We start from the raw sequence: 57,671 nt of genomic DNA, 5'->3' as shown, positions 1-57,671 counted from the left end.
AGTGTGCGGTTCATCGATATCTCGGCTTGAACGCGCAAGAAGCTATGGAATTAACAAAAATATGGCTCGAACATCCCGAACGAAATATTGACGTTGCGATAATGATATCTGACTATGCTGGAACACAAGGTGATCAGCCATTGCGAACATTTGCTCGAGAAAGCTTCGGATGGAATTTATCAGATAAAGATGAACAATTTGAACTATTTGGTGAAGTAGCCGTACGACGAGCAATTTTTGTTAGCCAAAAGCAAAACTTGATTTATCAGCGTAATCTAGCTAATAAATTGGACCTTTCAAATAATTACAGCAGTAATCGATATTTTCGGAAGTTTTCTAATCTTGTTGATAGGCCCATATATGGTCGTTTACTTCTGGCCGATCTTTCAAAATTAGAACCTAAGTATCGAGAGGCCTTAAGCAGCAGAAATTCAGTGGACGAAGAACATTACAAATATTTTTGCAAATTAAGTTATTCCGCGCTTATTTTAAGTGACGACGAGGATGGTAGAGAAACCATCTTACCGTTGCTTAAGCATTTGTTTTTCGATAACGGTAATGAGAAATTTTGGGATTCCTTTAATTGCTCAGATATTGAAGCCTATGCTAAATATTCAATTACAACGGAAAGCTCAATTAAGCAGCTTTTAATTGAAAATTCAATTGAGGACGAGCGTTTACAACTTCCAATAGCTATGTTGTCAGCACAACAAGTGTTGGACAATGATAAAGAAAGACTGAACGCTTATAACAGATCGCTTTGGTACACAACTAGTTTGACGGATCTGGTATCGACTAACTCAATGGTGTTAAATCATGAGCAGCATTTACAACTCCAAGCAATTAACCAGGCTACAACGGAGGCAATACAGTATCTGAATAAGCGAGAGAAGACTAGAGATGATCGAACTGTCAGCGATCTTCCATTTGCTGAGGTTCTTCAACCAGACGTGATGGCAGAGAAGCTAGGCATCACCGCTGGTGACGTGAGAAAGTACAACCTAGTTTTGTTTTATCACTCTGGCATTCAAAACCTCGGGTTAAGTGAGAGCACGATCAAAAGGTTACTGAATGAAAACGGTGAATTAACGCAGACTAAGCAAGCGCAGGTTAAGAAGCGTGATCTGCATAATGGCAAGCTCATCTGGTTAATGTTGCATCCCGAGGAGGGGAAGACTAAATTGGCCAGAGAATTAACTGCGGTAAGAAAATCACTCACTAGCTTTGAATACCTTGACGCGATGAATGAGTATCAGCGTGGTACCTATAAAGTTCAGCAATTGTTTGTGGACTATATGGAATCAGGTGATCGACTGAGTTACAAGATCGAATACCTAAGTCAACTGGACGGCTGGTCAAAAAACTTCATCTACCGGAGCCTCTACCAGTACTGGTTCTATCTATATAAGGAAGCTAAGAATAGCCGATTGAAGTATCTTCGCCAACATGATGACGAAGCAGGGAACTTGTTAGTGGTTAAGCAGGGTAAGCAGGTATTTTCTGATGACGCAGAGGTGGCGTTACGTGAACAAATCGCTAAAGAGGTTTGCCTGATCAAACCGACCTTACTTGATAAAGTGATCGATAATAGTGGGGAGTATAATTCTGGGCGGAAAAAATGAATTAAGTGGCAAAAAGAACTCAATTCGTCTGTAGTTGTGAACTGAAAATGGGCGGTTTTTTACAAGATTTGACTTAAATCTACAACAGAGTTCCAATCACATTACCTATAAATATTAAGGAGTGTGATTGTTATGTCGACCACGAGTGAAATGTTAACTAGAGTTCAAAATATTCTACACGATCCTAAAAATCAGAAAGGCTTAACTCGTCAGGAATTGTGGCAGAAACTGGCCGAAGATAAGGACTTTGTCAAAGTTATGTACAACGCCGAGGGCGATCCACGAGGTGGCTTGTTGTTAGGTATCATTCATCGTGTTAAGGATGGCAAGATCCCAGGCCTAGTGCAGGTTAAGTCAGCTGACGGCCGTAGCTTGATTATGGCTGACGATCGGCCAATGGCGCCATTGGTAAGGCAGTTAGAGGATTTTTTGAAGGCAGCCAGAAACCTTGCTAAACCTCAAAAGATGACGAGCAGCATGGTTAAGTGGTACGAGCAGTATACAGAAGAGATCGGCAGATTACGGAAGCTAGCTGACGAGACGGTTGGTTTTAAGTAATACCAAACGCTATTAATATAGAAGAAAGCGATGACTGCTCATTTTTTGAGCGGTTTTTTTGTGCTCAAATTTGATCAGATGACTGGGATTTGACCGTTTAAAGAGTTACAACACATCAAAATGTGTTGATGGATAAGAACTTCCTGTGCACGAAGAGAAAAGTGTGTAGGCTTAATGTATCGATTAAGGAAAGGGCAGAATCATGGCGAATAAGTAGTGTGGTTAAGGCTTTTAAATGACGAGAAATTATTGAAATAAGAGGTCTGCTTATCTAAAAGCGCTGATAGATAAGAATGACCGGCCAAAGAACTTAAAACTAAGTACGCTAAACATATCAAACGTTAGAAAGGTAGATTGGAATTATGACAAAGCAAAATGCGACAGGTAAGGTAGTAAAGGGAAAAGGCAAGGTTTGGATTGGTAAAACAACTTCGGGCGTATTGAAGCGGGAAGACGGAAGCTTGTTGTTCCGTGTGAAATTTAATGTAAACGGTAAAGCCACTCAATTTGAAGAGGCTGTGTACAATAAGTTGGATAAACGAACAGCTGAGAAAATGTGGAATGACTGGGCTATGCAAGAAAAGGCTAAGGCACAAGAGAATCCCTTTATGGATGAAACCCCAACATTTGCCGAAGTGGTTAAAAATGAGGCAGGGTGGACGAGCTGGCTAGAGGAGGTCTCACGAAGCGAAGATAGCATTAGCCACGTCCGTTCTAAAGCTAAAATGTTGTTGGAAAATGATGACCTTGCAGGATTTGTAAATAAAAAAATCAGCAAGATTTCGCGAGGCGATTGCCAACAAGTGATTAACACGTTAAAAAAATCAGGGCAAACTTATTGGCAATGTCATGCTGTTAGGCAAACGTTATCTTCAATTTTTAGATATGCTGAAGAGCAAGACTTCGTTGAAAATATTCCAAGTAGTCATGTGCGCTTAGAAACCGCAAAGCAAGCCCAAACGAGGAAAAATGATCAGGCAAAGGACTGCTTTTTTGAGGGAGAGCGCGAAAATATTGTCAATTACCTCTTGTCGGATGAAGTAAAGCCAGCTCAGCGGATACTAATTTTAATTGCATTGGCGACGGGGCTACGTCAAGGTGAGTTATTAGGGTTAACTTGGGATGACTTTCATAAGTCGGAAAACGATTATTATCTGACCGTAAAACGGGAGGTGACTATTTCGAAAATGAAGACCAACGCCATTGATGCTAGAGTTAGTATCAATAAATTTACCAAGGCAGGTGATTTACGGTCGGTGCCTCTGTTAGCAGAAGTCGGGAAAATATTAGAGGAGTATCAAAAGACTGCTGATCATACTAAGTGGACGATAAAGGGAGAAGAATATGATTTCATTACGTGTCATGACGGCCGTCCCTATGTCGGAAAGACAGCACATGAATGGTGGCAAGTCATTAATCGGAAATTGATTGAGAAGGGGTTACTAAATCGTGTTCTTACATTTCATAAATTAAGAGCCACTGCCATTACAATGTTGGCTAATGAAACTGAGTTATCTATTTTTGAGGTTTCGGTTATTGCTGGCCATCATAGTGTACAGGTGACTCAAGGTTACTATCTATCTCACGAAGAGGAGCACATGCAAAAGCTGAGTCAAAAGATGAACGGTGTTTTACACAAGGCGTCATAAGGGGAACTTGACCTTTGTAATCAAATGTTTCGTTAAGCGCTGGAATGAAGACTGTCACTATTAAGTTGGTGGCAGTTTTTAGTTTACCGGTTTTGAATAAGCTATTCGAGATCAAATCGAGCTGTTCAAAATGAATCGAGTAATCGATCAATCATGTTTTAGTGTGTTTTAAAACCTAAGTGAAACAATTGAAGCACGGGGCTGCTGGTGGTATAGTTGTAAAGGTTATTTTGACCAAAATAATAATTACCTCAAAGGAGTTGCTGAATATGTCAGGACATTCCAAGTGGCATAACATCCAAGGACGTAAAAACGCCCAGGATGCTAAGCGTGGAAAAATTTTCCAAAAAATCTCACGTGACTTATACCAAGCCGCAAAAGCTGGTGGTGCCGACCCTGACGGCAACGCCCAGTTACGGTTAGTTATGGATAAAGCCAAAGCAGCCAACATGCCAAAAGATGTTGTTAAACGCGCTTTGGATAAAGCCACAGGCGCTGGTGGTCAGAAGTTTGAAGAGATTACCTATGAAGGTTATGGCCCTGGTGGAACAGCAATCATGGTTTCAGCCTTGACCGATAACAAGAACCGGACTGCTTCCGCCATCCGGTCGGCTTTCACTCATCATGGTGGTGCGCTTGGGGCATCTGGCTCTGTAGCATACATGTTCAATCGTCGCGGATACATTGTCATTTTGCGTGATGAATTAGATATCGATGAAGATACTATGTTAATGAGTGTGTTAGATGCTGGTGCTGATGATATGACAACCACTGATGAAGCTTTTGAAATCTATACAGACCCAAGTCAATTGGCTGCAGTTCGTGATGCTTTACAGGAACAGAACTTTGATTTAGATACAGCGGAAATCACGATGATTCCGGAAAACGTCACGACAGTTCCTGCGGACAAAGCCAAACAGTATGAAAACTTAATTGATGAACTTAGTGATAACGATGATGTTGCTGATGTTTACGAAGCAGCGGAAGTCGCTGAACCAGCTGAATAATCGTCATCATTGATAAATTGAGGACGCCAACTTGAAAAAGTTGGTGTTTTTTTTTTTCAAAAAAATATTAACAAGCAATTTGCGTATGTAGTGGTTGAAGGGAGTGAGGAAGATGCAACCAGCAGATCATTTAAACCAAGTCGTGGCGCAGGCAGTTGCCAAAGCCGCAAGTGATATCTATTTATTTCCCAAGGTTGTTGGATATGAATTAATTATTCACACAGCTTCAGGAATTGTGAAGTTAACTGATTTGTCTACAGAACGAGCCCAGCAATTGATTGCTTACATTAAATATGAAGCAAACATGGTGATTAGCGATCATCGACGCCCACAGTTAGGCGCCCTGACTTATCGAGTCGGACAACGGGAGTTACATTTGCGGTTGTCAACAGTTGGTGACTTTCAAGATCATGAGTCAATGGTTATCCGGATTATCTACCCATTAGCAAGCTTCCAGAAGCACGTGACAACGACCGATCAGTGGCGATTCCTAACTAATTTGGCAACCCGGCGTGGTCTGATGGTATTTAGTGGACCGACCGGCTCGGGTAAAACAACATCACTTTACCGGTTAGCTCGTCAGTTCAGCGAAGAGTCGGTGATTTTATCCATTGAAGATCCGGTGGAAATTCATGAATCATCCTTTTTACAATTACAGATTAATGAGTTAGCTGGCATGGATTACAACGCTTTATTGAAATTAGCCCTTCGCCATCGACCGGATGTCCTACTTATTGGCGAAATTCGCGATGAACAAACAGCCAAAGTTGCTTTACAGGCGGCGCTCAGTGGGCATCTCGTGCTCTCAACGGTTCACGCGCAAAATGTTTTGGGTGTTGTAAGTCGCTTAGAACAGTTGGGCGTGAGCAATCAGGATCTAGAACAGGCGCTAACAGCGGTGTGCTATCAGCGATTAGTACCTGGTATTCAACAACCATTGGTAATTTATGACTGGTTAAGTAATGATGAATTATTTGGTGAACAACGATCTAAAATTCGCTGGCATCAACAAATGACCGGGAGGTGGCATGATGCGCTCAATCAATCAGTCTTTAATGGTCAAGTTGCACCTAACGTGGCCGAAGCATTTCGAGCAGGTTGATCAGAAAAAAATCAGCCGATTGCATACTGCTCAGGCTGCTCAATTCTTTAGCTTGATGGCAGACGTGTTAGCTGTGGGATTCTCATTACGAGAAGGGCTAAACTTTGCACGGATCATGCTCCCTAGATTAGGTAAGCAACTAACGTGGTTACAAAAGCGACTTAGTTCGGGGGAAGCCTTCGCGGCGGCCATCAAACCATTGGTTGACGTAGATGTTTATTATCAAATTAAAATTGCGGAGGAAAATGGGGCGTTAACAGAAGTAATGACTAATCTAGGCAATTACCTGGCTTTACGATCTCAGCAACAGCAAAAGATTCGGTTAGCGCTTCGTTATCCGCTATTTATTTTATTGGGATTAGGAATTTTGCTGATTGGCGTTAAAGAAGCGTTGTTACCGGAACTACAGGCTTTAAATCCACAATTGGTGCTCCGCTCACCATGGATGATGCCAATGTTATGGCTACTGATTGCCTTAATTATTGGATTGATTTTAGTTAGTGTTTGGGTATTGCGCCAACCCCGATTACGACGTTTGGAGATAGGGGCACATGTGCCAGTGATCGGTCCTGTCTTACAGTTGTATTGGCATTATTATCTTTCAATGAATCTAGGTCTGTTAATGGGAAGCGGTTTACAAACACGGGATGTTTTGCAGCTTCTGCTATCTTACCAACAACAATCAGTCTTACAACAATTGGCGGCGAAGCTAGATAAGCACCTTCGCACGGGGGCGGAACTTAATCGATTTGTGGATCAGCACCACTTCTTGCCTAATTCTTTCAAAATATTTTTCAGTAAAGGGTTGACCAGCGCACAGTTAGCTAAGGATTTACAAGCGGATGCTATGCTAACCTATCAGCGTTTATTTCGGAAAATTGAAAGTATGATTGGATTAATTCAACCCATTTTGTTTGCCGTTATTGGGTTAGCCATTGTCGGATTGTATTTAAGTTTGCTTTTGCCGATGTATCAAACAATTGGAGGACTATCATAATGAAATTCTTTTTTAAAGCGCCGAGTCACTTGCACTTTAATCGGGCACGGTCAGGCTTCACCTTGATTGAAATGGCCGTAGTCTTATTTATTATCTCGCTGTTAATTCTAATTATTTTGCCCAATATCACTGATTCACGACGAAGCGCGACAAAAACTCATGGGCAGGCATTAACTCAAGTGGTTCAAACACAAGTTGATCTCTATCAAAACGATCATGGAGATCAAACAGTGACCTTTGATGAACTACAAACCGGTAAATACTTAACTGGAAGGCAAATTGATAAGGCGAAGGCTGAAGGAATTGAAATTAAAGATAATGTCGTGGGACAAAAATAGAAGCGGTTTTACCTTGGTTGAAACGCTAGTTGTCTTATCAGTGACGCTTTTAATTGTGGGCTTTGGCATGCTGAAGTTTCACACAAGCCGACAAATTCAAACGGAACGCACGTTTATTAGTGCGACTTTAGCACTAGTTGAGCGAGCAAAATCCCAAGCAACTCGGCGTGAAGTCACGGTTATAATATCTTTTGATAAGCACTTTGTTTGGTACAGAGAAGGTGCTAAAACACCTGTAGCCAAGCTAGTTATCCCGCAAACATTACAATTAATTCAGGGGCGGCGAATTGTTTTGGCCGGATCAAGAATGGTTACACCGACGTCGTTAATTTTTCTGTCAACACGCCGGATTGAGTATACATTAAAACCACAGTTAGGGTGGGGAGTTATTCATGTTACAGAAACGGCAGTCTCATAGAACTGGTTTTATGCTGATGGATTCGTTATGTGCGCTAACGATTGCAACTTTGTGTTGCTTATTCGTTGCTGAAACAAATTATATGATGAGCCAACGATTACGCGAATTGGAGCGTGAGGAGCAGACAACTAAATCAGATTACGAAAAAAGTAGTCATCGATGGGGGATGATTTTGAGTCATGAGACGACATCTGCAAGGCTTTACTTTGATCGAAACACTGTGGGCACTGGCGATCGGAATTTTGGTCTTCTTCACCGTCGCGCTCACTGCCCAACAGCTGACACGTGATTTTGAGCGGCCCTTACAAGTTCGTGAACAATTGGACAACGCTTTGATCCATTTAACCAGTCCGACTAGCCAATTTAAATATCTCAGCGGGGACAAACACACAGTTGAACTAGCCGGCAATGATCGTTCTGGCCGCCGTCATGAATATGTATTGGCAGAAAAGCATGGCCAATTATTGCTGACAACATTGAATGGTGGTTATATGCCATTGGCAGAGCTGGTTTCTCAAGTGAAATTTAATTATGAAAAAAACAGTCAGTGTTTATCCCTTCTGGTGACATTTGCCAGAGGACCAAAACACCCACAAGGACAGCAAGTGACCGGAGTGATTTCTTTACCGATGGAAGATACGCATGGAAAATAAATCTCGATCCGGGTTCATTTTGCCCTCTTCAATTTTTTTAATGGTACTAGCGGTGGGATTGATACTGCTACATATTCACGCCTACGAGGCTTCAGCCCAAGCGTTGCGTAGTAATATTTATTATTGGCAAATTCAGACAATCACAAATGAAGTAAACGAGGTACATTACTATCGACCAGAGCAAAAGACTTTTGTGTTTAAAAACGGTCGAGCAACGTTAACTAATTCACAAATAAGCATCGTTTTAAATGGGGGTCAAACCGCGTCACGCCAAGTTTGGCAGCGCAAACAAGCCTTGAAATAATGCTCAATAATCGGTATCCTTAGTAAGGACAAGAATAATTAGTGAGCGGTATAGAAAGCAGGTGGTTGCACTGGCACAAACAGATGTAGAAACGCTGTTTCATCGGCTTGATCAAGCAACGTTGCTGCTTCAACAACAGTTATCAACCAGTTATTTAGATGCATTGATTGAAGTTGGTGACGATTTAATCGATGGTGGCCAAGTTCGTGTGGAAGAGGGCCGGCCTGACGTCACTGCGACGGCGGAATTGACGAAGCTTTATCAGGGAATTCAACCTCTGTTGGTAGACGCTGAGACGACGCGACGTGGCTTGCAGTTGGCTTTGCTGAAGGATATTGAAACAGACGCGATTGATGCGAATCATCAACTCACACCTGATAGTATTGGTTTCTTAGTGACCTATCTAGCTAACCAATTAATGCGACAAACGCAAATGTCGGTGTTAGACCCAGCGGTTGGAACTGGCAATCTTTTAACAACGGTGATCAACCAGTTGAGTCAAGTGGACGACGTTCAGATTCAGGGTTTTGGTGTAGACAATGATGACTCGATGCTAGCTATGGCAAACGTCATGAGCACTTTACAACATCGTGATATCCAATTATTCCATCAAGATGCATTGGATCCCTTGGTCATGCCAAAGATGGATTTAGTCGTCAGTGATTTACCAGTTGGCTATTATCCACGTGATGACCAGGCCACTCATTTTAAGACAGCAGCTCAACAAGGACACTCATATGTCCATCATTTATTGCTGGAACAGTCGATTAATCAATTAGTTGCCGGTGGATGGGGAATCTTCTTAGTGCCGAGTCAGTTGTTTACTTCAAATGAAGCACCTAGTTTGGTGAGTTGGATACAAAGTCAGGCTCATTTGCAAGGAATTTTAAATTTACCAAGTGAACTTTTTCAAAATAAACAAGCGCAAAAGGCCATTTTGCTGTTGCAAAAACATGGTGGTTCGGCCAAACAGGCGGGCCAGGTGCTGCTTGGTGAATTTCCTTCATTGAAAGATGCTCAAGCCGTGGCAGATTTTACTAATCAAATTGATGAGTGGGTCGTCACTAACGTTTCACAGTAGCCGACACGAATGTTTGAATTTAAAGGAGAATGTATTTATGGCAAAGACAATCGCAGTTAACGCAGGAAGTTCGACCTTAAAGTTTCAGCTCTTTGATATGCCTTCAGAGAAAGTGATTGCTAAAGGGTTAGTAGATCGAATTGGTTTAGCCGAAGGTTCTTTCACAATTTCGTATGGAGATGGGGAACACTTTAAGCTAGAACAGCCATTTAAGGATCACAAGGTAGCAATTAGTATTCTGCTGAAGGAGCTCATCGATCTAAAGATTATTGATAGCTTTGATGAGATTACGGGGGTTGGTCACCGAGTTGTTGCTGGGGGTGAGTTCTTTAAGGACTCTGTCGTTATCAACGATGATGTTTTAGCTAAAATCGACTCATTAGCAGAATATGCCCCGTTGCATAACCCAGCCAATGCAACGGGAATTCGGGCGTTTAGAGAAGTCCTACCTGACGCAACGGCTGTTGCAGTCTTTGATACTTCCTTCCATACGACCATGCCAGAAGAAAACTATCTGTATTCAATTCCTTATGAATACTATGAAAAATTTGGTGCTCGCCGTTATGGTGCTCACGGAACCAGTCACCGGTATGTTTCGCATCGTGCTGCGGAAATTCTGGGTCAACCATTAGATCAAATGAAAATCATTACGTTACATTTGGGAGCAGGGGCTTCAATTGCAGCTATTGAAAACGGTAAATCGATTGATACGTCAATGGGCTTTACGCCATTGGCTGGGATCACGATGGCAACTCGTTCTGGGGACATCGATGTCTCACTTGTCACGTTCCTCCAACAAAAGCTTGGTGTAACAAATCCAGAAGCAATGATAGATATGTTAAACAAGAAGTCGGGTCTCTTAGGGATTTCCGGTATCTCAGGTGACATGCGGGATCTAGAAAATAGTGATGAGCATCGAGCAAAGTTGGCGATTGAAATCTTTATTAACCGTATCGTTAAGTACGTAGGCTCGTACATCGCAGAAATGGGCGGGGTAGACGCTTTAGTCTTTACCGCTGGAATTGGTGAAAACGCACCAGAAATTCGGGCTGCTATCACAGATGCCTTTAACTTCATGGGCATTAAGATTGATGCTGAGCGTAATAATGTTCGTGGCAAAGAAACCGTTATTTCAACGGATGATTCAACTGCCAAGGTCGTATTGGTACCAACAGATGAAGAATTGATGATTGCGCGTGATGTAGAGCGATTGTCCAAATAGTGGCTACGCAAAAGGCTGATCATAAGTGATCAGCCTTTTTTGAGCCTTAGAGTGAATTTATTTCATCGATGTCGTGAAATGTTTTCGTTTGTTCATCTAAACTGATACCGTTATAATTAATTTCATTAGTTAAATGGAGAAAGTAGGTACATGAATGGCAGAAAATCAGGAGACAACCCAACAATTGTCACGAGCGTTAAAGAGTCGCCACGTACAATTGATCGCAATTGGAGGGACGATCGGAACCGGACTTTTCTTGGGGGCCGGCGAATCAATTCATCTCGCGGGGCCAGCCATCCTTCTGGTTTACACTTTGACCGGACTAATGTGTTTTTTCTTGATGCGGGCATTGGGTGAATTACTCATGTCGGACCTTTCGCAACATTCATTTATTGATTTTATTGATCGGTACATTGGTGAACGAATGGGATTTGTAGTGGGATGGACGTATTGGGTTTCATGGATCACGATTGCCATGGCTGAAATCACCGCAGCTGGCTTATATTTTAAATTCTGGTTTCCTAGTGTGCCTCAATGGGTTCCGGGATTTGTGATACTGATCGTTTTACTGGGATTAAATTTAATTACTGTTGAGGCCTTTGGAGAGACTGAATTTTGGTTTGCAATCATCAAGATTGCGGCCATTGTGGCATTAATCGGTATTGGATTAGTCATGGTATTCTTATCGGTTAAGACGCCAGCTGGACACGCTTCATTTGCAAATTTGGTTCGTAACGGTGGTTTCTTTGCCAAAGGAGCCAAGGGATTTATGTTGTCGTTTCAAATGGTGGTTTTTGCGTTCGTGGGAATTGAAATGGTTGGGTTGACGGCCTCAGAGACGGCCAACCCACGTGAAGTGATTCCAAAGGCCATTAATGATATTCCAATGCGAATTATTATTTTTTACGTGGGCGCGTTATTAGTGATTATGAGTATCTATCCTTGGTCGGCTGTTTCACCTGACAGTAGTCCCTTTGTACAGGTTTTTCAAAATGTGGGGATTAAAGCAGCTGCCGGGATTATCAATTTTGTGGTCCTCACTGCGGCAGCGTCTGCTTGTAATAGTTCGTTGTTTACAACTGGACGAATGCTTTACTCATTAACCTTCGACGGAACCAGTCGCTTCTCAAAGCGGATGAGTCGTTTATCAAAGCACCAGGTTCCGGCAAATGCACTACGTTTCTCTACGTTAGTTATCGCGGCAGCTGTTGTGTTGAATTTACTATTTCCTGCCGGCGTCTTTACCTTAATTTCAAGTATTGCAACGACTTGTTTTTTGTTTATCTGGAGCATGATCATGGTCGCTCACTTGCGTTATCGTAAAGAACTTAAGCAACGCCAACAATCAGTTGCGGCATTTCACTTAATTGGTGCGCCGTTCACAGATTACTTAGTCATTGGTTTTCTCGTATTCGTTGCCATTGTGATGCTTTTTAAATTTGAGACACTGGTCGCTTTAGTTGGCGCCGGTATGTGGTTGATCGCTTTGTACATTTTTCACCGACTTTCAAGAAAGTCCACGACAGTCATTTCGTCAAAGAATGAGTAATGAAATTTTGAAACACATGAGTGAACGTCTGACTCCAACTGGGGGCAGACGTTTTTTACAGTAAGGTTTTTGGTGGATGTGGTACAATTGTTACCATTAATGATAGGGGGCATAGCTGTGCGTTATTTTACGTCAGATACGCATTTTTTTCATAAACAGTTATTGGGCCAAAATGATTTTGCACCCCGGCCATTCTTGACTGTCGAGCAGATGAATGAAACGATTATCGAAAATTGGAATTCGGTGGTCACTGATCGAGATACAGTTTATCATCTTGGCGATATTGCGATGTATTTTACACGACCAGCCAGTGTCTCTTGGAACGCCGTAAATGAAGTGTTGCACCGACTAAATGGTCATTTGGTTTTGATTAAAGGCAACCATGATAATCGAGATTTATTTAAGTATTTGGCTGCCCATAATGAACCGTTAGAAGATGGTGAGCCCAAATTTCAGTTTCATGATGTGGGTGTGTATTTAAAATACGATCATCGCCAGTATTATTTGACACATTATCCATTTTCATTAGGAATTGTTGGCAATATCATTAATCTGCATGGGCATATCCACCACTATGCGATGCCGGCCAAAGAGAATATTAATGTTGGAGTGGATACTCCTGAAACAGCCTATTTAGATCATGAAGTTCCATTTGGACGTCCTTTTTCTTTTGCAGAAATTGAGCAGATGATCAACGGTAAGGCTGATGACTATCACAAACGGCGCTGACAAAGCGCATTACTAACAAAGAAGGTGTTTTATTATCGATCGCGAGCACATTGCCCAATTAGCCCAAGAGGCCGCAGTTAAACGCGCGGCAATGTTTAATGTCGTGCGAGAAAATGATGCGCAGTTTTTCATTAATGGGCATCCATACGAATTAGTTTACGATTTTCACCAAGCGTTCGATGTTCATCAATTTGCTGATCGGTACAGTACTGTGCTCAGCAAATATGATTTTATCGTTGGCGATATTGGTTTTGAACAGTTACGACTGAAAGGGTTCTACGCTGCTGATGCACCGCAAGTTCCTGTCAGTCAGACCATCACTGCATTGAATGATTACTTATATGAATATTGCAATTTTGGTTGTGCATATTTTGTTTTGCATAATTTAGATGTTGAAATTGATCAACAAGATCAACCACAAAAGGTTGATCGTCATCGTTCTCGGCACGCTTCTCGTCAGCGACGGCGCGAGGCTAGTTCAAACCAGCAGGTGGAGACTAACAATGGTAATCACCGGTCAACGCATTCTCAATCGGGAAATCAAGCAGTGTCGCATCATTCAAAAAATAACCGACCTCAATCGACGTTGGGGAATGATCGAACCACAGCGGCGGATAAACGGTCGTCGGTTAGGTCTGGATCAGAACAGCCACAGCGAACCGCTCATCGTAAAACACGGCGCCACTTTACTATCCGTCAAAAGGGTACGTCAGAATCAGGTACGTCCTCATGAGCGTTTATGACGGCTATTTAATTGATTTAGATGGCACAATTTATCAAGGTTCGCGTGAAATTCCTTCTGCGCAAAAATTTATGGCTCAGTTAATTGAAAGTGGGCGACCATACTTATTCGTGACGAATAATTCCACGCGTAGTCCTGAAGCAGTTGCTAGCAATTTGCGACAACATCACCATATTAAAACGACGGCTGACCATGTTTACACAACAGCACTGGCAACTGCTGATTACCTTCATGAGCAAGCAAACGGTCAAAAACGATCAGTGTACATGATTGGTGAGGCAGGATTAGCTAGTGCATTGCGGGATGCTGGCTTCGTGATCGTGACCGATGCTGCGTCACATCCAGATTTTGTGGTCGTGGGCTTAGATCGGGAAGTTACTTATGAGAAATTTGTACAGGCAGTTTTGGCCATTCAAAATGGTGCCACTTTCATCGCCACTAATCTAGATACAAATATTCCGAATCAACGAGGGATGTTACCGGGAGCTGGAGCAGTCGTTGATTTTGTGCGATATGCGACGGGGATTACCCCCATCTCCATTGGAAAACCGGCTGAAATTATCATGTTGTCAGCTCTGCGGCGCCTGCAATTAGGCACTGACCAAGTGGTCATGGTCGGTGACAACCTGCACACAGATATTTTGGCTGCTCAACAAGCTCATATGGCATCAATTTTAACGTTGACGGGGCTATCACAACGTTCAGATGTCAAGGAAAGTGGTATTATGCCGACGCATATTGTGGAGGACTTAACTAAATGGCGGATCGAAGGGTGATTTTGGCTAGGCTAACGCATTTTGGTCGTTACCTTGCCGGGTGGTTGTTTATTCTAACCAGTGCTATTTGGCTGACAGTGCATGCCGTGTGGCTATACCAGTTGACATTGAGAACGACAAATGTGCTGCAACAGGTCAATTTAAGTCGAGCAACGATGATGCATAATTATCGATATTTATTGGCTTACCTTGATTTTCCGTGGGTGACCAAGTTAGCATTGCCGAATTTTTCTGATTCTAAGGCAGGGCTTCAACACTTTGCTGATGTAAAGCATTTATTGATGTTGAACAATGTTGTGTTGATTATCACTTTGTTTATTACTGTCTGGGGATTGTGGCGCTTGCTCAAGCAACATCGATTGTGGGAATTGCAATTACCAATGCAAATTGCATTGCCAATTGCGCCAATTCTGGCATTAATCATGAGTATGAATTTCAATCAATTTTTTATTACGTTTCATGAAGTCCTATTTCGTAATGATGATTGGTTATTTGACCCTAACCGCGATCCAATTATTGATGCATTGCCGAGCAGTTTTTTCCTTAACTGTTTTGTTCTTTTTTTCATTATTTTTGAAGGTTGGTTAATCCTCGGCTGGTTAGTGGGACGTCAGGCAGTAAAGGCTATTTAAAAAACGTTTGTCCATTTTGTGGGCAAACGTTTTTTATGACTGAAGATTCAATTGGTGATGATGTTACTTACGATGCTTTGGTAAATTTACCATGCAAGTAGCCGATAATTGCGGGAATTAAAGAAATGCCGATGATACCAAGGACGACGATTGAAAAGTGTTCTTTGACAAACGGAATGTTGCCAAAGAAGTAGCCACCAGCACAGCATAAGGCGACCCACGCGAAACAACCAATTAGAGAATAACGAATGAATCGGCGATAAGGCATGCGGCTACCGGCTGCAACAAAGGGCGCAAAGGTACGAATGATCGGCATAAAACGGGCTAAAATGATGGCCATCGCACCATGCTTATTAAAGAAAACTTCGGATCGTTCAAGTGAGTCCTTTTGAATTAATTTGCCGAATAGTGAATGATTAGTCAAGGCTTGACCAACAGTGCGGCCAATTAAAAAATTGAGTGAGTCACCACCGATACAGGCGACTAAGAACAAGATAACAAAGGTCCAGATGTTCAGATGATACAAGGGATTAGCAGTTAAAGCGCTAGCAGCGAAAAGTAATGAGTCACCTGGCAGGAATGGAAAGATGACCGGACCGGTCTCAACAAAGATGATGGCGAATAAAATGAGGTAAGTCCAGTCACCGAAGTTGTTGACCAAGCTGACTAAATGCGCATCGATATGTAGGACAAAGTCAATGAGCGTTGACATAATGTTTCCTTTCAAAATGAAGTAGTCTAATTAATTTGGTGCCCTGATCAGTCAAGGCGATGGTGATACTATAGCAGAGATCGGCAGGTCACAAAATAGTGGGTGCAGGTTTAGTGGTAAATTTAATTAATTTCTTGAGAATTTGTTGTTGCCCCAGCGATTGACGAGTTTGATTGCATCATGGCGATGGGTTGTTTACAATAAGACAGACTTATAAATCATAGTTGATCAACTAAGTGGCTAAACGATTTTTGGCTGATAATAAACGTTAAAACTAGAATAAATAAAGGATGGCATAAGCGATGTATCCACAAATTGAAATTGGATTGGCAAGTGGTCCACAGGTGAATTTGACAACAACAATGGGAGAAATTAGTGTACAACTGTTTGAGGACTTAGCTCCGAAGACAGTTGCGAATTTTATCGGTTTGGCAGAATCTGGCTATTATGATGGCGTCAGTTTTCATCGCGTAATCGCTGATTTCATGGTTCAAGGTGGCGACCCGACAGGTAGTGGGGCTGGCGGTGAAAGTATTTACGGTGAGTCATTCGAAGATGAATTCTCGGATCGGTTGTTTAATTTTCGTGGTGCACTGTCGATGGCAAACGCCGGGCCAAATACGAACGGTAGTCAATTCTTCTTTGTCCAAGCGACAAGGGTTCCAGAAGATATGTTGGCTGATTTGAGTGAATCCGGTGTGGATCAAGCAGTTATTGATAAATATCGTCAAGGCGGTACGCCGTGGTTAGATGGACACCATACTGTTTTCGGGCAAATCACAGCAGGCATGAATGTATTGGATGAAATTGCAGCAGTACCAACAAACTATGAGGATCGTCCAGAAACGCCAATTCTGATCGACCACATCACAGTCACCAAGTGAGTTGAGGGGGCGGATGATGTGGATTATCGAATTGGCCAGATTGTTGATGGTGTTGTGACTGGCATCCAGCCTTATGGTGCTTTTGTCAGTCTTGATAATGAGCACCAAGGTTTGATTCATATTTCAGAGACACATTTTGGCTATGTGAAGGATTTGCATGATTACCTCACAGTTGGTCAAACTGTTAGAACTAAAATTCTTGACATCGATGAATATTCTCATAAAATCAGTTTGTCGCTTCGCTGTCTGGCGAAAACTGGGGAACCACATCAATCCGGTGGTTCAATCCATAAGCATTATTGGACAGATCGAAGTGTTCAAACGGGTTTTTCACCGATTGCCAGTGCAATGGGCGAGTGGTTGGATGAGGCTAACCGACGCTTTTGAAATTTCTTCTTAAATTAACTACTAAATGTACACCAATCCAGCGAGGAATTATGATGAAACAAGTTGCAGGAACAATTTTAATGACTGATGGAGAAAACACACAGTTTTTAGTTACTAGGGATGATAAGACTGGCACGTATCAATTTTTTAAAACACCAGTGGTGGCGGATAAAACGGCATTAGCCAGTATTCTAGAGCAAATGAGAGATCTCTTATCTATCGAGTTGAATGACTTAAGACTAAGCGAGCTGACGACTTGTGAAGTTAACCATGAAGATATTTCACTGTTTGTTTTTGATCACTTAGTCATCTCGCCTGAATTGCAAGATCGAGTGACTAAAGCCGGTTTATCATTTGTTGATGGTAGTCAGCTGCATGACTTATTTCATGATGTTAAGATTGATGCGGCCCCAGTTTTTGACTAATTTGCAACTTTTTTCAATTTGGGGCTTGACCGTTTTTACGGAGATTGATATAGTATTACTTGCTTTTACGAATGTTGATGCAGCAGCCATTTGAACGATTTAGTCAATTAAAAAGTTCCTCAAATTCTAATTGACATGATATTGCTTAAATGATATTATCTAATAGTTGTCTTGCGACAGCAAAGTAGATCTTTGAAAACTGAACAACGTTTCGACGAATCAAATGTGTAGGGTCTTTGAACTTCGGTTCAAAGCAATACAAATTGTGAAGTCAATTCACTTTATAACCAAGTAACAAAAACAAGAGCTATTTCAAATAACTCATTAATTTGAGAGTTTGATCCTGGCTCAGGATGAACGCTGGCGGCGTGCCTAATACATGCAAGTCGAACGCGCTTTGGTTCTAGATTGACGGTGCTTGCACTAGATTGAAAGAACAATGAAGCGAGTGGCGAACGGGTGAGTAACACGTGGGTAACCTGCCCTGAAGTGGGGGATAACATTTGGAAACAGATGCTAATACCGCATAACAACGAAAACCACATGGTTTTCGCTTGAAAGATGGTTTCGGCTATCACTTCAGGATGGACCCGCGGTGCATTAGCTAGTTGGTAAGGTAACGGCTTACCAAGGCGATGATGCATAGCCGAGCTGAGAGGCTGATCGGCCACATTGGGACTGAGACACGGCCCAGACTCCTACGGGAGGCAGCAGTAGGGAATCTTCCACAATGGGCGAAAGCCTGATGGAGCAACGCCGCGTGAGTGAAGAAGGGTTTCGGCTCGTAAAACTCTGTTGTTAAAGAAGAACGAATCTGAGAGTAACTGTTCAGATTGTGACGGTATTTAACCAGAAAGCCACGGCTAACTACGTGCCAGCAGCCGCGGTAATACGTAGGTGGCAAGCGTTATCCGGATTTATTGGGCGTAAAGGGAGTGCAGGCGGTTACTTAAGTCTGATGTGAAAGCCTTCGGCTTAACCGGAGAAGGGCATCGGAAACTGGGCAACTTGAGTGCAGAAGAGGGTAGTGGAACTCCATGTGTAGCGGTGGAATGCGTAGATATATGGAAGAACACCAGTGGCGAAGGCGGCTACCTGGTCTGTAACTGACGCTGAGGCTCGAAAGCATGGGTAGCAAACAGGATTAGATACCCTGGTAGTCCATGCCGTAAACGATGAATGCTAGGTGTTAGGGGGTTTCCGCCCCTTAGTGCCGCAGCTAACGCAATAAGCATTCCGCCTGGGGAGTACGACCGCAAGGTTGAAACTCAAAGGAATTGACGGGGACCCGCACAAGCGGTGGAGCATGTGGTTTAATTCGAAGCTACGCGAAGAACCTTACCAGGGCTTGACATCTTCTGCTAATCTTAGAGATAAGACGTTCCCTTCGGGGACGGAAAGACAGGTGGTGCATGGTTGTCGTCAGCTCGTGTCGTGAGATGTTGGGTTAAGTCCCGCAACGAGCGCAACCCTTATGATTAGTTGCCAGCATTAAGTTGGGCACTCTAATGAGACTGCCGGTGACAAACCGGAGGAAGGTGGGGACGACGTCAAATCATCATGCCCCTTATGTCCTGGGCTACACACGTGCTACAATGGATGGTACAACGAGCAGCGAAGTCGCGAGGCCAAGCAAATCTCTTAAAGCCATTCTCAGTTCGGACTGTAGGCTGCAACTCGCCTACACGAAGTCGGAATCGCTAGTAATCGCGGATCAGCATGCCGCGGTGAATACGTTCCCGGGTCTTGTACACACCGCCCGTCACACCATGAGAGTTTGTAACACCCAAAGTCGGTGGGGTAACCTTTTAGGAGCCAGCCGCCTAAGGTGGGACAGATGATTAGGGTGAAGTCGTAACAAGGTAGCCGTAGGAGAACCTGCGGCTGGATCACCTCCTTTCTAAGGAAACAAATCGGAACCTTACACATTAGTGGAAACGTTGTTCAGTTTTGAGGGATTTACTCTCAAGAGATTGGGCGCATAGCTCAGCTGGTTAGAGCGCACGCCTGATAAGCGTGAGGTCGGTGGTTCGAGTCCACTTGTGCCCATCGACAAATCACAAGACAACATGGGGAATTAGCTCAGATGGGAGAGCACCTGCTTTGCAAGCAGGGGGTCAACGGTTCGATCCCGTTATTCTCCATTGGTCACGTCAGTGACCGAGGATTGCACATTGAAAACTGAATCTTGATTCTTTTTATTAAAAACCGAGAACACCGCGTTTTTTGAGTTTTTTAACAAGTAATTGTTATTCGCTAAACTCACAACCGCAGTTCTTTAGAACTGTTAGGTTAAGTTAACAAGGGCGCACGGTGGATGCCTTGGCACTAGGAGCCGATGAAGGACGGGACTAACACCGATATGCTTCGGGGAGCTGTAAGTAAGCTTTGATCCGGAGATTTCCGAATGGGGGAACCCAGCCAGTTTAACCGCTGGTTATCACTAGGGGAATACATACTCTAGTTGAAGGTAGACGTTGTGAACTGAAACATCTCATTAGCAACAGGAAGAGAAAGAAAAATCGATTCCCTAAGTAGCGGCGAGCGAACGGGGAAGAGCCCAAACCAGACTGCTTGCAGTTTGGGGTTGTAGGACTGAACATTTGAGTTACCAAGGACCTTGATAGTCGAAGACGTTGGGAAGCGTCGCCATAGGGTGTGAGAGCCACGTAGACGAAATCAAAGTCCCTCAGTTCAGGATCCTGAGTACGGCGGAGCACGTGAAATTCCGTCGGAATTTGCGGGGACCATCCCGTAAGGCTAAATACTCCCTAGTGACCGATAGTGAACCAGTACCGTGAGGGAAAGGTGAAAAGCACCCCGGAAGGGGAGTGAAATAGTTCCTGAAACCGTGTGCCTACAAGTAGTTAGAGCCCGTTAATGGGTGATAGCGTGCCTTTTGTAGAATGAACCGGCGAGTTACGTTAGCATGCAAGGTTAAGGTGGAAAGACCGGAGCCGTAGCGAAAGCGAGTCTGAAATGGGCGATTGAGTATGTTGAAGTAGACCCGAAACCAGGTGACCTACCCATGTGCAGGTTGAAAGTGCGGTAATACGCACCGGAGGACCGAACCCGTGTCTGTTGAAAAAGGCTGGGATGACGTGTGGGTAGCGGTGAAATTCCAAACGAACTTGGAGATAGCTGGTTCTCTCCGAAATAGCTTTAGGGCTAGCCTCGGATTAGAGCATCATGGAGGTAGAGCACTGTTTGAACTAGGGGCCCGTCATGGGTTACTGAATTCAGATAAACTCCGAATGCCATTGATGTGTTATCCGGGAGTCAGACGATGAGTGATAAGATCCACCGTCGAAAGGGGAACAGCCCAGATCACCAGTTAAGGTCCCAAAATATGTGCTAAGTGGAAAAGGATGTGGAGTTGCACAGACAACTAGGATGTTGGCTCAGAAGCAGCCACCATTTAAAGAGTGCGTAATAGCTCACTAGTCGAGTGATTCTGCGCCGAAAATGTACCGGGGCTAAGCACATTACCGAAACTGTGGGTGCCACGTAAGTGGCGCGATAGGAGAGCGTTCTATGGGCGGAGAAGTCAGACCGTGAGGACTGGTGGAGCGCATAGAAGTGAGAATGCCGGTATGAGTAGCGAAAGATCAGTGAGAATCTGATCCACCGAATGACTAAGGTTTCCTGGGGAAGGCTCGTCCACCCAGGGTTAGTCGGGACCTAAGGCGAGGCCGAGAGGCGTAGTCGATGGCTAACAGGTTGAGATTCCTGTACTAGTTAAACGTGTTTGAACAATGGAGGGACGCAGAAGGCTAAACGATCCAGACGGATGGAAATGTCTGGTCAAGCAGCAAGGTGGTTCATGAGTTAAATGCTTATGAGCTTAACACCAAGCTGTGATGAGGACCGAATTTAGTAGGGAAGTCGTTGATGTCACGCTGCCGAGAAAAGCTTCTAGTGAGCGTTTAATTACCCGTACCGCAAACCGACACAGGTAGTCGAGGAGAGTATCCTCAGGTGAGCGAGCGAACTCTCGTTAAGGAACTCGGCAAAATGACCCCGTAACTTCGGAATAAGGGGTGCTGCACTAACGTGCAGCCGCAGTGAAAAGGCCCAGGCGACTGTTTATCAAAAACACAGGTTTCTGCAAAATCGTAAGATGACGTATAGGGGCTGACGCCTGCCCAGTGCTGGAAGGTTAAAAGGATGGGTTAGCGTAAGCGAAGCTCAGAATTGAAGCCCCAGTGAACGGCGGCCGTAACTATAACGGTCCTAAGGTAGCGAAATTCCTTGTCGGGTAAGTTCCGACCCGCATGAAAGGCGTAACGATCTGGGCACTGTCTCAACGAGAGACTCGGTGAAATTATATTACCCGTGAAGATGCGGGTTACCCGCGACAGGACGGAAAGACCCCATGGAGCTTTACTGTAGCTTGATATTGGGTGTCTGTATAACTTGTACAGGATAGGTAGGAGCCGTAGAGCTCGGGACGCTAGTCTCGAAGGAGGCGTTGGTGGGATACTACCCTTGTTATACGGCCACTCTAACCCGCGCCACTTAGCGTGGCGGGAGACAGTGTCAGGTAGGCAGTTTGACTGGGGCGGTCGCCTCCTAAAAGGTAACGGAGGCGCCCAAAGGTTCCCTCAAAATGGTTGGAAATCATTTGTAGAGTGTAAAGGCACAAGGGAGCTTGACTGTGAGACAGACAGGTCGAGCAGGGACGAAAGTCGGGCTTAGTGATCCGGTGGTACCGTATGGAAGGGCCATCGCTCAACGGATAAAAGCTACCCTGGGGATAACAGGCTCATCTCCCCCAAGAGTCCACATCGACGGGGAGGTTTGGCACCTCGATGTCGGCTCATCGCATCCTGGGGCTGTAGTCGGTCCCAAGGGTTGGGCTGTTCGCCCATTAAAGCGGTACGCGAGCTGGGTTCAGAACGTCGTGAGACAGTTCGGTCCCTATCCGTCGCGGGCGCAGGAAATTTGAGAGGAGCTGTCCTTAGTACGAGAGGACCGGGATGGACATACCGCTGGTGTACCAGTTGTGCCGCCAGGCGCATCGCTGGGTAGCTATGTATGGATGAGATAAACGCTGAAAGCATCTAAGTGTGAAACTCGCCTCGAGATGAGATTTCCCATTCCTATATGGAAGTAAGACCCCTCAGAGATGATGAGGTAGATAGGCTAGAAGTGGAAGTGTGGCGACACATGGAGCGGACTAGTACTAATCGGTCGAGGACTTAACCACGAAGTGGTGGTCCGGTTAAGATAAAAAGAATCAGATTCAGTTTTGAGTGGGTAACCCTCAGAGTGTGGTGATGATGGCACGAAGGATACACCCGTTCCCATGCCGAACACGGAAGTTAAGCTTCGTCGCGCCAAGAGTAGTTGGGGGATCGCTCCCTGCGAGGGTAGGTCGTCGCCATGCATTTTGGAAGATTAGCTCAGTTGGGAGAGCGTCTGCCTTACAAGCAGAGGGTCACAGGTTCGAGCCCTGTATCTTCCATTTTTGATGAGCCGTTAGCTCAGTTGGTAGAGCATCTGACTTTTAATCAGAGGGTCGACAGTTCGAGACTGTCACGGCTCATTGCCCTTAGAGGGTAGTGAAATTTTCGGTTAACGCCGACTTAGCTCAGTTGGCAGAGCATCTGTCTTGTAAACAGGGGGTCGGAGGTTCGAATCCTCTAGTCGGCATTGTACCATTTATATATTTATGCGGAAGTAGTTCAGTGGTAGAACATCACCTTGCCATGGTGGGGGTCGCGGGTTCGAATCCCGTCTTCCGCTTTGCCAATTTCTATAATGCCGGGGTGGCGGAATTGGCAGACGCACAGGACTTAAAATCCTGCGGTCAGTGATGACCGTACCGGTTCGATCCCGGTCCTCGGCACTTTTTGCACCCATAGCGCAACTGGATAGAGTGTCTGACTACGAATCAGAAGGTTGTAGGTTCGACTCCTACTGGGTGCATTGCAGAGTAATCTGCGTAGTATTTCGGGAAATAGCTCAGCTTGGTAGAGCACCTGGTTTGGGACCAGGGGGTCGCAGGTTCGAATCCTGTTTTCCCGATTTATAAATAGCTTGTTAGTTATTTATGATCGCGGTGTAGCTCAGCTGGCTAGAGCGTCCGGTTCATACCCGGGAGGTCGAGGGTTCGATCCCCCCCGCCGCGATTGGTACTTATGGTGAACTTGGACCTTTAGCTCAGTTGGTTAGAGCAGACGGCTCATAACCGTCCGGTCGTAGGTTCGAGTCCTACAAGGTCCACTATTAAGTGGCCGTATGATCATTACATTATATGGAGGATTACCCAAGTCTGGCTGAAGGGAACGGTCTTGAAAACCGTCAGGTGGGTGTAAGCCCACGCAAGAGTTCGAATCTCTTATCCTCCTTTCATCATTTACTATTATCGCGGGGTGGAGCAGTCTGGTAGCTCGTCGGGCCCATAACCCGAAGGTCGTTGGTTCAAATCCAGCCCCCGCAATTTTGGTCCCATGGTCCAGTTGGTTAGGACGCCTGCCTGTCACGCAGGAGATCACGAGTTCGAGTCTCGTTGGGACCGTTATGGCTCGGTAGCTCAGTCGGTAGAGCAATGGATTGAAGCTCCATGTGTCGGCAGTTCGATTCTGTCCCGCGCCATTATAACCATGTTATGCGGGTGTAGTTTAGTGGTAAAACCGCAGCCTTCCAAGCTGCTGTCGCGAGTCCGATTCTCGTCACCCGCTCCATGGGCGCATAGCTCAGCTGGTTAGAGCGCACGCCTGATAAGCGTGAGGTCGGTGGTTCGAGTCCACTTGTGCCCACTTGGTTTTGGGGAAGTACTCAAGTGGCTGAAGAGGTGCCCCTGCTAAGGGTATAGGTCGCGAAAGCGGCGCGAGAGTTCGAATCTCTCCTTCTCCGTTGGTAGTAGGTAGTTTTAGATAGTTTATTAATGTTGACCCCTTGGTCAAGTGGTTTAAGACACCGCCCTTTCACGGCGGTAACATGGGTTCGAATCCCGTAGGGGTCATTTTAAGTTTATATTATCGCGGGGTGGAGCAGTCTGGTAGCTCGTCGGGCCCATAACCCGAAGGTCGTTGGTTCAAATCCAGCCCCCGCAATTATAAAAGCCTGCCTATTTGGTAGGCTTTTTTGTTGAGCTCCGTCAGCTAGTGATGTGATGCCTGGGACCTAGTCGAGACTTGTCATTCGGTCGAATTGCCAACGTTCAAGTTCTCCGCTAACGCTCGCCATATTCGGCTCGCTGTGCTCTGTGTCTTTAGTGCTTTTAATGACTGCTAATAACAGTTTATGAGAGAGGCGAACGTTAATGGATAAACGAATTCAGTCAGCTTGGGGACCAACCCAAGCCATTGATGGGGTGGCAGACTATCGGCAAGATGAGCAGTTTCATGCACTGGGAACGAATGTTCAATTGAGTATCTTTGGCGCCAACCAACGTCAATGGTTAACGAAGGCCCACGAATTAGTCATTAACTACGAAGACCAATTGACCGTGAACCGAAACACCTCAGAGGTTATGGCGATTAATCAGGCAGCTGGAAAGTATCCTATCCAAGTGTCAGACAGCACTTACCGCTTGATTGAGCTTGGCGTAAAAGCGAGCTTAGAAAAGAGTGGCTTTAATATCGCAATTGGCCCATTGGTTAAATCATGGCAAATCGGTTTTGCCGATGCCCATCGACCTTCACCAACTGATATTGATGCCGCCTTGGCGCTAATTGATCCCCAGAAGATACATTTAGATGCTGGCAACCGGACCGTTTATTTGTCACAGGTGGGCATGAAACTTGATTTGGGAGCAATCGCTAAAGGTTATATTGCGGACCGTATAAAAGACTTGTGGATGGCTGTGGGTATTTCAGCTGGATTGATTAACTTAGGTGGAAATTTATTGTTTGTGGGAGCTTCCCCCCATACTACTGATCGTGCTTGGCGAATTGGGGTTCAAAACCCATGGGCCAGTCGAGGAGAGCCACTTGCTACAGTCAATTTACCGGCTTGTTCAGCGGTGACTTCTGGCATTTACGAACGCCATTTGACAGTTGGACAACATGACTACCATCATATTTTAGATTCTCAGACAGGCTATCCTTTCGAAACCGATTTGGCGGGGGTGACGGTCTTCAGTCGTCATTCCATTATTGGTGAGGTTGAGTCGACCCGGTTGTTTTTTGCTGGTAAAGCACCACAAAATTGGTTGCAAGAGCATCCAGATTGCCTAGGTGCAATTTTTGTTAACCAACAGCATCAGGTCGAAATTGTTGGGCTTGATCCAGCAATCGTGAAGCTTAATCAAACAGATTCACAGTGAAGCCAGTGGACTTGTTGGTGAGCTTCACTCAATAAGCTGGCGATACACGTCAAAAAGAGTCTAGAACAAAACTGAAATCTAAATTTCATTTCCAATATAACTAGCCAAAATACGGGACATAAGTCAAGCGACTCCGCCTAAAAGCGAACCTAAAATGATGAATAAACCATCATCATTCGCAGTTTGCCCTTAGAGCTCGTCACTTATCGACTTATGTCCCGCTCTCGTTTTTGTTACTTATTTAAATTAATCGTATTGTAGGATGTCTCACGGAAATTATACTGAGACTGCTTATAGAATGGCTTAAAGGAACTAAATGAGTCGCTGGCGATCCACTCATGGTATGCGTTGACATGATCCCAAATCGATAACAGGACATATTCGCTGGTGGCTCGTCGATTTTGTAAAAGCAGGAAGCGTTGTAAACCAGGAGGGGTGGGTTGGTCAAAAAAATGATCAACGCTGGCGCGTAAAATTTTTGTGTGATCTTCGTCCAATTGCAAATTCAAGAATGAATAAAAGGCGTTCGCGTCACCAGCTGCGGGTTGTTTATCGGCAAGTATCTCAAAACGAATCGGATTTGAAAAAACATTTGGTCGTTCGCTCAAGTCCAATAACATAAGGTGAGCAACGCCACTTGTCTCCGATAGTGAGATCAGGCGATTTTGTGGATTGGAATCCTGAATCTTTTGTAAAATTGGTTTGGTACCAAATGCTAATGTAACTTCATTTGCCATGGGACTACCTCCATCTTTGGATACCCTAATTATAGGTAGTTGCTGGTTGTTCTGCAAAATAAGACGCTTACAATAAGTGAAGAAAGTGAAGGTGAAGAGCTGTGAAATTAACAATATTAGGTTATTATGGCGGTTATCCATTTAATGGCGGCGGCACTTCAGGTTATTTGATCCAATCCCAAGGCTTCAATCTAATGCTTGATGCCGGTAGTGGTACATTATTAGCCTTACAGAAGGTTTTGGACCCCTTACAATTGGATGCATTGTTACTTAGCCATTATCATCAAGATCATATTGCCGATGTGGGTGTATTGCAGTATGAGTGGCAATTGCAAACTGGTCCCCGTAAGCAGGACGTTTTGCCGATATACGGACACATGGAAGACCCGCTGAACTTTGCCGCTTTAACTTGGCCCGCGGCCACCATTGGAAAAAAATATGATCCGAATAGCGCTCTAGAACTTGGTCCTTTCGTCATCACATTTTTGCGAACCATTCATCCAGTGCCAACATTTGCAATTCGAATTGTGGAAAAGAAAACAGGATCTGTACTGGTTTACACGGCTGATAGCGCCGCAATGCCAGCGTTAAATGATTTTGCCGCCAAGGCAAATGTCTTAATGGTGGACACGAATTTTTTTGCTAATCGAACTGGACAATTATGGCATATGACAGCTCCACAAGCAGGACAACTTGCCCATCAGGCGCAGGTGAAAACATTGATATTAACGCATTTACCCCAGATCACCTCATTTGAGGAGTTAAAACAGCAAGCATCAACTAAGGCCGGAGCCGCCATTAAGGTGTTAGTCGCGGCAGATGAAAAAAATATAGAAATTTGATAAAAGTGGTGCTATTTCACTTACAAAAAGAAAGCAAAGTTCAATGATAACAAGGATTTGAAAACTTTTTCATCATTTTTTATTTATTATAATGATACGTTTTTTTGATATGTGTACCACAAAAATAAAATACGATATTAGATAATATGTATTTTATTTTTGCTTTAAATGAACACTTATTAAATTTAAGACTTTTATCAATCCGCTGGTTAAGGCGAACATTTGTTTGAAAAAGACTTTTCTTTTGATGACTTTCGCTGTACAATATACACATTGAATGAAACTTGTCATTCAAAAGGTGAATTAAGGGGGACGACAAATATGAGTAACCTAGTTACGCTCTATACCTCGCCAAGCTGCACGTCTTGCCGTAAAGCTCGCGCATGGCTTACTGAGAATAATATTCCTTTTACTGAACGGAATATTTTTGCCGAACCACTCTCAACTGATGAAATTAAAACGGTTCTCCGAATGACCGAAGATGGAACTGAGGAGATTATTTCGAAGCGTTCCAAGATTTTTCAGGATCTACACATTGACCTCGATGATCTTCCAATGAACCAGTTGATTGATTTGGTTCATGAGAACCCTGCGCTGTTACGCCGACCAATTATTATGGACGATAAGCGACTCCAAGTCGGTTATAATGAAGACGAAATTCGTCGTTTCTTGCCTCGCGACGTACGAGCGCTTGAATTAGCTGAGGCACAGCGGTTGGCTGATCTTTAAGCTAAGTTTGATGATTGATTTGCAAGCGACCCGATCTATGGGATAATATCTATAGATCGGGTCTTTTTATTATCCTGACGCCGGAGCAACGATTGTCTTAATTATGGTTGCTTAAACTTTACTTTACGACACAGAAGACTAAAATGTTGATAAACATTAGGGTGGAATTCCTGTCGCGAAAGGGGTGTTTCGCATGGAAATGGAACGGATTAACGAAAACACAATTCGCGTTCTAATCGGTAACGATGATTTGTCAGCTCGCGGCATTACCGTGCTGGATTTGTTGGGTAATCATCAACAAATTGAAAAATTCTTTTATAGTATTCTTGAAGAAGTGGATGAGGATCATCAATTCCAAGATAATGATGCGGTTACTTTTCAGGTTTTACCAAACCGCAATGGCTTGGAATTATTCATCAGCAAGAATGTTGGTGACGATGCTGATGATGATTTTGATGATCAAGGGCCAGAGCTAAATGGTTCTGTTGATTTTGACAGTGCTAGTACGGATCAGGTGTCAGATTTTCTTAGACAGCAATTACAAGGTCGTGACGATATTGATGATTCGCGCCGCACTGAACTCAGTGAAGACAGCCACGATCAAGCAGACGACCCTGATGATTTAAAGGGTATGGTTGATAACCCCGACGTTCCTACTCGGGAAGTGGTTTTACGATTAGGAGATTTTGAGGATCTAGTTGCGATCGCTAAAGTGCTTCGCCTAGAAGGTGGTCTGTCGAATCTGTATAAGTACCGTAACCAATTTTATTTGGAACTGGTTTTCTTTACGGATCAAACTTCGCCAGAAACAATTAAGGATGATGTTGCGGTTGCACTGGAATATGCCAACAAGACGACAATCACCGGCGATGTTCTTGCAGAACATGGTGAGAAAGTCATGGATACGTCCGCATTGGAACTTGCTCGTCACTATTTTAAATAAGCAAATGTGTTATCAACCGATTGAGGCGGTCAATTTACTTGACCAATTTGATCGGCTTTTTTCGTGTTATTTTGTCTGTCTGTCGTATGTATAAGATGAATTCTCTATTAGAGGGGGCAGACAGACGTGTTAATGGCACAAATAGGCATCAATGGACAATTAATCTCAGCTAATCAAGATTCGAACGAAAAAGTCGTTTGTCCAGGATGTCTTCGCCCAGTTGTTCGGCGGGCGGGTTCAATTCGACAGCCTTATTTTGCACACTTGCGACATCAAAGTTGTGATAGCCTAGCTGAAGGGGAAACCAGTGAACATTTAACAGGCAAAATTCAACTTGCCCAGTGGTTTAGTCAACAGGGAGCCACAGTATCAATTGAAGAACCATTGCTAAAATTACATCAACGGCCTGATTTACTTATTAATCATCGTCTAGCAGTTGAATTTCAATGTAGCCCAATTAGTAATCAGCGATTAAATGAGCGTCAAATTGGCTATGATGGTGGTCATTATCAACAGTTATGGCTTTTAGGATCACCGTATCAAAAGAAGTTCCAGTTGCACCTCACTAAAATTGCTAAATTTATTGTTTTCCATCCATGCTACGGGGCCTGTGTATTGTTTTGGTCGGTCGCTCATCAGTGTTTGGAAGTGCGTTTCAATATCGGCATTATTCCGCTATGTCCAGTAGTCTCACAACGTAAGCGGTTTAAACGTTGGCACGACTGGCGTCAGTTTTGGCAGATGACAACGGTGTCGAAACATTTTAACCAGGGTGAAGTTTCAGCAAAAACACATCGCCACCAGCGTCAGCGATTACAGTGGGGCTTGATTCATTATGATGCACAAACATTGCGATGGCAGGCTCAATGCTATCAAGCTAAAACATTGTTACAACGACTACCAGATTGGGTATTAGGAGACCTGGTCGAACCACCGGCTTTCATCCAAAATGAGCTTAGTTGGCGGATCCCACTATATCTTTGGTGGCGGGCCCATCCAACAGCTAGTGAGCGACAATGCCAGTTTGCGTGGACAAGGATTGTGTCCCCACAGCTTTCTTGGCTGCCTAATCGACAATTGGCCGAAAAACAGCAACGACAGCGGTTAATTAAACTGAGATTTCAACATTTTTTTAGCTTGAATCATCAAAAGCAACTGTAAAGTTCGCGAACGAAGGCAAAAGTGTGATAATGTAAAAAAATGATTAGAAAAGTGTGGAGATAACGGAGGTAACTAAATGGCAGATGTTAAACAATTACCCACTCGTGATGAAGTTCCAGTTAGTTTAACTTGGGATTTGACAGCAATTTTTCTTGATGAAGCCGCTTGGGAGCAGGCGTATGTGCGCGTTGAAACAGAATTAACTCAATTCGATCAATATCATCAGCACTTGGGCGATGGACCAGAACAATTATTGGCTGCAACTCAAGCTTTACTTTCAGTGTGGCAGCATTTAGAAAGAATTGATGTTTATGCATCTTTGTTACAGGAACAGGATACGAGTAATCAGGCTGCCCAGGGTTTGGCGGCACGGGCTGATGATTTGGTTGCCAGGGCTGGTAGCGCATTAGCTTGGTTTGAACCGGAAGTTTTGACGATTAATGAAGATCAGTTACGTGATTGGTTAGCTGCGCCCGACTTGGCTGTCTACCAACATTTCTTTGCGGACATCAATCGGGCTCGTCAACATACATTGCCAGCGGACCAAGAATCATTATTGTCTGGTGCAAGTGATATTTTCAATGCTTCTGCTAAAACTTTTGGCGTACTTGATAATGCCGACTTGACCTTTCCGGTCGTGAGAGACGAGGAGGGCCATGAGGTTCAGCTCAGCCAAGGAGTCTATGGTGTCTTGTTGCAGTCAACTGATCGGTCAGTTCGGGCAGCGGCCTTTAAGCAACTGTTTCGTGTTTATCAACAATTTCAGAATACGTTTGCCTCGACCTTGTCTAGTACTATCAAAACTCATAACTTTACGGCCAAGGTGCACCATTATGACAGTGCCCGGGCAGCAGCATTGGCTAAAAATAATATTCCTGAGACTGTTTATGAAACATTGGTGGATCAAGTCAATGATCATTTGAGTTTACTTCATCGCTACGTAAGTTTGCGAAAGCGGATCCTGGGCGTTGATCACTTACATGCGTACGATCTTTACACACCAATTACAAGGACTGCGCCATTAACGTACACGTACACCACCGCGCAAAAGGAAGCGCTCGCCGCCTTATCAGTAATGGGGCCAGACTACGTGAGTCACGTTCAGGCCGCTTTTGATCAACGATGGATTGATGTTGTCGAGACGAAGGGGAAGCGCAGCGGCGCATTTTCGTCGGGCGCTTACGACACTAATCCTTACATTTTGCTTAATTGGCAGGATAATTTAGAAGAACTTTTCACGTTAGTTCATGAAATGGGTCACAGTATCCATAGTTACTATACGCGCCATAACCAACCGTATCAGTACGGAGATTATGCCATTTTTGTGGCAGAAATTGCCTCGACAACCAATGAGAATACATTAACGCAATATTTACTTGACCATCATCAAGATCCTGCCACTCGTGCATTCGTTTTAAATCATTATTTGGACGGTTTTAAGGGAACTGTCTTTCGGCAAACGCAATTCGCGGAATTTGAACATTGGCTTCACCAAGAAGATGCTGCCGGACACCCATTAACTGCGCAACGATTGACAGAGTATTACGGTGCTCTGAACCAACGCTATTATGGTCCAGAATTGACGCCGGATCCAGAAATCGCCTATGAATGGGCTCGGATTCCGCACTTTTACTATAACTATTATGTATTCCAGTATGCGACTGGGTTTGCAGCGGCTTCTACCTTGTCGCAGGGTATTACCAGCCAGCAGCCTGGGGCGTTGGAGCGTTATTTAACCTTTTTAAAGGCCGGCAATTCCCAATATCCTTTGTCAGTCATGAAGACCGCAGGGGTTGATATGACGAAACCAGATTATTTAGTCGCGGCCTTTAATGTGTTCGAACAACGGCTGAATGAGCTTGAAGCTATTCTGGGTTGATTCTGATTACAACCCAGCTGTCAGCAATTGGTGACTTTGACTAATCCGCAAGCTAGTGAACGCAAGAACCAGGTTTGGAAACTTCGATGAAAAAAGGTGCCAACAATCAGCTTTATTGGCTAGTTGTTGGTACCTTTTTTGAGGTCTGTACTTTAATTTTGCTTAGAGAATGCGCAAATTTGCTTTTTGTTGGGTTGATTTATTGCTTGAAAAGTTAGCTAATGGACTGTTAGCGGGATGATTGCTAATTTCTAACAAGGTATCAAAGTCAAAATTTTCCATCAATAGGCCACAATCAAAATCATCAACATCGAAAATAACGGTTTCACTAGGATGTTCAATCCCCATTTCAGAGACTAACCGTTGATCGGCACTGAAGGCATCTTCAGCCAGTTTACTGCGGCGGTCTTCGGTGAACATTTCCATGTCTAAGGCTAATTCATGCGCGACTTGTAACCCTAATGCTGGTGTGTAAGTTTCCTCTTGAACCAAAATGTGATCTTGCAAGCGCAGAAAAAATTGGCGACCCAGTCGTTTGCCCTGAAAAGAGGCCGCTTTGTAATCTAAGATGATATGGTAAAGTTGCTCAGCTAGGGCGTTACGCGTAAGGTCTGGATGCTGTGGGTTCAGCCGGTGAAACGTTTCACTGATCGTTTGCAAGTTGACCATTGGTACAAATTGGATTTGTAACTTACGGTGCGTTTGTGCCGAGATCTGGTTAATCTGACGCTCGCAGGTATAACATTGATCACCTAAAGGATTAACAAACAGATAAACTTCTAGCACAGCGAAACCTCCATCAAAATTATGCGATCATTCAACAATTAGTGAATTAGTGATTAAAAGGACACATTCAGGTCGCAGACAAACGTTTGCACATGTCTGCGACCAACAATTGAATTGCAACTGGGACTATCATGCCTGATTCAAAAATAAATGTAAAGAGAAAAGTCTTTTATTGTTTGATATTATTGACTTTGTGTGAGATGTGTCAACAAATAAACGGGTTAATCAATGTAAAAAAATCGGTTTGATTTTCAATTAAGTCCAAGGGCTTCAAACAGAATCGAACAGTGAAGTATGGTAAACTAATCCCAGTCGGATGCGATTTAAGCGCCGATTGATCGCGTTTCCTCCGGGAGGTTTTGAAATGATTGAAGATTGGGATCACTTTTTGCTCCCTTATGAGCAAGCAGTGGATGAATTAAAAATTAAATTGCGTGGTATTCGTCGTCAATATAAAGACGCAGGGCTACAATCGCCAATCGAATTTGTGACTGGACGAGTCAAGCCAGTTGCCAGCATTCAAGAGAAAATGGTTCGCCGGCATGTGGCCGAGGAACGGCTAGAAGATGATATGCAAGATATCGCCGGCTTACGAATCATGTGCCAGTTCGTCGATGATATCTATCAAGTGGTCGATTTGTTGCGTAAACGAACGGATTTGACGATTTTAGAAGAACGTGACTATATTTCTAATGTTAAACCGAGTGGTTATCGTTCCTATCATATCGTCGTGAGCTACCCGGTGCAGATGAAAGATGGCGAGAAAAAAATTTTGGCAGAAATTCAAGTGCGCACGCTGGCAATGAATTTTTGGGCCACGATTGAGCACTCTTTGAATTATAAATATCAAGGAGAATTTCCGCAGGCATTACAGGGACGACTAGAGCGCGCGGGGGAGGCGGCATTTCGATTGGATCAAGAAATGTCCGCAATTCGGGCCGACCTCTCTGAAGTTCAGCCGGAGTCAAAGTCAGATGGAGAGACGGCTGCTCAGCCCTCAGACAGACAATCAGTAGAATCGAGCAAGTTAACATGAAAGTTGCAATTTATAGTTATTATCCACAAGCTACGACTAAAGCGGTTATAGAAAAATTACGAACTGCATTGACACGTGTGGGAATTGAAATTGATGAGGGTCATCCGGAGATTGTATTATCGGTCGGTGGTGATGGTACGCTGTTGTCTGCCTTTCACCATTACCGCGCCCAATTAGCCTCCATTCGGTTCGTGGGTTTACATACCGGACATTTGGGCTTTTATACCGATTGGCGGGATTTTGAAATTGATCAATTAGTGGCCAGCTTACAACGGGATAATGGGGAAAGTGTGAGCTATCCACTGTTAGATATTGACATCACATATAAAGGCGAACAAGAGCCTCACCATTTCTTAGCGTTAAATGAAGCTACCGTCAAAAAGGCTGTTAGGACGCTGGTCTGTGACGTTTATATCAAAGATCAGTTGTTTGAACGCTTTCGCGGTGATGGGTTATGCTTTTCAACGCCAACTGGTTCGACTGGGTACAATAAGTCCTTAGGGGGGGCCGTCTTACATCCGGGTATTGAGGCTGTGCAGATGGCGGAAATTGCCTCGATCAATAATCGGGTGTTTCGAACATTAGGGGCACCGTTTATCATCGGCAAAGACGAGTGGGTCACGTTAAAATCAGAAGATGCGGATAATTTTGCGATTACCTGTGACCAATTTTTAACGCCTGAACGGCTCGTCAAACAAATTCGCTTTAAGGTTTCTGATCAGCGGATTTACTTCGCCCAATATCGGCATACTGCCTTCTGGCAACGAGTACGTGAGTCATTTATTGGAGATGTAGAATAATGGCTTATCCGCTACAATTCGGCTGGAAAAACGATACAGTGCCGACTAAGTTGCGCAACTTTTTGCAACAGCATGGTGTCAGTCATGCGGTTTTAACACAAATTAAATTTCATGGCGGTCAAATGACGATTAATGGTCGGCCAGCTTGGAGTGTTGATGAAGTCGCCATCGGGGATGTAGTGACAATTGTTTTACCACCGGAACCGGCTAATGCGGCGGTGACGATTTCGGATCAACCTTTAAATGTTGTTAAAGAGGACGCTAACTTTTTAATTGTCAACAAGCCAGCTGGGGTTGCTTCAGTACCCGCTCATCACTATGGCAACGATACTTTGGTGAACCGCGCTAAGGGTTACTTCATTACGCACGGGATGCCTTTGCAAGTGCCACATATTGTAACTCGGCTTGATAAGGGGACTAGCGGTTTAGTACTATTTGGAAAACACCACATGGCTCATTCCATTTTAGATCAGCAGTTAAAGGCCCATACGCTGCAAAAGACTTATCTGGCGGTCGTTTCTGGTAGGGGGTTGCCAGATCATGGAGAGATTAAGGCGCCCATCAAGCGAGCACCTGACTCATTTATTAAACGAACGACGGCTTCTGATGGGCAGGCTGCCTACACGGAATTTTGGACTATAAATGAAGGTCCAGAGTGGTCAGTGGTTAAGGTTCGCTTGCATACAGGCCGAACCCATCAGATTCGAGTTCATTTTGCTAGTTTAGGTCATGCGTTAGTGGGGGACGAACTATATGGGGGTATGGTCTTACCTAATCTGAATCATCAAGCGTTGGCTTGCACAGATTTACAGTTCTATGATCCGTTTTCTAGGCAAACCTGGCAAGTACACCAAGATCCTGATGACCAAATCAAGCAGTTATTGCACCAAACTAATGTGTGATGAAATGACCAATAATGATACAAAGCGAGTGGCTGTCAAAATGACAGCCACTCGCTTTGTAGAAATTTGTTTTATTTTTTGAACCGTGTGGCCGAAACTATGAAAGTTAGAAGTCAAGCACATGAGTGCCATGAACTGCTGTGACACCAATGGTCTTTGCTAGTTGGTCGGCATTATTGGTCGTGAGACCACCGCCAGGTAAAATTTCGATTCGGCCGGCGGCGTACTTAACCAATTCTGTGAGGTGATCGACATGTGCTTCGATGGGGGTGTTCAAGGGGCCACCATGGGTTAAAATACGTTCAACACCGTGATCAACGAGCCAATCGAGTGCTGATAATTGGACAGACGTACTTAATTGATCGAACGCCATATGGAAGGTTACACTCATCCCCCCAGCGGCAGCTAGCAATTGTTCCAGTGCCTCAGTGTCGAGGCGGTTATCGGCTGTCAGAGCCCCCAAGGCCACGCCATCGACACCTAATTCTTGTGCGGAAAATAGGTCGGCTTCCATAATTTTAAGTTCAGTATCATTGTAAACAAAATTACCGCCACGTGGTCGGATCATGGTGACCAAAGGCAGATGGTGCTCAGCAGTATACCGTGCGGCTTCACTCATCACGCCACGGCTAACCGTCGTACCACCAACTGCTAGATTGTCATTTAATTCAATCCGATTGGCACCAGCGTTGACGACTGCTGGTAAGTCGGTAAAGTTTTCGATCGCAATTTCTTTAAAAAGTGGTTGAGTCACGCTGATTTTCCTCCGTGATTAAGCAATGGGGTCAAATAAGACGCAGACGCCTTCTGGAACTGCTACGTCTTTTTGTAACAAGCTGAGCTGCCCAGTCGTTGCGTTACGTTGGTACAACGTTGCATTATCAGTGTTTTGATTGACAGCAACGATGAAACGTTGTGAAGGGTCTAAATCAAAGTCACGAGGAAAGTCGCCCTCCGTACTAATTTGTTGGCGTAAAGATAACAAGCCATCCTCACCGACAGCAAAACCAGCGATGGTATTAAAACCCCGGTTGCTGACATAGACAAATTGACCGTCAGCGGAAATCCGAATGGCAGCGGCGCCATTGTGGGCGGTCCAATCATTAGGAATGGTCGACAAAGTTTGTAAGTGAGTAAATGTGCCATTTGCAGCATCGTAGTGCAGTACAGAGATTTCACTACTTAGTTCACCAGCTAAGTAAGCTAATGGTTTTGTTGGATGAAAAACAATGTGGCGCGGACCAAATCCGGCAGTTGTATCAAAAGTGGAAACTAACGTCAGTTTGCCAGCGTCACTGACGTTGTAAATCATGACTTGATCTAGGCCGAGATCACAAACGACTAATCGATGATCGGGAGTCAAATTAGTGAAGTGAACGTGCGGGCCATCGGCTTGTTCAGGTTTCGGGCCAACGGTGCCATGGTGGGTAATGATATCAGCCACCTTGAGTGAGCCATCTGGTTGAATGGTCAAACTTTTAACGGTACCCATGTGGTAGTTTCCCTCATAAACGAGCTGGCGTTTTTCATCCACAGCTTCATAGGCTGCACTTGAACCGTCACTGAAGACATGATTGAGCAAGGTAGCGGGCGTCGTGGATAAATCAAAGGCCGAGGTACCACCGGTATGCGCGTTGGCATCTTTGTCAACGGTATACAAACGATTGGCCGCTGAACGGGCCAAATAAGTCGGGCTATCTGCGTGAGCAACCAAGATTGGCGCGGATAGCCGACCAGTGTCGAGATCAAGGCTCATCTGGTAAACGCCTTGACTACTTTTCTTGGTATATGTACCGACAAAAAAATGTTCTTGCATGATTAGTTTGCTCCTCTTTTTTGAATCGGATGATTGTGTTGATATGAACAACCGGCCCCAGTATAGCATAGTTCGGGTTAATTCGAGCAGGTGAAAACGACCGTGTCACACGCAAGTGATGGGTATGCTATACTTCATTCAACAACTTACTTTGCGCCTGTCGCAGAGTTTTATTGAGGTGAATGTGATGACCAATCAGAAGCCACCGATACGTCCCCGCTTGTTTAGTGAAGCAGGGGCCAAACGGCTCATTTTGAATTTAACCATTATTTTATTGAGCCTGCTGATTTTGTGGTTGCTGAGTCAAGTGAATTGGCTCTTTACACCAATCAGACAATTTTTAAGTATTGTCGGTGGTCCCCTTGTCTTAGCAGGGGTGTTTTATTATTTAATGAACCCTTTGGTTGATCGACTGGAGTCCAGTCGATACCGTGTTCACAGAGCTTGGACCACGATTGGGTTATTTATCTTATTATTAGCGTTGATCGTGTGGGGGGCCTTGTCGCTGATCCCGGTAATTCAACGACAACTTAATGACCTGTTGATTAACTGGCCTCGTTACTGGCAGAATGTCGTGAACTCCACCACATCTTGGTGGCAGGATCCGAGTTTTAAGTGGCTGCGTGGCATTTTGAATCAATACGATGATCAACTGAAAAAGAGTTTTAGTGGTTTGATTAAAAGTACCGCAACTTCGACTGTTGGTGGGCTAGGCGGCGTGTTTAGTCGCGTTAGCACGATTTTAATTGCCCTCGTGACTTTTCCGTTTATTTTATGGTATATGTTATTGGATGGTCATCAATTACCTAAAGCGATCGCTAAATTCCTCCCCAATCGTTTACAACCGTCCTTTCTAGCGGTGCTGAAAGAAATTAACGACCAAGTGGCAAACTATATTCGTGGGCAATTAACCGTGGCTTTTTTTGTCGCTTTGATGTTCTATGTAGGTTATTTAATCATTGGTTTAAAATTTGCGTTAACCTTAGGAATCGTGGCCGGAATTTTAAACCTTATTCCCTATTTAGGTTCTTTTTTGGCGATGATTCCCTCTGTTGTAGTGGGGGCATTTGTGTCGCCATGGATGCTCGTTCAAGTCTTGATTGTATTTGCGATTGAACAGACAATTGAAGGACGTTTGATTTCGCCCCTTGTTTTGGGACAAAGCCTTAAGATTCATCCGGTGACGATTATCATTGTCCTATTGGCTTCAGGTAAAATATTCGGAGTTCTGGGCGTGATCTTCGGTGTGCCGGGGTATGCAGTATTAAAGGTCATTATCGCGCACTTGTATCAATACTGGCGGGCTCAGGCACAATGGTTTAAAGATGATCAGGGAATGTTTACACAGGCATCAAAGCAGACCACAGATAACTCAACGGGAATTAAATAACCATTTAAATGAAGATTGGATTAATTATTATTATGAAGAAAATCGATTGGGGCGCCCAGTTTGTGGCACAACATTTGTCACTATTTGCCTGTCCAGTATGTCATCAGCCTTATCAACATGTCGAAAATCATACGGTTAGCTGTGCAAACGGTCATTCCCTAGATTTTAATCGGCGCGGGAGTCTATACTTTTTGCCGCATGCGGTCACAACCGAATATGATTCAGCTATGCTGGCTGCTCGGCGCAAAATGTTGACGGCAGGGCTGTTCCAGCCATTGGTGAAAGCGATTAATGATCAGCTGCCTACTGGTTCTCAAACAATCCTCGACGTGGGCACTGGTGAGGGGACGCCGCTGGCACAGCTGGATGAGCTTCGACAGCAAACCGACGATACATTGATCGGCTTTGACCTGTCAAAAGATGGCATCAACTTAGCAACTCAATTAACAACAAAGGCATTTTTTTGTGTCGCTGATTTGGCTAAGTTACCCTTTACAAATCAGCAGTTTGACGCTGTGATCGAGCTTTTTTCACCCTCTGCTTATAGTGAATTTGAGCGAATTTTAAAACCAGGCGGGCGGATTGTTAAGATCGTGCCCAATCGTGACTATTTGGTAGAACTACGGCACGCACTTTATGAACCAGCAGCCCCGCAGTTTCAATACGATAATCAGCGAGTAGTGGCTTTATTTAAGGAACACTATCCATTGATGACCGTGACACCGATTCATTATCAATTTGCGATTGGGCCGGATAAAATCGCAGATATGATGGCGATGACGCCACTAAGTTGGGGGAGCGACGATTTGCATCGGCAGACCTTATTAACCCGCCCAGTGACAGCTGTTACCGTGGATGTGAGTGTCTTGACTGTTCGAGTGTAATGGGGCGACTTTGCCTATTATTGGTCGATACCAAAGCGAATGTAGTGCGGTAGACTGGGATTTTCGGTATTGCCTGAATAGTGGTGAAGTGATAGGATGCTTATGGAATCATTTGATCGTCGATATCGTCCTTATCGGCGTTAGTGGCGGTCAGATTCGGACTTCATTAACGTAGCGTCTCGCTGTATGCTAATACCGAGATGACTGCGTTTTTATTTTCAAATTAATTGACAGAGTAAGGAGACTGCTTGTGACGAATCACATTGCTTTATTTGAACCATTAATGCCGGCCAATACAGGCAACATTGCGCGGACTTGTGCGGGTACGGATACCGCCTTACATTTGATTAAACCGCTGGGCTTTTCAACGGATGATGCCCATTTAAAACGAGCTGGGTTAGACTATTGGGATAAAGTTGACATCACTTATCATGACAATCTGCCAGCCTTTATGGCAGCAATTCCAGCTAACGACGAACTTTTTCTCGTTTCTAAATTTGCTCAAAAAACATATGTTGACCCGGATTATACCAATGCTGATCATGATTATTGGTTTTTATTTGGTAAAGAAACGACTGGTCTACCGGAACCGTTCATGCGGCAACATCCAGACCAAGCGATTAGGATTCCCCAAGATGATCGGCACATTCGTGCCTTGAATCTTTCAAACTCGGCCGCTATCGTTATCTATGAAGTGATGCGTCAGCAGCAATTCAATCATTTGGAACAAACGCACTGGTATCCAAATGATAAATTGAAATAAGTCGAATTAAAGGCAATGAGAGGAGGCCTCTTTTGACGGCACGAAAAAAAACAGCTCGCCGATCGCCACGTTCATCACCCAAAAAACGACCATCGTCCAGAAAGCCAACAAGTCATAAAACAGTTTCGGTATATAAATGGCACATATTCGGTTTCACCATCGCGTTTTTGGCTTTATTAGCTGTGCTTCGATTAGGGGCAGCAGGGATCTTTTTTGCCAATGTGTTGGCCGTCCTAGTCGGGAATACAAATCAGTTTGCGGCAATCCTAGTTTTGATCGTCGGCGCGATCTTGATGGTAACTGGTCAGTTGCCACGAATACCGAAAAAGCAATGGAGTGGCGGCAGTCTAGTTTACTTAGGTCTGTTATTGTTCGATCATCTGCGCTTATTTATTGCTTTAAACTATCATGCGCACTTTGCAGCACTAACTTGGGGCATGATTGGTGATAATTTCAAGGCTGGCACGCTGACAACTGATGTCGGTGGTGGGATGATTGGGGCGTACTTATATGAAGTAACGGAGCGCTTAACGGCCAATTTAGGCACCGCGATTTTATCGGCAATCCTTATCTTTGTCGGTGGATTACTTTTGTTTAATATTCCCTTTGCGACTGTCGGCAACGGTTTACAGAATGGCTGGCGCCGGCTAATTCGCGGGTTAAAATGGTGCCAAGGCTGGTTGAGTCACTTTATTCATCAGGCGGTGTCTACCACGGCAACGCCTGACCAACCGGTTGCTAAGCCGTCATCGCAATCACCTGATCATGATTTGCCGGTAGCTGGCGAATCTATGGCCGTCAGACCAGTCGAAAAGCCAACCAGGCCAGTCGATGGGTCACCAAAAACAACGACGGTAATAAGTCCACAACCACCAAAAATCACCGTTGCCGCTGATCAAGCGGCATCTGAGCCGACGGTTGCTCAAGAAGCGTTAGACTTAGGCGATCCAACGGCTGATTTAAGTGATTATCAGTTGCCAACTGCTGCGTTACTGACGAAAATCCCTCCCACCGACCAAACGAACGAGCTTAATGCGATTGAGTTGAATTCCCAAACCTTGCAACAAACGTTAGCAAGTTTTGGAGTCGAAGCAGAAGTCAAAAATGTTAATTTGGGTCCCTCTGTGACGAAATATGAATTACATCCGGCGATCGGGGTCAAGGTTTCAAAGATCGTTAATTTAGCCGATGATCTAGCTTTGGCATTAGCAGCGAAAGACATTCGAATTGAGGCGCCAATACCTGGTAAATCGTTGATTGGAATTGAGGTGCCTAATCGCGAAATCTCAACAGTCAGTTTTCGTGATGTGGTCGAACATGAACCAGCCCATCCCAATCATGTGCTAACCGTACCGTTAGGGCGTGACGTGACGGGTAATATTGTGATGTGTGACCTCACGAAAATGCCCCATTTGCTGATCGCTGGGTCCACCGGATCCGGTAAATCTGTGGCGATTAACGGCATTATTACGAGTTTGTTGATGCAGGCCAAACCTGATCAAGTTAAGTTCATGCTGATTGATCCAAAACGAGTGGAATTGTCCGTTTATAATGATATTCCACACTTGCTGACTCCAGTAGTCTCTGAACCCAAGCGAGCTGCCAAAGCTTTGCATAAGGTTGTGGACGAAATGACGCGACGCTACGAGTTGTTTGCTAATTTTGGGGTGCGTAATATTGATGGCTATAACAAACTCGCTGAACAAAATAATGCGACGAGCGATGTGGCCCAGCCGAAATTGCCCTATGTTGTCGCTATCGTGGATGAATTGGCCGACTTGATGATGACTGTTTCTTCTGAAGTGGAAGATGCAATTATCCGAATTGCCCAAATGGGGCGGGCTGCCGGTATTCATATGATTCTCGCCACTCAACGACCGTCGGTTGATGTTATTACAGGCTTAATTAAAGCTAATGTGCCTTCACGTATCGCATTTGCTGTGTCAAGTGGTATCGATTCCCGAACGATTTTAGACAGCAATGGTGCTGAGAAGTTATTGGGCCGTGGTGACATGTTGTATCAGCCAATTGATCAAAACAAACCGACTCGTGTTCAAGGCGAGTTTATTTCGGACAAGGACGTCGCGGCCGTGGTTAGTTTCATTAAAGATCAGCAAACTGCTGAGTATGATGACAAAATGGTGGTTAGCGATGCCGAGATAAACGACTCGGACGATGGTGCGCAAGGCGATGATCTCGATGAATTGTATGATCAGGCAGTGACGTTTGTACAAGAACAGCAAAAAGCCTCGACCTCATTATTACAGCGTCGTTTTCGAATTGGTTATAATCGAGCGGCACGCATGATTGATGATATGCAGGCGCGTGGCATTGTCGGCCCTGCGGATGGCTCTAGGCCACGGCAAGTCTATCAACAGCCGCCAAGCGACCAAGCTTAATTAATTGTCAGCCGATAAACTGGTTGAAGTGGAACCTGACTTCGAGTTGAAAGTGAGCAAAAAAATATGTCCGTCTTCTGAAATTTCGGAAGACGGACATATTTTTTAGCGGTGTAATAAAACTTCAAGGTTCGTTTCACTCAGCTTCCTTTACGCTTGGGTGGAAAGTGCCTGGCCCTGGAGCGAGTTAGCTTAAAAGCTCAATCCGTGATCAATCATGGGTTATTTAAAAAAGATTGAGGGGTTGCAGGGCTGCAAGAACGACACCACCGAGGGTCAAGACGATCATCACCCAAACCACGATCATGGTTAATTTTTCAAATCCACTACGTTTCTTTTTTCCCCGCATAACAATCAATCGCTCCTTAAAAAATTTATCTTTTATGGTAACGTGTTCCTGCTCAAAGTACAAGCCCGTTTACCAGATTAAAACCAGTTTCGGCGGCGCAACATGGCCGCCGTGATCAAAGAAGCCACAATGATGATGCTCATCACAAAAGCAAAAGCGTGTGCGGCATGGGCGAATGGTAAGGCAACATTCATACCGTAAATACCGCCGACAATGGTAGGAATTGTCATGATCAACGTCACGGAAGTAAGTAGTTTCATCACTTCGTTAAGATTGTTAGATACCACGGCTGAAACCATGTCACTATACTGAGCTAAAATGCTGCTCTGAATGGTGGTCATTTTTTGTGCCTGATCAGTTTCATTTAAAATTTGTGCCAGTAGCTCTTGGAAATGAGGGCCATTAAAATAATCCGGCGCTGCAGCGATTGCTTTTAAGACTGGTCGATTATCGGACAGGGCACTTTTAAATAAAACAAGTGACTTTTGCATCGCCATGATCTGATAAATTTGGTCATTATCCGTGGCAGTCGTGAGACTGCGTTCAAGGCGCTTTGTTTCTTGTTCACTTAAAGTCAGGGCATGAACGAATGCGTGCGCAATGTACCAACCGAAGCGCAGCACGAAATCTTGACGATCGGTAAGATCAAGATTCTTCGACCCTGTGTTCATGATGAGGTCATGAATAAAACTGGCTGGTTGATTTGCAATGGTAATGACTGCAGAGTCAGTTAGGATGAATGAGAATGGCCACGTCGCAAAGCTTAAATAACCGAGTGGACTTGTTGCATACTTGGGAAATTGTAAAAGTAGATGGAGGGGACGCTGGGGGCGAGCTGGATCAATGCCATCGACACGGGAGCTTTCACGATTATCTAAAATCGCGGAAATATCGGTTTCAGGAAAATCATAGCGGTCGGCAAGAAATTTAATTTCTGCGTGGGTCGGTTGCACCACGTTAATCCAGCAATCGGTGGTGGGTGCATTAACGGATACCAGTCGACCGGCGTTGTCGTTCTCGTAATAATCAATCATAATTGAGTCCTTTTTAGGGTGGGCCCCTGGTTCATTGTTAAGATGGAGTAAATGCTCATTGACCACGTCATTCTAGGCGTTTTACCAATGCATTTCAAACTCGGTTCAAGTATACTAAGTGGCAGTTAATTGAAAAAAGAAGGTGCTCCCTTGGTTAATCAAGTCATTATCCCGGTGCTATTGTTAGTCGTGATTTACGTGGCATTATTGGCACTTAGACGGATCACGCATCGCTTCTGGCCGTCCTTTATCCATCCGCTGGACGGTTTACTGCCCGCGTTAATCATCTTAAGTGCGTTACAAATTAACCGTCAAACGGTAATGCCTGTTTTATTATGGATTGTGATGTTGTGGTTGGTAATCGGCCTATTGCTTAGCTGGCGGACATTTCAAGGACGTCACCCGATTCCGTACGGGCAATTTGCCTTGCTTTACTGGCGGGTCAGTGACCTTTTTTGGATTGTGATTTATGGTTTGAGTACAGCTTGGTTATTAATTTGAATTAAATATAGCAATCGAATGTCCCACCATTCACCACCGATCAGTTCGTGACAATAAATCCCGTTGTCACGGACTTTTTTTGTATAAAAATTTAGAAACGGTAACAAAATGTCGATATTTTTGGAATGAAGTGGTAGGAAGTGGGGGATTGTGGTAATATTTTTTATAGCGAGAGTAGGCGGACGCTAACCCTAGATTTTTAGCGGGTTTGTATGGAATAGTCGCAAGGGAGGTGAGCTACCAATGTTCATGGGTGAATTTCAGCATAACGTGGACGATAAAGGGCGGCTTATCATTCCAGCCAAATTTCGTAATCAGCTTGGTGATCAATTTATGGTGACACGTGGTTTGGATGGGTGCCTGTTTGGTTATCCCATGGCACAGTGGCAGGCCTTAGTTGATAAGACGCAAGCGTTGTCCTTAACCAAGCGTGATGCTCGGGCCTTTGCTCGTTTTTTGTTTGCTGGTGCCACTGAATGTGAGTTCGATAAACAGGGCCGTATTAATATTCCTGGACCATTACGCGAACATGCAAAGCTGGATAAAGCCTGTGTCATTGTCGGCGTTTCAGAACGGTTTGAAATTTGGTCGGCGTCCCAATGGGTTCAATATAACGAACAAACAGGTGCCAATATTGATGAAATTTCCGAAGCAATGGGTGATTTCGACTTCTAGGCAATTATTTTAAAACGATGCTTATCGTTAGAGAGGTGGTTAATCACATGGCAGAATTTGAACATGTAACAGTGCTGTTAAATGAAGCAGTTGCTGGATTAGCCATCAAGCCAACGGGCGTGTATGTCGATTGCACTTTGGGTGGTGGCGGGCACTCAGCTAAAATTTTGGAACAATTAACCACCGGTCATCTCTTTGCTTTAGATCAGGATGAAACTGCATTGGCATATAATCGCGAACATTTAGCCACCGCCATCGATCAACATCGTGTCACACTAATCAAAGCGAATTTTCGTGATTTAACGGCAGTATTGACGGATCATGATGTGCATCAAGTTGATGGTATCTTGTATGATCTGGGAGTCAGTTCGCCGCAATTTGACGACGCCAAACGTGGTTTCAGTTATCGTCTTGATGCACCGTTAGATATGCGCATGGATCAGGAACAATCGTTAAGCGCGATGACCGTGGTCAATGAATGGTCTTATCAGGATCTGGTTCGTATTCTATATCGATATGGTGAAGAAAAATTTGCGAAGCCAATTGCCAGACATATTGAGCAACAGCGCGCCCAAGCACCGATTACCACGACTTTGCAACTAGCAGAACTTGTTAAAACGGCGATTCCGGCTGCTGCTCGGCGTCATGGCGGTCATCCCGCCAAGAAAACCTTTCAAGCAATTCGGATTGCAGTCAATGATGAATTAGGCGCATTAGAAGCTTCATTGGAGCAAGCCTTAGCCTTACTCAAGCCAGGCGGCCGGATTAGTTGTATTACATTTCAGTCACTGGAGGACCGTCTCGTCAAGACAATGTTCCGTGAGCAAACGTCTTTACCGGAGTTGCCTGCGGGATTACCGGTGATTCCGGAAGCGGTCAAACCGAAATTTCATCTTGTGACCAAGAAGCCAATCGAAGCAACTGCTGCAGAATTAGCGACCAATCATCGAGCACATAGTGCCAAGTTGCGAATTATCGAGCACAACTAAGCGATTGATCGGTTGACGATTGTTTTAACATTTATGATCACTGTCAATACATAGGTAAGGATGTATGTGAATATGGCTCAAAATCTTGCACAAACTCAACCACGATTAAATCCGGATGTCGTGACGGCTCGGCCACAAACTCAGCCCAGGGCACAACCTGCCAGTAAGGCGAAAACGCACGGACTACCCATTTCAGGATTTGAAATCGTATTAGCAGCAATTTGTGGTATTGTAATTGTATGTTTTGCGGTGAATATCATTCATTCGCGCATTGCGATTACAAATGCGCAGAGCAGCTTACAAACGACGCAGACGCAACTCAAGCAGGTTAATAATGCCAATGCGTCGGCCACTCAAGAAATCAGCGAACTCTCCAGTCGCTCACGTCTTGATGCCGTTGCGGCCAAGCATGGGCTGACTTTAAACAGCCAAAACATAAGGAATGTTAGCAAATAATGAATAAAGATCCTAAGCGAATGTCCAGTTCAGATAGCACCCGTCGTAATCGGCAACATTTTGGTAATGCATTGTTGATTGCCACCATGGCGGTGTTTCTGTTATTGGGCATTCGTTTTGTTTACATTGCTGTGGCAAAGCAAGTGCAGCATGTCAGTTTATCCAAACAAACGCAGGCATTGTACACGGAACAGCAGACAGTGCACGCGAAACGAGGCACAATTTTTGACGCGGATGGGAATCCAATTGCAATGGATACCAACACGTACACGGTCTATGCCGTCTTGAATAAGAGCCAGGTTTCAATGTCAGGCAAGCCACTTTACGTGACAAATAAAGCTAAGGTAGCTCAAGTATTGAGTAAAGCGCTGCATGTGGATGAGCAGCAAATTATGAAGGCATTGAATCCGGAAAGTAAGGGTGCCTTTCAGGTGGAATTTGGTGCGGCTGGGAAGAACCTATCAATTGCGACCAAGCAAACCATCGAAAAGGCTCATTTAAGTGGGATTGATTTCACGACGCAAAGTGCGCGGCTCTATCCAAATGGGACATTTGCGAGTCACTTAATTGGCTATGCACAACCCACAACGCTTGCCAATGGAGCTAGTTCATTGGTTGGAAAAATGGGCATTGAGCAACAACTTAACCGTCTGTTGACCGGTACCAATGGGGTTAAGCAGCTGAAACACGACTCTCAAGGAAATACATTGCCTAATTCTCAGCGGAACCCTCGCAAAGTCAAGAATGGGGATAATGTTTATACGACTTTGAACCCTGATTTGCAGAATTTGTTGGAAAATCAAATGCAAATTTTATACAGTAAGTTGCAGCCAAAGAACATGGTAGCCATCTTAATGGATACCAAAACGGGGGCCATTCTAGCGGCGACGCAACGGCCAACTTTTAATGCGTCAACGATGCAAGGATTAAGTGATGAATGGAATGATTTACTGGTTTCTGATCCGTATGAACCTGGATCGACAATGAAGGGAATTTCATTGGCGGCGTCCATTGACTCAGGTCATTTTAACGGTAATGCGACCTACCAATCAGGACGCTATCAAATCGGGGATTCAATTGTTCCAGACTGGAATCCGGCTGGTTGGGGCGTAATCACTTATTCGAAAGGATTTGATCTTTCTAGTAACGTTGCGATGGCCCATTTGGAACAACAAATGGGTGCTAGCACTTGGCAAAAATACATTAAGCGATTCAAATTTTTAAAGTCCACCAATAGTGGTCTGCCTGGTGAAGCGGCCGGCAGCATGCAGTTTGCTCAGCCGATTGAACAAGCTAATACGGCTTTTGGCCAAGGAATTACAGTAACACCGATGCAGTTGATGCAAGCCTATACTGCCATTACTGGCGATGGTACGATGATTAAGCCATATTATATTCGCAAGATTGTGGATCCTAATACTGGTAAAGTTGTCCAGCAAGGTAAACGGACGGTCGTTGGGCATCCGATCAGCGCGGATACCGCCAAACAGGTGCGTTCGCATATGACGGACTACGTTTATAAATCATATGGAATGGGAAAAGACTTCAAAATCTCTGGCTATAAAGTGGCCGCCAAAACAGGCACGGCTCAAGTGGTTGGCAGTAATGGACAATATATGGATGGCATGGATTCGACATTGAATTCTGTCATTGGCATGGTGCCTGCTAGTAACCCCCGCTATCTCATGTATGTCACAGTAAATCAACCTAAGCAGGTGCCTGAAAAGACCATTACCCAGTGGGAAAATGATGTCTTTAGTCCAGTCATGACTGCTGCTTTGGCCATGAATAAACACACAGCTCTACCTAGCAAGGCGACGACAGCAACCATTCCTAAATTGACTGGTAAATCTGTTGATGAGGCAAAACAAGCACTCACTGATGAATCGATGACTCCGATTGTGGTTGGTGATGGCGCGAAAATTACGGCACAGTTGCCGACTGCTGGTAGCCAATCATTAACCAACCAACGCGTCTTCTTACGAGCTGGTGATAATATGACGATGGTGGATATGACTGGTTGGTCGATGGGCGATGTTTTACAGTTTGGCAAGTTAACTGGGATTTCAATTCGAACGTCAGGGAGCGGGTTCGCCAGCGCACAAAGTTTGCCAGCCGGGAAAACTTTGCAGGCAAATGAACCAGTCACCGTTAAGTTCAAATAAAGAGAATGTTTTGAAAGTAGGGTAATTAAGTATGCAACTAGGTTTGTGGATTGGTTCATCGGGAATGGCATTTGTCATCACAGCTTTATGCTTACCGGGCTTAATTCGGTATTTTCGCGCACACGGAGAAGGCCAAACAATTTGGGAAAAAGGCTTGAGTTGGCACGAAAAGAAGAACGGAACGCCGACGATGGGCGGCTTGATGTTTATCGTGGCGACCGTGATTACTGTGCTAGGTGTTGGCCTTTGGCAACGTGTGCTAAATGGTAGTGCTGGGATTTTGCTGTTCACCTTAGTGTTTTATGGTTTATTGGGCATGTGGGACGACTCAATTAAGGTTTTTGAGCGCCAAAATGACGGCCTAAAGGCTTGGCAAAAGATGTTGGGCCAAATCGTGGGGGCCATCATTTTTATGTTAGTCCTAGGTCATGAAGGCTTTTCAACGAGTCTTCACGTACCTTTACTGGGCAATTTGTCATTAGGTGTCGGCTATATTATCTTTGCCATTATTTGGTTGATCGGCTTTTCAAACGCGGTTAACTTAACCGATGGGTTAGATGGCCTAGCAACCGGCTTGTCAATTATTGCTTTCTTCGGTTATGCGTTGATTGCACAGCACCAACATCAAAGCGGGGTACAAATTTTTTGCCTCGCGGTAGTTGGTGCGCTGGTGGCATTTTTGCTCTGGAATCACAAGCCGGCAAAAATATTTATGGGCGATATGGGGTCGTTAGCACTCGGTGGGTCATTAGCGGCAGTTGCCATTTTATTGCACCACGAATTATCCTTGCTTTGGGTTGGCGGCGTGTTTGTAATTGAAACGGCCACTGTCATCATTCAAGTAAGCTACTTTCGCTTAACCCATGGCAAACGCCTCTTTAAAATGACACCCATTCATCATCAATTTGAATTAGATGGCTGGGGAGAATGGCGTATTGATTTAACCTTTTGGGCTGTGGGTGCCTTCTTGGCTGTGACCGGTGTATGGGCCATGTGGTAACCCTGCATTTTTGGTGAATCGGTCGTTAATCACAAATAATTCGATAATTTCGAAAATAGAAAAGAGCGATTTCAGTGAAACAAATCACGACGTATCAGAATCAAAAGGTGTTGGTGTTGGGCTTGGCTAAAAGTGGCGAACAGGCCGCTCGACTCCTTAAAAAGCTAGGCGCTTTGGTTACTGCTAACGACGCCAAGCCATTTGACGATAATCCGGCGGCCAAATCGTTAGTTGACGCAGGTATTCGCGTCATTGCGGGCAGTAACCCATTGTCGTTACTTGATGAAGATTTCGCGTTGATTGTTAAAAATCCAGGAATTCCCTACGATAATTCTTTAATTAAAGCTGCCCAAGCAAGCAACATTCCGATCATTACGGAGGTTGAATTGGCCGCACAGGTCAATGAGGCGCTATTGATTGGCGTGACTGGGACAAATGGCAAGACTACGGTGACGACAATGATTACGCAGATGCTGAATCAGCATCGCACGCTCGGCCAAGCTAAGTTTGCCGGGAATATTGGTGTGCCGGCGACGGAGGTTGTGCAAACACTTGGTAAAGATGATGTGATGGTCACTGAATTATCGAGTTTTATGTTGGCCGGGATTAAGACCTTGCATCCACATATTGCGGTAATTACAAACATGTATACGGCACATACGGATTGGCATGGCAGTCGCGAGGCTTATGTGGCCGCTAAAATGAATATTACCAAGAACCAAACACCAGATGATTTTTTGATTATGAATTGGGATTTACCTGAGCAGCGTCAATTAGCTCAGCAAAGTCGTGCAACAGTTATTACTTTTTCACAAAAAGGCGCACCACAGACAGACGCTTATGTGGCCAATGATCAGTTAATGTGGCGAGGCGAGGTTATCATGCCGATTGATCAACTCGCCGTGCCTGGTGAACAAAACGTGGCCAATGCCTTAGCTGCGTTAGCAGCCGCTAAAATGGCCGGTACCAGTAATGCAGCCATTGCGGACGCACTTCGAGCCTTTACCGGTGTGCGACATCGGCTACAATATGTGATGACCTATCAACAACGACAGGTTTACAATGATTCAAAAGCCACCGATATTGAGGCAACACAGGTGGCGCTTCGAGGCTTTCAACAACCAGTCATTTTGTTAGCCGGTGGCCTAGATCGTGGATTTACATTTGATCGACTCGTACCAGATTTTAAGGCACATGTGAAAGCTGTCGTTTTATTTGGACAGACTCAAGCACTACTCGCCGATGTGGCCAAGCAGGCCGGTATTCAAACGATTCGTTTCGCCAAGGACGCGCCTGCCGCAGTGCCTATGGCTTTTGAATTGAGTGAACCTGGAGATGTGATTCTCTTATCGCCAGCCAATGCGTCTTGGGATCAATTTCCTAGTTTTGAGGTCCGTGGTGACCAGTTTATTGATGCGGTAGAAGCCTATACCAACCAAAAGGAGCAACATGTATGAGACTTATGGTATCCGGAGGTGGCACGGGTGGGCATATTTACCCGGCGTTAGCCTTAATTGATGACTTAAAGCAACATGATCCTAAGGCAGCGATCTGTTATGTGGGCACTCAGCGCGGCTTGGAAAGCAAAATCGTCCCAGCCCGTGGCCTCCAATTTGAGACGATTAAATTACAAGGGTTTTCTCGTTCACTTAATTGGGCGGGATTGAAGACTAATGTTAAAACAGTTCAACTGTTTTTAGCGGGGGTCCGAGATGCCCGCCGGTTGATCAAAGATTTTCAACCGGATGTTGTTGTTGGTACGGGCGGTTACGTCAGTTCGGCGGTTTTATACGCGGCCAGTCGAATGCACATTCCCACGTTAATTCATGAACAGAATTCTGTCGTGGGGGTCACTAATAAATTTCTGTCTCGGTTTGTCGATCAGATTGCGATTGCGTTTGAAGACGCTCGGTCTCAATTTCCAGAACAAAAAGTGATTTTTACAGGTAATCCACGGGCACAACAAGTTGCGGAAGTTAAGAGTCACTTTAGTTGGTCTGAGTATGGTCTAGTTGATAACAAACCAACTTTATTGATTTTTGGGGGCAGTCAAGGGGCTCTGAAAATTAACGCGGTTAGTGTTGCTGCAATTCCAACATTTAACCAACGTGATTATCAAGTTGTTTTTGTTACTGGTCAAAAGCGTTATGAAGACGTTAAACAACAAATTGCCCAAGATCACATTGTACCAGGTGAAAATGTCGTCATTCGCCCATATATCAGCAACATGCCGGAGGTGTTACCTCAAGTTTCAGCGATCGTTGGGCGAGCTGGGGCAACTAGCCTAGCGGAAATCACTGCCTTGGGCCGACCCTCAATTCTGATTCCCAGTCCATATGTAACCAACGATCATCAGACTAAAAATGCACAGAGCTTGGTTAACCAAGGGGCTGCGGAGATGATTAGTGAAGCCCAGTTAACGGCACCACGGTTAATAGCAGTTGTCGACCAATTGATGAATGATCCAAAACGTCAGGCCCAAATGGCGATGGCTGCAAAGAAAATGGGCGTGCCTGATGCCGCTGATCAATTATTGGCCGTCGTGACAGATTTGGCACGCTCGCGTCAACCGTAATTAATGTGGTAAAAAATGGTTAGTTTCGGCAAAATGATTTCATTTAGTTGTGAAAGGAGGCGTCGGTTATCGCTAATCGTGTCATTAATCCCAACGATTCAAATAAACGCCGACGCTTTTTTTCTCGGCGTCATCAAGCTACCAATGATGAAAAAAAGGCCCCGATCAAGCCAATTCAGGCCCAGCCCCCAAAACCGCCGCGACCGGATGCAACTAATCGACATCGACGTCACTTGGTTGGGGGAGTTTTAGCAAGTTTAGTCATATTATTAGGTATCCTCAGCTCCCCGCTGTTTGCGATTCACAGTCTACAGGCCAAACCAACTCAGAATTTAAAGCGTGAACAGATTATAAAAGCGAGTGGGTTGCGAGTGGGGCAGCCATTATGGACGGTTTGGCATCACGATCAGCAATTGTCGAAGGTCGCCAACACCAACAATGATCTGATTAAACAGGTTACCGTGACCACGCACTGGTGGGATGTTCGCTTAGATGCTAAGGAATATTTGCAAGCAGGGAATTTGTTACGGAATGGGAAATATTACCAAGTAATTGAAAATGGCCGCATTTTAAAAACGCCCTTGACCCACCCCACAGCTGGTTATCCGGTCTATAGTGGCTTTAAACACGATGCCACATTTGCCTTAGTCATCCAACAGTACGCAGGTTTGTCGAAAGATATCAAGCGCGGAATTTCCGAAATTGATTTGTCACCAACTAAGGCTAATCCACAACGTTTACACTTATTTATGAATGACGGCAATGAGGTTTACGCTTCGCCTGCTTCGTTCAGAGCAAAGATGAAGTACTATCCAGAAATTGCTGCACAGATGAATGGGAAGGGGATCGTCAATCTTGAGGTCGGTGCTTATTCGTATCCATTTCCGCAACATAAATCAAAATCGAAAACAAAGCATGGAACGACCAATGATCATGTGCAAACGAGTCGATAAGGTAAAAATTTTGCCAAATTTGTTAAAACACCGTCACAACGCGGTGTTTTTTTATTTCGAGGTGCGAAAGCCGCGTTAAGTATGGTAAACTTTTGATAATTGGATGATGGGTGTTAGTCTCGTCATATCAACTAAAAAGAAATAAATTAAAATTTGAACTGATTAGGTAAAATCAGCTACTATGGGAGGTTCCGGTTTGATGGATAACGCGGAAATTTTTGTCGGCTTAGATATTGGAACCACCTCAATTAAAGTGATCGTTGCCGAAAAAAGTAACGGTGAGATGAATGTTATTGGGGCGGGGACACAGCCATCGCGGGGCCTCAGTCGTGGTGTAATTGTCGACATTGATCAGGCTGCCAGTGCGATTCGTGCAGCAGTGAATCAAGCTGAGCAAAAGGCCAATGTCCATATAGATTCTGTTATTTTAGGAATTCCAGCTAATCAACTGAAAATTGAGCCAGCATCTGGGATGGTTGCTGTTGCGGATGGCAATCAAGCGCGTGAGATTACGGATCGCGATGTTCAAAATGTTACCAATGCGGCTTTGCTACAGAGCTTACCGCCAGAGCGGGAAATCATTTCGATCGCGGCGGACGAATTTGTTGTCGATGGCTTTGATGAGATTCAGGATCCACGTGGTATGGTCGGGGTTCGTTTAGAAATGCATGGCACGCTTTACTCTGGTCCGAAAACCATTGTGCATAATGCTAAAAAAGCGGTGATGCAGGCTGGATTACACGTCGCCGATGTGACAGTTACGCCACTTGCACTGGGGCGAACCGTTTTAAATGATGGTGAACAAGACTTCGGTACGGTGGTTATTGATTTGGGTGGTGGTCAAACGACGGCTGCTGTCATTCACGATCACCAGTTGAAATATGCGACTGTCGATCAAGAGGGTGGCGATTTCATCACTAAGGACATCTCAGTGGTGTTGAACACCTCAATGAGTGATGCTGAGCGGCTTAAACGCGACTTTGGTTTTGCCAATGCAGACCAAGCTAATGAAGAAAATCAATTTCCAGTGACCGTTGTTGGTCAGCCTGAACCGGTATCGGTCAGTGAACATTACTTGGCTGAAATTATTGAAGCGCGGGTTCAACAGATTTTTGACACATTGCGAGCCTCATTGGATCAAGTGGGAGCCCTCTCATTACCAGGGGGCATTGTGTTAACTGGTGGCGTTGCAGCATTGCCAGGAATCGTAGAGTTGGCCGAAGATATTTTCGGTGTACGGGCTCGAATCTATGTCCCTGAGCAGATGGGACTGCGGCATCCGCAAAACGCAACGGCGTTGGCCTTGATTAAATATAGTGGTTTGCAAAATGAAACCCAGCGCTTAGTGAAGGATGCGTTGATGGGTGAATTTGTCCCACAAGCCGATGTGACGCCGGTTATTGATGAGCAAACGGCTCGTCGACAAGTGGCTCAAGCAACGCCTACAAATGATCAGACGAGTCAAACAACCGTATCATCGAAAGACAAGAAAAATCGTGTAAGTGGCCTACGGGACTTCTTTCGCAATTTCTTTGATTAAGCAAGTGGAGGAACCATAAATGGAAAATGCAGTGGAACAAGGCCAACCAGTTGGCGCAAAAATTAAGGTAATCGGAGTTGGTGGCGGTGGTAGCAATGCCGTGAACCGAATGATCGACGATAAAGTTTCTGGAGTGGACTTTATCGTGGCTAACACGGATGTGCAGGCTTTAAACGGTAGTAACGCGACGACTAAAATCCAGTTAGGACCTAAATTAACTCGTGGTTTGGGCGCTGGCTCTAATCCAGAAGTTGGTCAAAAGGCTGCTGAAGAAAGTGAAGATGCCTTAGCAGAAGCTTTATCTGGTGCAGATATGATCTTTGTGACCGCCGGCATGGGTGGTGGCACTGGAAACGGGGCTGCGCCAGTGGTAGCACGGATTGCCAAGGAGCAAGGTGCCCTCACGGTTGGTGTGGTGACCCGACCATTTACGTTTGAAGGACCACGGCGGGGGCGTTATGCCGCTGAAGGAATTGCAAACCTAAAAGAAAATGTTGATACGTTAATCATCATTGCCAATAACCGACTGTTGGAAATGGTTGATAAAAAGACGCCAATGATGGATGCCTTTAAGGAAGCCGATAATGTGTTACGTCAAGGGGTTCAAGGTATCTCGGACCTAATCACATCCCCTGGATTCGTGAACCTTGATTTTGCCGATGTTAAAACTGTGATGCAAGATCAAGGGACGGCACTCATGGGCATTGGGGCTGCTTCAGGTGAAAACCGCACGGCCGACGCGACCAAGGCAGCTATTTCTTCGCCATTATTAGAAGTTTCGATTGATGGAGCTGAACAAGTGCTGTTGAACATTACCGGGGGGCCTGATTTGTCCTTATTTGAAGCGCAAACTGCTTCTGATATTGTGGCACAGGCAGCCACAACTGATGTGAACATTATCTTTGGGACGTCCATTGATGAAAACTTAGGTGATGAAGTTCGGGTAACGGTTATTGCCACCGGAATCGATCATAAAAAAGCTGCGCGCCAAGCTGGACAAGCCAATGGACGGAATGTTTTTGAACCACAAGGCGGTCAACCAACCTCGGCCACTTCAGCGGCGCCTGCAGAATCAGCAGGCAATACCGATCCATTTGGCAATTGGGACATTACTCGTCAGCCAACGACAAATAATCGTCCTGCCAGTGAGGCTGACAGTGAGGAATTTGCTGGGGTGGAAAAAACTGATTTCGATGTCTTCAATGCCAATTCATCTGATGCTGCTGCAACTAATGAATCTGCTGAATCAGAGGCTGGTGGGATTGACTTACCACCATTTCTCCGACGTCGCCGACGTAATAATGATCGGTAAGCGGTCACGGAAATTAATTTTAGGATGAACGCGGTCACTCAGCAATCTGAGTGACTTTGTTGTTACCAGTGTGTAGACCGTAGTTAGACCCATCATCCGAGTTGGAAAGGAGCCCACATGGCATTTAGTTTTAGCAACTTTTTTGGGATGGAAGAGACAGATGCGACTGTCAATAATTCGACGGCCTCACAGTCGCCACGACCAACGAGTACTGGTGGTACGCGTCGACCAGCCAAAGTTGTCGACATGGCTGGCCGTTCAGCAATCGCCAACCACATCAGTTTATTTGAACCTCGAATTTATTCGGATGTTAAGGAAATCGCGCAACAGCTACTGGAAAGTCAGGCCGTGATCGTTAATTTTGATAAACTGGATGATCAATCCAGCCGGCGGATGGTCGATTTTTTGACGGGGGCAGTTTTTGCTATCAGCGGGGAAATCAAGCGAGTCGGTGACACGATTTTCCTATGTACTCCGAACAGTTTTGAGGTTTCTGGTGATTTAACAGCCCAATTTGATCAAAATGGGCATAATTTTTGAAAACACTATTGGACAATTAACTGAAATGGAGTCGAATTCGTGATTGCTTTATTATTTACCGTCCTTAATTGGGCCTTTGAGCTGTACACATTTGCTTTAATTGTGTATGTCTTAATGTCTTGGTTTCCAGGTGCGTATGGGACCAGCTTTGGTCGTTTTTTGGGTCGAATTTGCGGCCCCTACCTGCAACTGTTTGATTTTATTCCACCATTGGGTGGGATTAGTTTTGCGCCCACAGTTGCAATTTTGGTCCTGATTTTAGTTCAGTATGGGCTATTTGGGTTATTACAATCAGTTTTATCCGTTTTATAGTTGAGGTTAGGTGCATAGACCATGGTAGCAGACACACAAGTCATTCAACATTTTCGCCCAGAAGAGGCCAGCTTTATTAGCGAGGCCCAAACGTGGATTGCGACAGCAGGTAGTCAGTATCGGCCGTATCTCACTGGTTTC

General features: G+C 44.7%; 54 protein-coding genes, 20 tRNA genes and 3 rRNA genes (2 of these 77 cut by a window edge). 70 read left to right on the top strand and 7 right to left on the bottom strand.

Features of this window, described 5'->3' with window-relative positions; translation table 11 throughout:
• The 17 genes from ACYQ0Y_RS03310 to ACYQ0Y_RS03230 all read left to right on the top strand — a co-directional run.
• A protein-coding gene (locus tag ACYQ0Y_RS03310) for a hypothetical protein (RefSeq protein WP_407883505.1) crosses the window boundary here: on the top strand, nt 1–1,622 show its 3' portion. The gene continues 94 nt to the left of window position 1, outside the view; only the last 1,622 of its 1,716 coding nucleotides appear in the window; the start codon falls outside the window, past its left edge; the stop codon is at nt 1,620–1,622.
• Nucleotides 1,623–1,754: 132 nt separating this feature from the next.
• Nucleotides 1,755–2,180, top strand: coding sequence for a hypothetical protein (locus ACYQ0Y_RS03305; protein WP_407883503.1), 426 nt, complete (start codon nt 1,755–1,757; stop codon nt 2,178–2,180).
• 362 nt (nt 2,181–2,542) lie between these two features.
• Nucleotides 2,543–3,829, top strand: a complete 1,287-nt coding sequence (locus ACYQ0Y_RS03300; RefSeq protein ID WP_407883501.1) for a tyrosine-type recombinase/integrase — start codon at nt 2,543–2,545, stop codon at nt 3,827–3,829.
• A gap of 269 nt (nt 3,830–4,098) precedes the next feature.
• Nucleotides 4,099–4,836: a YebC/PmpR family DNA-binding transcriptional regulator gene (locus tag ACYQ0Y_RS03295; protein WP_407883499.1), complete on the top strand. Its 738-nt coding sequence runs from the start codon at nt 4,099–4,101 to the stop codon at nt 4,834–4,836.
• Between the two features lie 112 nt (nt 4,837–4,948).
• Entirely contained in the window at nt 4,949–5,938 is a 990-nt protein-coding gene (gene comGA, locus ACYQ0Y_RS03290; RefSeq protein ID WP_407883497.1) for a competence type IV pilus ATPase ComGA, read from the top strand.
• Nucleotides 5,865–6,935: a type II secretion system F family protein gene (locus ACYQ0Y_RS03285; RefSeq protein WP_407883495.1), complete on the top strand. Its 1,071-nt coding sequence runs from the start codon at nt 5,865–5,867 to the stop codon at nt 6,933–6,935. The genes comGA and ACYQ0Y_RS03285 overlap by 74 nt, the downstream gene beginning before the upstream one ends.
• Nucleotides 6,935–7,273 (top strand): competence type IV pilus major pilin ComGC, encoded by a 339-nt coding sequence (gene comGC, locus ACYQ0Y_RS03280; RefSeq protein WP_407883493.1) that lies wholly within the window; start codon nt 6,935–6,937, stop codon nt 7,271–7,273. The genes ACYQ0Y_RS03285 and comGC overlap by 1 nt, the downstream gene beginning before the upstream one ends.
• A 13-nt stretch (nt 7,274–7,286) precedes the next feature.
• A complete protein-coding gene (locus ACYQ0Y_RS03275; protein WP_407883491.1) occupies nt 7,287–7,691 on the top strand; it encodes a hypothetical protein in 405 nt (134 codons plus the stop codon).
• Nucleotides 7,692–7,870: 179 nt separating this feature from the next.
• The gene (locus ACYQ0Y_RS03270) at nt 7,871–8,344 is read left to right on the top strand and encodes a hypothetical protein (protein WP_407883489.1); all 474 of its coding nucleotides are present in this window, start codon (nt 7,871–7,873) and stop codon (nt 8,342–8,344) included.
• A complete protein-coding gene (locus ACYQ0Y_RS03265; protein ID WP_407883487.1) occupies nt 8,334–8,648 on the top strand; it encodes a hypothetical protein in 315 nt (104 codons plus the stop codon). The genes ACYQ0Y_RS03270 and ACYQ0Y_RS03265 overlap by 11 nt, the downstream gene beginning before the upstream one ends.
• Nucleotides 8,649–8,718: 70 nt before the next feature.
• The gene (locus ACYQ0Y_RS03260; protein ID WP_407884019.1) at nt 8,719–9,729 is read left to right on the top strand and encodes a class I SAM-dependent methyltransferase; all 1,011 of its coding nucleotides are present in this window, start codon (nt 8,719–8,721) and stop codon (nt 9,727–9,729) included.
• Between the two features lie 37 nt (nt 9,730–9,766).
• Nucleotides 9,767–10,951, top strand: a complete 1,185-nt coding sequence (locus ACYQ0Y_RS03255) for an acetate/propionate family kinase (RefSeq protein ID WP_407883485.1) — start codon at nt 9,767–9,769, stop codon at nt 10,949–10,951.
• 154 nt (nt 10,952–11,105) lie between these two features.
• Nucleotides 11,106–12,500, top strand: a complete 1,395-nt coding sequence (locus tag ACYQ0Y_RS03250) for an amino acid permease (protein ID WP_407883483.1) — start codon at nt 11,106–11,108, stop codon at nt 12,498–12,500.
• A gap of 117 nt (nt 12,501–12,617) precedes the next feature.
• The gene (locus ACYQ0Y_RS03245; RefSeq protein ID WP_407883482.1) at nt 12,618–13,229 is read left to right on the top strand and encodes a metallophosphatase; all 612 of its coding nucleotides are present in this window, start codon (nt 12,618–12,620) and stop codon (nt 13,227–13,229) included.
• 91 nt (nt 13,230–13,320) lie between these two features.
• A complete protein-coding gene (locus tag ACYQ0Y_RS03240; RefSeq protein ID WP_407883480.1) occupies nt 13,321–13,962 on the top strand; it encodes a YutD family protein in 642 nt (213 codons plus the stop codon).
• Nucleotides 13,959–14,747 (top strand): TIGR01457 family HAD-type hydrolase, encoded by a 789-nt coding sequence (locus ACYQ0Y_RS03235; protein ID WP_407883478.1) that lies wholly within the window; start codon nt 13,959–13,961, stop codon nt 14,745–14,747. Before ACYQ0Y_RS03240 ends, ACYQ0Y_RS03235 begins: the two co-directional genes overlap by 4 nt.
• The gene (locus ACYQ0Y_RS03230; RefSeq protein ID WP_407883476.1) at nt 14,729–15,379 is read left to right on the top strand and encodes a TIGR01906 family membrane protein; all 651 of its coding nucleotides are present in this window, start codon (nt 14,729–14,731) and stop codon (nt 15,377–15,379) included. The genes ACYQ0Y_RS03235 and ACYQ0Y_RS03230 overlap by 19 nt, the downstream gene beginning before the upstream one ends.
• 67 nt (nt 15,380–15,446) lie before the next feature.
• Here the strand turns inward: ACYQ0Y_RS03230 and ACYQ0Y_RS03225 are convergent, their stop codons facing one another.
• Complete coding sequence (locus ACYQ0Y_RS03225) at nt 15,447–16,091, bottom strand: VTT domain-containing protein (RefSeq protein ID WP_407883474.1); 645 nt, start codon at nt 16,089–16,091, stop codon at nt 15,447–15,449.
• Nucleotides 16,092–16,393: 302 nt separating this feature from the next.
• On the opposite strand from ACYQ0Y_RS03225, the gene ACYQ0Y_RS03220 reads away from it, so the two are divergent.
• From ACYQ0Y_RS03220 to ACYQ0Y_RS03090, 27 genes are all read left to right on the top strand, one after another.
• Nucleotides 16,394–16,975, top strand: a complete 582-nt coding sequence (locus ACYQ0Y_RS03220) for a peptidylprolyl isomerase (RefSeq protein WP_407883472.1) — start codon at nt 16,394–16,396, stop codon at nt 16,973–16,975.
• 18 nt (nt 16,976–16,993) lie between these two features.
• Nucleotides 16,994–17,362, top strand: coding sequence for a CvfD/Ygs/GSP13 family RNA-binding post-transcriptional regulator (locus ACYQ0Y_RS03215; protein WP_407883470.1), 369 nt, complete (start codon nt 16,994–16,996; stop codon nt 17,360–17,362).
• Nucleotides 17,363–17,415: 53 nt separating this feature from the next.
• Entirely contained in the window at nt 17,416–17,787 is a 372-nt protein-coding gene (locus ACYQ0Y_RS03210) for a hypothetical protein (RefSeq protein WP_407883468.1), read from the top strand.
• Between the two features lie 325 nt (nt 17,788–18,112).
• Nucleotides 18,113–19,687, top strand: a 16S ribosomal RNA gene (locus ACYQ0Y_RS03205).
• Between the two features lie 75 nt (nt 19,688–19,762).
• A tRNA-Ile gene (locus tag ACYQ0Y_RS03200) sits at nt 19,763–19,836 on the top strand.
• A 22-nt stretch (nt 19,837–19,858) separates the two neighbouring features.
• Nucleotides 19,859–19,931: transfer RNA gene (locus ACYQ0Y_RS03195), tRNA-Ala, on the top strand.
• 146 nt (nt 19,932–20,077) lie between these two features.
• Nucleotides 20,078–22,996 (top strand): 23S ribosomal RNA (locus tag ACYQ0Y_RS03190).
• Between the two features lie 63 nt (nt 22,997–23,059).
• Nucleotides 23,060–23,176: ribosomal RNA gene (gene rrf, locus ACYQ0Y_RS03185) — 5S ribosomal RNA — on the top strand.
• Together the 16S, 23S and 5S rRNA genes with 20 tRNA genes alongside form the textbook arrangement of a ribosomal RNA operon.
• 5 nt (nt 23,177–23,181) lie before the next feature.
• A tRNA-Val gene (locus tag ACYQ0Y_RS03180) sits at nt 23,182–23,254 on the top strand.
• A gap of 8 nt (nt 23,255–23,262) precedes the next feature.
• Nucleotides 23,263–23,335, top strand: a tRNA-Lys gene (locus ACYQ0Y_RS03175).
• 34 nt (nt 23,336–23,369) lie between these two features.
• Nucleotides 23,370–23,442: transfer RNA gene (locus ACYQ0Y_RS03170), tRNA-Thr, on the top strand.
• A gap of 21 nt (nt 23,443–23,463) precedes the next feature.
• Nucleotides 23,464–23,535, top strand: a tRNA-Gly gene (locus tag ACYQ0Y_RS03165).
• A 17-nt stretch (nt 23,536–23,552) separates the two neighbouring features.
• Nucleotides 23,553–23,638 (top strand) — tRNA-Leu (locus ACYQ0Y_RS03160).
• Between the two features lie 6 nt (nt 23,639–23,644).
• A tRNA-Arg gene (locus ACYQ0Y_RS03155) sits at nt 23,645–23,718 on the top strand.
• A 25-nt stretch (nt 23,719–23,743) separates the two neighbouring features.
• Nucleotides 23,744–23,817 (top strand) — tRNA-Pro (locus tag ACYQ0Y_RS03150).
• Between the two features lie 30 nt (nt 23,818–23,847).
• Nucleotides 23,848–23,921, top strand: a tRNA-Met gene (locus ACYQ0Y_RS03145).
• A 20-nt stretch (nt 23,922–23,941) separates the two neighbouring features.
• Nucleotides 23,942–24,015, top strand: a tRNA-Ile gene (locus ACYQ0Y_RS03140).
• 33 nt (nt 24,016–24,048) lie between these two features.
• Nucleotides 24,049–24,140: transfer RNA gene (locus ACYQ0Y_RS03135), tRNA-Ser, on the top strand.
• An 18-nt stretch (nt 24,141–24,158) separates the two neighbouring features.
• Nucleotides 24,159–24,232: transfer RNA gene (locus ACYQ0Y_RS03130), tRNA-Met, on the top strand.
• A 4-nt stretch (nt 24,233–24,236) separates the two neighbouring features.
• A tRNA-Asp gene (locus ACYQ0Y_RS03125) sits at nt 24,237–24,310 on the top strand.
• A gap of 4 nt (nt 24,311–24,314) precedes the next feature.
• Nucleotides 24,315–24,387 (top strand) — tRNA-Phe (locus ACYQ0Y_RS03120).
• 15 nt (nt 24,388–24,402) lie between these two features.
• Nucleotides 24,403–24,476, top strand: a tRNA-Gly gene (locus ACYQ0Y_RS03115).
• Between the two features lies 1 nt (nt 24,477).
• Nucleotides 24,478–24,551, top strand: a tRNA-Ile gene (locus ACYQ0Y_RS03110).
• Nucleotides 24,552–24,560: 9 nt separating this feature from the next.
• Nucleotides 24,561–24,648, top strand: a tRNA-Ser gene (locus tag ACYQ0Y_RS03105).
• Nucleotides 24,649–24,684: 36 nt separating this feature from the next.
• A tRNA-Glu gene (locus tag ACYQ0Y_RS03100) sits at nt 24,685–24,757 on the top strand.
• A 17-nt stretch (nt 24,758–24,774) separates the two neighbouring features.
• A tRNA-Met gene (locus tag ACYQ0Y_RS03095) sits at nt 24,775–24,848 on the top strand.
• 209 nt (nt 24,849–25,057) lie between these two features.
• Nucleotides 25,058–26,062, top strand: coding sequence for an FAD:protein FMN transferase (locus ACYQ0Y_RS03090; RefSeq protein ID WP_407882563.1), 1,005 nt, complete (start codon nt 25,058–25,060; stop codon nt 26,060–26,062).
• 233 nt (nt 26,063–26,295) lie between these two features.
• Here the strand turns inward: ACYQ0Y_RS03090 and ACYQ0Y_RS03085 are convergent, their stop codons facing one another.
• Nucleotides 26,296–26,799, bottom strand: coding sequence for an antibiotic biosynthesis monooxygenase family protein (locus tag ACYQ0Y_RS03085; RefSeq protein WP_407882562.1), 504 nt, complete (start codon nt 26,797–26,799; stop codon nt 26,296–26,298).
• Nucleotides 26,800–26,900: 101 nt separating this feature from the next.
• Between ACYQ0Y_RS03085 and ACYQ0Y_RS03080 the strand changes: the two genes are divergently transcribed.
• From ACYQ0Y_RS03080 to pepF, 5 genes are all read left to right on the top strand, one after another.
• A complete protein-coding gene (locus ACYQ0Y_RS03080; protein ID WP_407882561.1) occupies nt 26,901–27,641 on the top strand; it encodes an MBL fold metallo-hydrolase in 741 nt (246 codons plus the stop codon).
• Between the two features lie 321 nt (nt 27,642–27,962).
• Nucleotides 27,963–28,370: a transcriptional regulator SpxA gene (spxA, locus tag ACYQ0Y_RS03075; protein WP_407882560.1), complete on the top strand. Its 408-nt coding sequence runs from the start codon at nt 27,963–27,965 to the stop codon at nt 28,368–28,370.
• A gap of 193 nt (nt 28,371–28,563) precedes the next feature.
• Nucleotides 28,564–29,313: an adaptor protein MecA gene (locus tag ACYQ0Y_RS03070; protein WP_407882559.1), complete on the top strand. Its 750-nt coding sequence runs from the start codon at nt 28,564–28,566 to the stop codon at nt 29,311–29,313.
• Nucleotides 29,314–29,445: 132 nt separating this feature from the next.
• Nucleotides 29,446–30,474 carry a competence protein CoiA gene (locus tag ACYQ0Y_RS03065; protein ID WP_407882582.1) on the top strand — a complete coding sequence of 343 codons (1,029 nt, stop codon included), beginning with the start codon at nt 29,446–29,448 and terminating at the stop codon, nt 30,472–30,474.
• Between the two features lie 76 nt (nt 30,475–30,550).
• Nucleotides 30,551–32,353, top strand: a complete 1,803-nt coding sequence (pepF, locus tag ACYQ0Y_RS03060; RefSeq protein ID WP_407882558.1) for an oligoendopeptidase F — start codon at nt 30,551–30,553, stop codon at nt 32,351–32,353.
• Between the two features lie 162 nt (nt 32,354–32,515).
• Here pepF and ACYQ0Y_RS03055 read toward each other — a convergent pair whose 3' ends face one another.
• Nucleotides 32,516–33,139, bottom strand: a complete 624-nt coding sequence (locus ACYQ0Y_RS03055) for a DsbA family protein (protein ID WP_407882557.1) — start codon at nt 33,137–33,139, stop codon at nt 32,516–32,518.
• Between the two features lie 364 nt (nt 33,140–33,503).
• Between ACYQ0Y_RS03055 and yjbM the strand changes: the two genes are divergently transcribed.
• From yjbM to ACYQ0Y_RS03040, 3 genes are read left to right on the top strand one after another with little or no spacing between them, the layout of a single operon-like run.
• Nucleotides 33,504–34,175 carry a GTP diphosphokinase gene (gene yjbM, locus ACYQ0Y_RS03050; RefSeq protein ID WP_407882556.1) on the top strand — a complete coding sequence of 224 codons (672 nt, stop codon included), beginning with the start codon at nt 33,504–33,506 and terminating at the stop codon, nt 34,173–34,175.
• Nucleotides 34,172–34,975, top strand: coding sequence for an NAD kinase (locus ACYQ0Y_RS03045; RefSeq protein WP_407882555.1), 804 nt, complete (start codon nt 34,172–34,174; stop codon nt 34,973–34,975). The genes yjbM and ACYQ0Y_RS03045 overlap by 4 nt, the downstream gene beginning before the upstream one ends.
• Nucleotides 34,975–35,877 carry an RluA family pseudouridine synthase gene (locus ACYQ0Y_RS03040; RefSeq protein ID WP_407882554.1) on the top strand — a complete coding sequence of 301 codons (903 nt, stop codon included), beginning with the start codon at nt 34,975–34,977 and terminating at the stop codon, nt 35,875–35,877. Before ACYQ0Y_RS03045 ends, ACYQ0Y_RS03040 begins: the two co-directional genes overlap by 1 nt.
• A 106-nt stretch (nt 35,878–35,983) precedes the next feature.
• On the opposite strand, the gene ACYQ0Y_RS03035 is transcribed toward ACYQ0Y_RS03040, so the two are convergent.
• Together ACYQ0Y_RS03035 and ACYQ0Y_RS03030 are read right to left on the bottom strand one after the other, a co-directional pair.
• The gene (locus ACYQ0Y_RS03035; protein ID WP_407882553.1) at nt 35,984–36,631 is read right to left on the bottom strand and encodes a copper homeostasis protein CutC; all 648 of its coding nucleotides are present in this window, start codon (nt 36,629–36,631) and stop codon (nt 35,984–35,986) included.
• Between the two features lie 18 nt (nt 36,632–36,649).
• Nucleotides 36,650–37,693, bottom strand: coding sequence for a lactonase family protein (locus tag ACYQ0Y_RS03030; RefSeq protein ID WP_407882552.1), 1,044 nt, complete (start codon nt 37,691–37,693; stop codon nt 36,650–36,652).
• Between the two features lie 187 nt (nt 37,694–37,880).
• Between ACYQ0Y_RS03030 and ACYQ0Y_RS03025 the strand changes: the two genes are divergently transcribed.
• From ACYQ0Y_RS03025 to ACYQ0Y_RS03010, 4 genes are all read left to right on the top strand, one after another.
• Nucleotides 37,881–39,083 carry an AI-2E family transporter gene (locus ACYQ0Y_RS03025; protein ID WP_407882551.1) on the top strand — a complete coding sequence of 401 codons (1,203 nt, stop codon included), beginning with the start codon at nt 37,881–37,883 and terminating at the stop codon, nt 39,081–39,083.
• Between the two features lie 32 nt (nt 39,084–39,115).
• The gene (locus tag ACYQ0Y_RS03020) at nt 39,116–39,967 is read left to right on the top strand and encodes a methyltransferase domain-containing protein (protein ID WP_407882550.1); all 852 of its coding nucleotides are present in this window, start codon (nt 39,116–39,118) and stop codon (nt 39,965–39,967) included.
• Nucleotides 39,968–40,217: 250 nt separating this feature from the next.
• Nucleotides 40,218–40,730 (top strand): tRNA (cytidine(34)-2'-O)-methyltransferase, encoded by a 513-nt coding sequence (locus tag ACYQ0Y_RS03015; RefSeq protein WP_407882549.1) that lies wholly within the window; start codon nt 40,218–40,220, stop codon nt 40,728–40,730.
• A gap of 32 nt (nt 40,731–40,762) precedes the next feature.
• Nucleotides 40,763–43,129, top strand: coding sequence for an FtsK/SpoIIIE family DNA translocase (locus ACYQ0Y_RS03010; RefSeq protein ID WP_407882548.1), 2,367 nt, complete (start codon nt 40,763–40,765; stop codon nt 43,127–43,129).
• 226 nt (nt 43,130–43,355) lie between these two features.
• Here ACYQ0Y_RS03010 and ACYQ0Y_RS03005 read toward each other — a convergent pair whose 3' ends face one another.
• Together ACYQ0Y_RS03005 and ACYQ0Y_RS03000 are read right to left on the bottom strand one after the other, a co-directional pair.
• Complete coding sequence (locus tag ACYQ0Y_RS03005) at nt 43,356–43,478, bottom strand: DUF4044 domain-containing protein (RefSeq protein ID WP_407882547.1); 123 nt, start codon at nt 43,476–43,478, stop codon at nt 43,356–43,358.
• Nucleotides 43,479–43,555: 77 nt separating this feature from the next.
• The gene (locus ACYQ0Y_RS03000) at nt 43,556–44,512 is read right to left on the bottom strand and encodes a magnesium transporter CorA family protein (protein WP_407882546.1); all 957 of its coding nucleotides are present in this window, start codon (nt 44,510–44,512) and stop codon (nt 43,556–43,558) included.
• 129 nt (nt 44,513–44,641) lie between these two features.
• On the opposite strand from ACYQ0Y_RS03000, the gene ACYQ0Y_RS02995 reads away from it, so the two are divergent.
• From ACYQ0Y_RS02995 to ACYQ0Y_RS02930, 14 genes are all read left to right on the top strand, one after another.
• Nucleotides 44,642–45,013 carry a DUF3397 family protein gene (locus tag ACYQ0Y_RS02995; protein ID WP_407882545.1) on the top strand — a complete coding sequence of 124 codons (372 nt, stop codon included), beginning with the start codon at nt 44,642–44,644 and terminating at the stop codon, nt 45,011–45,013.
• Between the two features lie 243 nt (nt 45,014–45,256).
• A complete protein-coding gene (gene mraZ, locus ACYQ0Y_RS02990; RefSeq protein WP_407882544.1) occupies nt 45,257–45,688 on the top strand; it encodes a division/cell wall cluster transcriptional repressor MraZ in 432 nt (143 codons plus the stop codon).
• A 47-nt stretch (nt 45,689–45,735) separates the two neighbouring features.
• On the top strand, nt 45,736–46,677 hold the full coding sequence (gene rsmH, locus ACYQ0Y_RS02985; protein WP_407882543.1) for a 16S rRNA (cytosine(1402)-N(4))-methyltransferase RsmH: 942 nt from the start codon (nt 45,736–45,738) through the stop codon (nt 46,675–46,677).
• Nucleotides 46,678–46,749: 72 nt separating this feature from the next.
• Nucleotides 46,750–47,133 carry a cell division protein FtsL gene (gene ftsL, locus ACYQ0Y_RS02980; RefSeq protein ID WP_407882542.1) on the top strand — a complete coding sequence of 128 codons (384 nt, stop codon included), beginning with the start codon at nt 46,750–46,752 and terminating at the stop codon, nt 47,131–47,133.
• Nucleotides 47,133–49,298: a penicillin-binding transpeptidase domain-containing protein gene (locus ACYQ0Y_RS02975; RefSeq protein ID WP_407882541.1), complete on the top strand. Its 2,166-nt coding sequence runs from the start codon at nt 47,133–47,135 to the stop codon at nt 49,296–49,298. The genes ftsL and ACYQ0Y_RS02975 overlap by 1 nt, the downstream gene beginning before the upstream one ends.
• A gap of 31 nt (nt 49,299–49,329) precedes the next feature.
• A complete protein-coding gene (gene mraY, locus ACYQ0Y_RS02970) occupies nt 49,330–50,298 on the top strand; it encodes a phospho-N-acetylmuramoyl-pentapeptide-transferase (RefSeq protein WP_407882540.1) in 969 nt (322 codons plus the stop codon).
• A 74-nt stretch (nt 50,299–50,372) separates the two neighbouring features.
• Entirely contained in the window at nt 50,373–51,755 is a 1,383-nt protein-coding gene (gene murD / locus ACYQ0Y_RS02965; protein WP_407882539.1) for a UDP-N-acetylmuramoyl-L-alanine--D-glutamate ligase, read from the top strand.
• Nucleotides 51,752–52,873 carry an undecaprenyldiphospho-muramoylpentapeptide beta-N-acetylglucosaminyltransferase gene (gene murG, locus ACYQ0Y_RS02960; protein WP_407882538.1) on the top strand — a complete coding sequence of 374 codons (1,122 nt, stop codon included), beginning with the start codon at nt 51,752–51,754 and terminating at the stop codon, nt 52,871–52,873. Before murD ends, murG begins: the two co-directional genes overlap by 4 nt.
• A gap of 371 nt (nt 52,874–53,244) precedes the next feature.
• Nucleotides 53,245–53,826 (top strand): cell division protein FtsQ/DivIB, encoded by a 582-nt coding sequence (locus ACYQ0Y_RS02955; protein WP_407882537.1) that lies wholly within the window; start codon nt 53,245–53,247, stop codon nt 53,824–53,826.
• A 199-nt stretch (nt 53,827–54,025) separates the two neighbouring features.
• Nucleotides 54,026–55,366, top strand: a complete 1,341-nt coding sequence (gene ftsA, locus ACYQ0Y_RS02950; protein WP_407882536.1) for a cell division protein FtsA — start codon at nt 54,026–54,028, stop codon at nt 55,364–55,366.
• Nucleotides 55,367–55,385: 19 nt separating this feature from the next.
• On the top strand, nt 55,386–56,678 hold the full coding sequence (gene ftsZ, locus ACYQ0Y_RS02945; RefSeq protein WP_407882535.1) for a cell division protein FtsZ: 1,293 nt from the start codon (nt 55,386–55,388) through the stop codon (nt 56,676–56,678).
• A gap of 117 nt (nt 56,679–56,795) precedes the next feature.
• A complete protein-coding gene (locus tag ACYQ0Y_RS02940; protein ID WP_407882534.1) occupies nt 56,796–57,218 on the top strand; it encodes a cell division protein SepF in 423 nt (140 codons plus the stop codon).
• Nucleotides 57,219–57,257: 39 nt separating this feature from the next.
• The gene (locus tag ACYQ0Y_RS02935; protein ID WP_407882533.1) at nt 57,258–57,530 is read left to right on the top strand and encodes a YggT family protein; all 273 of its coding nucleotides are present in this window, start codon (nt 57,258–57,260) and stop codon (nt 57,528–57,530) included.
• 21 nt (nt 57,531–57,551) lie between these two features.
• Nucleotides 57,552–57,671: the start of a YlmH family RNA-binding protein gene (locus ACYQ0Y_RS02930; protein WP_407882532.1), read on the top strand. Its footprint extends 669 nt past the window's final position; only the first 120 of its 789 coding nucleotides appear in the window; it begins with the start codon at nt 57,552–57,554; its stop codon lies beyond the right edge, outside the window.

The organism is Furfurilactobacillus curtus (assembly GCF_054657915.1).
Note: the sequence above shows the minus strand (reverse complement) of the source record. Positions and strands in the feature narration are given on the sequence as shown.

Coding starts and splice junctions, on each gene's coding strand:
- ACYQ0Y_RS03305 (WP_407883503.1), top strand. CDS start 1,755: ATGTCGACCACGAGTGAAATGTTAACTAGAGTTCAAAATATTCTACAC.
- ACYQ0Y_RS03300 (WP_407883501.1), top strand. CDS start 2,543: ATGACAAAGCAAAATGCGACAGGTAAGGTAGTAAAGGGAAAAGGCAAG.
- ACYQ0Y_RS03295 (WP_407883499.1), top strand. CDS start 4,099: ATGTCAGGACATTCCAAGTGGCATAACATCCAAGGACGTAAAAACGCC.
- comGA (WP_407883497.1), top strand. CDS start 4,949: ATGCAACCAGCAGATCATTTAAACCAAGTCGTGGCGCAGGCAGTTGCC.
- ACYQ0Y_RS03285 (WP_407883495.1), top strand. CDS start 5,865: ATGATGCGCTCAATCAATCAGTCTTTAATGGTCAAGTTGCACCTAACG.
- comGC (WP_407883493.1), top strand. CDS start 6,935: ATGAAATTCTTTTTTAAAGCGCCGAGTCACTTGCACTTTAATCGGGCA.
- ACYQ0Y_RS03270 (WP_407883489.1), top strand. CDS start 7,871: ATGAGACGACATCTGCAAGGCTTTACTTTGATCGAAACACTGTGGGCA.
- ACYQ0Y_RS03265 (WP_407883487.1), top strand. CDS start 8,334: ATGGAAAATAAATCTCGATCCGGGTTCATTTTGCCCTCTTCAATTTTT.
- ACYQ0Y_RS03255 (WP_407883485.1), top strand. CDS start 9,767: ATGGCAAAGACAATCGCAGTTAACGCAGGAAGTTCGACCTTAAAGTTT.
- ACYQ0Y_RS03250 (WP_407883483.1), top strand. CDS start 11,106: ATGGCAGAAAATCAGGAGACAACCCAACAATTGTCACGAGCGTTAAAG.
- ACYQ0Y_RS03240 (WP_407883480.1), top strand. CDS start 13,321: ATGTTTAATGTCGTGCGAGAAAATGATGCGCAGTTTTTCATTAATGGG.
- ACYQ0Y_RS03235 (WP_407883478.1), top strand. CDS start 13,959: ATGAGCGTTTATGACGGCTATTTAATTGATTTAGATGGCACAATTTAT.
- ACYQ0Y_RS03230 (WP_407883476.1), top strand. CDS start 14,729: ATGGCGGATCGAAGGGTGATTTTGGCTAGGCTAACGCATTTTGGTCGT.
- ACYQ0Y_RS03225 (WP_407883474.1), bottom strand. CDS start 16,091: ATGTCAACGCTCATTGACTTTGTCCTACATATCGATGCGCATTTAGTC.
- ACYQ0Y_RS03220 (WP_407883472.1), top strand. CDS start 16,394: ATGTATCCACAAATTGAAATTGGATTGGCAAGTGGTCCACAGGTGAAT.
- ACYQ0Y_RS03210 (WP_407883468.1), top strand. CDS start 17,416: ATGAAACAAGTTGCAGGAACAATTTTAATGACTGATGGAGAAAACACA.
- ACYQ0Y_RS03090 (WP_407882563.1), top strand. CDS start 25,058: ATGGATAAACGAATTCAGTCAGCTTGGGGACCAACCCAAGCCATTGAT.
- ACYQ0Y_RS03085 (WP_407882562.1), bottom strand. CDS start 26,799: ATGGCAAATGAAGTTACATTAGCATTTGGTACCAAACCAATTTTACAA.
- spxA (WP_407882560.1), top strand. CDS start 27,963: ATGAGTAACCTAGTTACGCTCTATACCTCGCCAAGCTGCACGTCTTGC.
- ACYQ0Y_RS03070 (WP_407882559.1), top strand. CDS start 28,564: ATGGAAATGGAACGGATTAACGAAAACACAATTCGCGTTCTAATCGGT.
- ACYQ0Y_RS03065 (WP_407882582.1), top strand. CDS start 29,446: ATGGCACAAATAGGCATCAATGGACAATTAATCTCAGCTAATCAAGAT.
- pepF (WP_407882558.1), top strand. CDS start 30,551: ATGGCAGATGTTAAACAATTACCCACTCGTGATGAAGTTCCAGTTAGT.
- yjbM (WP_407882556.1), top strand. CDS start 33,504: ATGATTGAAGATTGGGATCACTTTTTGCTCCCTTATGAGCAAGCAGTG.
- ACYQ0Y_RS03045 (WP_407882555.1), top strand. CDS start 34,172: ATGAAAGTTGCAATTTATAGTTATTATCCACAAGCTACGACTAAAGCG.
- ACYQ0Y_RS03040 (WP_407882554.1), top strand. CDS start 34,975: ATGGCTTATCCGCTACAATTCGGCTGGAAAAACGATACAGTGCCGACT.
- ACYQ0Y_RS03030 (WP_407882552.1), bottom strand. CDS start 37,693: ATGCAAGAACATTTTTTTGTCGGTACATATACCAAGAAAAGTAGTCAA.
- ACYQ0Y_RS03025 (WP_407882551.1), top strand. CDS start 37,881: ATGACCAATCAGAAGCCACCGATACGTCCCCGCTTGTTTAGTGAAGCA.
- ACYQ0Y_RS03020 (WP_407882550.1), top strand. CDS start 39,116: ATGAAGAAAATCGATTGGGGCGCCCAGTTTGTGGCACAACATTTGTCA.
- ACYQ0Y_RS03005 (WP_407882547.1), bottom strand. CDS start 43,478: ATGCGGGGAAAAAAGAAACGTAGTGGATTTGAAAAATTAACCATGATC.
- ACYQ0Y_RS03000 (WP_407882546.1), bottom strand. CDS start 44,512: ATGATTGATTATTACGAGAACGACAACGCCGGTCGACTGGTATCCGTT.
- mraZ (WP_407882544.1), top strand. CDS start 45,257: ATGTTCATGGGTGAATTTCAGCATAACGTGGACGATAAAGGGCGGCTT.
- rsmH (WP_407882543.1), top strand. CDS start 45,736: ATGGCAGAATTTGAACATGTAACAGTGCTGTTAAATGAAGCAGTTGCT.
- ftsL (WP_407882542.1), top strand. CDS start 46,750: ATGGCTCAAAATCTTGCACAAACTCAACCACGATTAAATCCGGATGTC.
- ACYQ0Y_RS02975 (WP_407882541.1), top strand. CDS start 47,133: ATGAATAAAGATCCTAAGCGAATGTCCAGTTCAGATAGCACCCGTCGT.
- mraY (WP_407882540.1), top strand. CDS start 49,330: ATGCAACTAGGTTTGTGGATTGGTTCATCGGGAATGGCATTTGTCATC.
- murG (WP_407882538.1), top strand. CDS start 51,752: ATGAGACTTATGGTATCCGGAGGTGGCACGGGTGGGCATATTTACCCG.
- ftsA (WP_407882536.1), top strand. CDS start 54,026: ATGGATAACGCGGAAATTTTTGTCGGCTTAGATATTGGAACCACCTCA.
- ftsZ (WP_407882535.1), top strand. CDS start 55,386: ATGGAAAATGCAGTGGAACAAGGCCAACCAGTTGGCGCAAAAATTAAG.
- ACYQ0Y_RS02940 (WP_407882534.1), top strand. CDS start 56,796: ATGGCATTTAGTTTTAGCAACTTTTTTGGGATGGAAGAGACAGATGCG.